Source organism: Stutzerimonas stutzeri, assembly GCF_024448985.1.
In the GTDB taxonomy this organism is placed as follows: domain Bacteria; phylum Pseudomonadota; class Gammaproteobacteria; order Pseudomonadales; family Pseudomonadaceae; genus Stutzerimonas; species Stutzerimonas stutzeri_AP.
This window is the reverse complement of the sequence record NZ_JAMOII010000006.1, coordinates 1-55,984: the sequence shown is the minus strand read 5'-3', so window position 1 is coordinate 55,984 and position 55,984 is coordinate 1. Positions and strand designations below refer to the sequence as shown.

The window sequence follows — 55,984 nt, the reverse complement described above, 5'->3', positions numbered from 1 at the left end:
AGCGGTCGAGATAAAGGAGCGACGGTGCATGCGAAACCTCCGTAGCGTTGATCGATAGACATCAAAAAGGGCGTCTGTCTAGCGACCCCAGGTTCCTGCGAGGGTTTCCCCTGAACCCTTTCATTCATCCGATTCAACAAGGCAGCTGCTTGGTCGGTTATCTATCTGTCCACCACGGGCTAAGCGAAAAGCTGCACATTCACGTGCATAAACGCAGGGAGCGCCAAGAGGTTGCATGAAGCAAAGAAATGATGCCCCACGCATCAACCGGGATCGGCAGCGCGGTTGGCAACCAGCTCGACCGTGGCAGGCGCTTCAGGCGCAAGGGCTTCGAACAGCGGCCAAGGATTGTGGCCCGTGCCGATCCATTCCAGCGTCGATTGCCAGAAGCCGTCGCGGTGGCGCTCACGAAACAGATCGAAGTGCCCGACCTTCTGCATGCCCAACGCCGCCGGGCTGAGCTGAACGTGCTGCCGGTGACTGTTGCGGTAGTAATCCAGGCCACGGCGAATGGCCGGCGGGGTTCCATATTCATCGTCACTCATGCTGACCGCGAGTATCGGCGCACGGATCGCCGCGAAGCGTTGCAGAACCTCGGCGCGCTCGTTCGGTGGATAGCTGGCCTCCAGCCGCGCCCGGCGAAACGCCCATTCCTGCGCGACACCGGCCGGCAGGTCTTCCAGCCAGCCCAGCCGCCGGCCTGGAAAATAACCGTACAGCGCGGTCACAGCTGGCATGAATAGATGCCATCTGGCGAACATCTGCCAGCGCTGCGCGGCAGCGTAATCACGCCAGTAGGCATACTGCGCGCCGACACTGAGAAAGCGGTCGACCTCGGTCGCGGCCCTGGCAAAGCCCGGCAGGAAGCCGCCGATGCTGTGCCCCACCGCCACTAACAAACCATCCGGGTCGCGCTGGCGCATCCAGCGCACGGCCGCATCGAAATCGTAATCGCCCCAGTCGCGCCAGCGGATACCTGCGCCGCGCAAGTTCGCCGGTCGTGAGCCGCCGATGCCACGGTAGTCATAAGTCAGCACTGTGTAGCCCTGCTCGCGCAGGAAGCCGGCGTACCGGGCGTAGTAGCGCGCCAGCACGCCGGTCGCGCTACTGACGATCACCGAACCGCGCGCCTCGCCCGGCGGCAGCCAGAGTTGCGCGGCGAGCTGATAACCATCGCGGCACGGCAAAAGGATGTGTTTGGGCATAGCTGATCGTCGTTCCGTGGGCCTCATGCAACCTTGCCCGCTTGGACGGATTTTGGCCAGCACAGCCGTAGAACCCGTTGGGATACCAACCGCCTTCACCGCACCGGACGCTGAGATAGTGATTCTGGTGGGCAAGCAAGGCGCTGCCCGCCCTACTCTTTGTGACGATGCCAGTTGGGTGGGCTAGTAGGGTGGGCCGGGCGGCGCTCCGCTTCAGCCCACCACAACGAGCGAAGCATGGCCGGAGCTTTTGGCAAATAATGCGGCTATAAAGGCTGTCGGGACGCCGACGAACGTCCGAATCCGGCAAACATCAAGGCCTGGCGAACCATCATGGAACTGGTGCCATCATCCGTTCTCTAAGTGGCCATCATCGCAGCAGCCAACGGTCACGTCAGGCGTGCTGTCGTTGCTACACTTCGCGCCCTGCCGTCTGCCAGTTCATGAGGCCACGAGACGGTTGTCACTCTCTTTCGATATCGAAAAAAAGGAAGCCATACGTATCCTGTTGGTTGAAGACGATCCCATTCTCGCGCTGATAGCCGCCTCAGCGTTGGAGGACGAAGGTCATCAGATCGTCGGTCCCGCCTATGACGATGAGCAAGCCATGGCCCTTGCCGAAACCCAGAGCGCCGACATTGCACTCGTCGATATCAACCTTGCCGGACATGATGAAGGCATATCGCTCGCCCGTAGCCTACTAAAGCGGCACGGTATCGCCTCGGTGTTCGTCAGTGGTCAGCTCGAGGCGGCGCGCAGTAACGCCGATGCCGCGCTAGGCTTGTTGCGTAAGCCGTACGAGCCAGGCGACCTGGCGCTTAGCGTAAGCATCGCGCAGGCGTTGCTCAATGGCCGGCCGGTGTTGCCGATACGCGTGCCGGCGTCACTGGAAATCTTTTCCCCTGGCCAAGCCAACGATTGTTAAGGACCCGGAACATGAACCAGACGGACAGCATTGGGAGCGGGCAGATCGATGGCATGGGCGAGCGCGAGTTTCGCGAACTTGCAGACAATGCCCCGGTCATGATCTGGCGTTCACGCACTGACAAACTCTGCGACTGGTTCAACAAACCTTGGCAGGATTTTACCGGCAAGACCCAAGAAGAACTGTTCGGCTATGGCTGGGCAGAAGACGTCCACCCGGACGATTTCGACCGCTGCGTGGCGACGTACACAGACGCCTTCGATGCTCGTGAACCCTTCACCATGCCCTACCGACTGCGCCGTAGCGATGGCGTTTACCGCTGGTTCCTGGATAACGGCGCGCCCTTCTTTCGCAACGGCGAGTTCGCCGGTTATTTCGGCAGTTGCATCGACATCACCGAGCAGCGCGACCTCGAAGAGCATCAGCGGGTATTGCTGGCCGAACTCAACCATCGGGTCAAAAACAACCTGCAGCTGATTATTTCCTTCCTGCAGCTATCCAAGAACCGCGCCCGCAGAGATGAAGCGAAGACCCTGCTACAGGGTGCGATCAGTCGCATTCACGGTGTCGGCGCGGTGCAGAACGAGCTGCACTAATACACCAGCGGTACGGTGGACCTCGCCGAGTACCTGCCCAATCTGGCACGCAACGTTTTGAGCATCGAGAGCGGCGAAAGCGCCACACTGGTGACCGAGGCACAGACCGTTAAGGTCCCGTTCCAGACCGCTTCCAACCTCGGTTTGATCGTCAATGAGCTGATGATCAATGCCATCAAGCACGGCGGAGTGGATCGCGTGTTTCTCACCGTCAGGCAGACCGGGCCGGGAATGGCTGAGATCTGCGTCGCCGATCAAGGCCGTGGTTTCAGCGAAGAAGCCCTCGCCGACGACGCCCCACGCGGTGGAGCCAAGGGTATGGAACTGATCGGTGCGCTGGCGCGAAGCTTCAGGGCGACCGTAACCCGGCGCAACCAGAACGGTGCCCAGGTCACCATCAGCTTTCCCTACTGAGCGCCGGACGTGGGACGACAGCGTAGCGGTCACTCAGTAAGGCAGTTGACCCAGGCACAGTCGCGATGGCCGCAACGTTCGCCAGTGTTGGCAGCAACGCGCTGCCAGCGCAGCAATCAATCAGCGCGCCCGGAGCCCGTTCAGTAACGCCTTGTGAAACACCTGCGGGGCTTCAACCTGCGGCGAATGACCGAGCTCGGGGAATGGGACCAGCGTGGCATCGGGGATAAGTGCGGCAGCCTGCCGACCCAGCTCCGGGTAATTGCCGAGGCGCTGCGCCACTTCCTCGGGCGCGCGGTTGGCGCCGGGCGCGGTGCGGTCCTTGCCACCAATGAGCAACAGCGTCGGCATGCTGAGCTTTTCGAACTCATGGATGACCGGCTGGGTGAAGAGCATTTCTGACGTCTGCGCCTGGTTCCAGGCGACGATCTCCTTGCCCTCCCCGGCATACATGCCCGCCAGCATGTTCACCCAACGGTCGTACTCGGGCTTCCAGTTGCCGTTGTAGTAGAACTTCTTTTGATAGGCCTTGATTTTGTCGAAGTCAGTTTTCAGCTCGCCCTGGTACAGCTGATCGATCGGCGCGTAAGGCACGCCCTCGGCCTGCCAGTCTTCCAGACCGATCGGATTGACCAGCACCAACTGCTCGACCATGTTCGGATAGTTCAGCGCAAACCGCGCCGCCAGCATGCCGCCCATGGAGTGGCCGATGACGGTGGCCCGATCCACGTCCAGTGATTGCAGCAGCGCCTGGGTGTTATGCGCCAGCTGAGCGAAGCTGAATTGATAGCCCTGCGGTTTGCTGGAGCTGCAGAAGCCGATCTGGTCCGGCGCGATGACCCGGTAGCCATTTTGGGAAAGGACCGCGATGGTCTCCTGCCAGGTCGCGGCGCAGAAATTCTTGCCATGCAACAGCACAACGGTGCGGCCATTGGCCTTTCCCTCGGGCTCGACATCCATATAGGCCATGGACAGCGCCTTCTCCTGCGATGAGAACTCGTAGCGCTCGATGGGATGCGGATAGCTGAAGCCTTCCAGCTGCGGTCCATAGGCCGGTCGTTGTTCGGCATGCAGCGAGGGGACCAGCGCGAGGCCGGCGGCACACATCAACGAGGGTAGGACTTTCTTCACGCATCACTCCTTGTAGCGGCAGCGTGGCCGCGAGGTCATTGGGATAGTCGCTGGGAGCCGTAGCGACAGCAAAGCTGGACTGCAAAGGCTCAAGCACAACGGTTCTGCTAAATGGAGCGCAAAGCCGCGTAAGGGTTCGTCGAGGCTACAGAGCGATTATTTCACCATGTGAAACGCGGCAACCTGGACGTTTACCGCTTTGGCGAGGAGTTGCTATTTGACCTCGACCTGCTGGATGTCGAAGCCAATACGATTGTCGGCGCTGATACGAAAGTGCAGCGTCTCGCCAGTCTCGACCCGCGCCGCCTTTTCGCGCAGCAGATTGCCCTTGCCGCACAGGGTATCGTCCTCCGGATCGGACTCGATGCTGACAATGCGCATCCCCGCCGGAACCTGCAACCGCACCTGCTCGCCGACATGCACGCGCGCGGCGAGCTTGCGGTCCACCATCAGCGCCACATAGCATCCGCCCCCTCGCAGGCCGAAATCACGCGTCACCACCAGCTCACCGCCATTTGCGATGGGCGTCTGATAGCCGCGCAAGCGCTCTTGCGGCACCGGTTTGATGTCTTCCGGGTCAGCTTGCCAGGACGAACAGCCGGCCAGTGCCAGAAGGGGAACGAGGACAAGGAGCAAGCGCATACAGGTTTCTCCATATAAGCGAAGCGGTGATGGTATGACAGGTTTGCTCGCTCGCCGTGCGCAAAGATACTGCGATCGCTATCTAGCAGGCCGTTGGGTAGTTCTTTAACGGTCTGCTAGCGGGTCGATATCGGATGGCTGCTACCGGGATAAGGCCGCTCTTCCTCGATCCCTCCGTCTCGCCTGTAAACCTCGACCGAAGCGGTCTTGCCTGCCATGAGCGTGTCCAGTTCGCTCAGCATTTCATCCTTGGTCAGGGTACGCAGCAACGTTTCCTGGGATTGCGGATCGGTCAATTCCCAGCCCATCGGGGTCGGGTTCACGTGATATTTGTCCATGGAACGCTCCTGGTAGCGAGCGCAGATTCAGCTGCGCTCGGAGGATCGGGTCAGCCGCGGTCTTCGCCGCCATCGATTTCACTGTCGTCGAAGTCCGGGTCCTCGCCCGGCTCCTTCTCGCCGCTGTCGGTCATGGTGATGTCTGGTGATTCCTCGGTGGGCATCTCGTGCTCGGAGTGATCCTGGTGGTTCTGGTTCATGGCGACCTCGTTGTATGGCCCGATGGGTTCTATCGATTGGAGCCGTCCCAGCCGGAGGGCGTTCATCCGTGCGCTTGCCGGCGGTCGCTCATCACGCCGTGACAAAAAGAATCCGCCGCCCCGCTCAACTTGCGATTGCAGCCGCCCAAGGACTCCACCACACTCCCCGCAATCCCACCTGCACCGGAGCCGCTCCATGCCTGCCAACCATCAATACACGCGCGACAGCATTCTGGCCGACGCGAATGCCCTGAGCTGCACCATCTACCGCGCCCACGAATCGGACCCGGACGGCGAAGAGCAGGACATGGGCGACGCCCGTGTCATCATCACCGGCAACTTCGAACCGCCGGCCGAGTGGGATGCCAAGGAACGCGCCGACTATTTCGACGGCATGCCTGAAGACGCGTTCTTCACCGCCGTATTCGCCAGCGAAGCCGGTTCTGACTCCAAGGGCTACTTCACCGTCGAGGCGGACGATTACGCCGCGGTGACCGAGCAGGACGGTACGATTTCCATGTTCTATATCTGCGAGCGCCTGGCTGACGGCACCTACGTGCTGCTCCGCGAGGAAGATGACGAGGAATAAGCCGCTCCTTTCACCACGCGCAGCAAGCGGGCTCATCGAACCCGCTCCCGCCCAAACGGGTCTGTGCTGTATGGGCAGACCCGTCGGCCCTTCGGCCGGCACCGCCTCGTTTCATCATCGCCGCCACCAAGAGGAATCGCATGAGCCCTCTGCACCGCCGCTGGCAATCACCGGTCGCACGCATGAAGCTGGTCGCTGGCATGCTCCTGCTGCTCGCCGCCCTGCTCTACATCATCGCCACCGCCATGGAGCCACGTCATCCGGCCTGGGGCTATCTCGCCTCGTTCGCCGAAGCCGCGATGGTCGGCGCCATTGCCGACTGGTTCGCCGTCACCGCCCTGTTCCGCCATCCGCTCGGCCTGCCCATTCCGCACACAGCGATCATCCCGCGCAGCAAGGCACGCATCGGACAGAATCTGTCGACCTTCATCACCATCCATTTCCTGTCCACACCACTGGTACTGGCCAAGCTGGAAGCGCTGGATGTTGGCGGGCGCCTGGCCAATTGGCTGCGCCATCCAGACAACGCCGCTGCGGTCGGTCGGCAGCTCACCGGTATGACGCGTTTCGGCGTCGAGTCCCTGCATGACGAGCGTGTGCAGGCGTTCGTCCAGGCCAAGCTGATCAACCGTGTGCGCAAGATCGACCTCGCACCGGTATGCGGACAGGTGCTGGAAATGCTCACCCGCCAAGGCAAACACCAGGCGATGCTCGACGAGGGGCTGATCAAACTCGACGCGCTATTGCAGGACGACGATACCCGTGCGCTGGTGGCCGAGGCCATCACCGCCGAGGTTCGAACCTTGCGTTATCTGGGGTTAGGCAAGGCCCTAGGGGGCTGGTCGGCGAATAAGTTCGTCGACGGGGTTTCGGCCGTGATCGCTGAGGTCGCGGGCGATCCAGAACATCCACTGCGAGAGCGCTTCGACGAGCACGTCGGGGAATATATCGAGCGGCTCAAGCACGACCCGGGCTATCGGCTAGAGATCGAACGCCTTGTCGCTCAACTGCTGGAGCACCCCGCCACCACCGACTACATCCAGACCCTCTGGCAAGAGCTGACCGATTGGCTGGAGGCCGATCTGGAGAGCGCGGACTCACGCATCGGCACGCGTATCGTCAAGCTGACCCAAGGCCTAGGCGACTCGCTGGCAGCGGATGCCACCATGCGCAGCTGGATCAATGAGCAGTTGATGGCGGCCGCACCGGCAATGCTCGAGCGCTATCGCGGCAAGATCGGCCATTACATTGCCCAGCGCGTGGAGAACTGGGAAAGCCGCGAATTGGTCGAGCAGATGGAGCAGAGCGTTGGCAAGGACCTGCAATACATCCGCATCAACGGCACGCTGGTCGGTGGCTTGGTCGGGCTGGTGCTGCATGCGCTGACGCAGCTGGTGGCCGGCTAGGTAGGTTGAAGGATGGGTCGGGCGGTGCTCCGCCTTAGCCCACCAGCGAAGCTACCTGTGGTGGGCTGAAGCCCACCCTACGACATTGGTCACGCATTGAGACCCTGATGGCTGCTATCTCTCGATGGGCCGTAGGGTGGGCTTTAGCCCACCACAGAAGCGCCTCGGTCGTAGTGGTGTTAAGCGAAGACCCGCCCAGCCCACCCTACGCTCGCTGCGCCAACCGCTGCACCAGCCGCGCTTGCAACCTCTCCAGCGCCTCCGGTTCGGCCTTGCCCGCTGCATGGATGCCCAAGCCCTCGCCGGTGTATCGCGGAACGATATGCACGTGAATATGAAACACCGTCTGCCCCGCCGGCGCGCCATTGAACTGCGCCACCTGCACGCCATCGGGCTGCAATTCATCGACGATCACACGGGTGAGCTTCTGCACAACCGCCATCACTTTGCACAACGCCTCGGTATCCACATCGAGGATATTGCAGGCAGCGGAGCGCTTTGGAATCACCAACGTATGGCCAAAGGATTGCGGAAACAGATCGAGAAAGGCGAGCACGTCGTCATCCTCGTAGAGCTTGTAGCAAGGCGCATCGCCCCGAATGATCTGAGCAAAGATGTTCTGCGGGTCGTAGGGCGTGATCAGGGACACCGATTTTCTCCAGGACGAATGGGAAGGCAGACCATACCGGTCAGAAGTAGTAAACCGAATCGTGGCCGATGTCCGATAGCAAAGCCACGTCTACCTCGTGCCCAGAACAGCCAGAACTCGGATCACCTTGGTGCGCAAAGCGCATCCTACAAAAGCATCTGCACCCGCCAAGTCTGTAGGGTGCGCTCCGCGCACCGCGAGCTTTGAAATGAGTAGTGCGCCGCCGGAGCAGCACCGCCATTGCGCCTCGACAAAATCTGCGAGACGCCTAACGCAATTCCTCCGCCTTGGCGGCATAGTCATCGCTGTTGATTTCATGGGTGCGGAGCACGGCCTCCAGCTCCTGACGAATCTGCGGATGAGTGACATCCTGAAGCAGCGCCTCGAGTTTTCGAATCACCCATTTCTGGCCTCGGTCGACCAGCGCCAGGCGCTCGCCCAGATCGGCGATCGCCATGCATTTTTCGTAGAAGGCGCCGCGCTCGTGCCCCGGCTCGGCATCCAGCATCAGCAAGCAATCTCGCAATCGCCGGCAACTATCGGCTTCGCCACGATGCACCTGCGCCAGCACACTACGCTGCAGGTCTCCCTTGGCTTCCGCGAGGCTGGCATGGGCAACCTGTGCCCCGGCCCGCTCAGCGCTCAACAGCTCATCGAGCGCCTCGATCAGGCGCTCCCGCTCGATTCCTAACGATTCCACAGTCATCTTTTTCTTTTCCTTGTTCGGTGATCAGCCTGCAGCTGGCCGGAACCATGCTAGCCGCATGTCAACAGCGACCAACAATGAAAAATCCTGCCGCGACGGTGCAGTCTTTTTGCTTCGCCGCCGCTGGATTGCCCTTAAAGCAACCGAGGCCGGCCACATGATAAATAAAAATAAATGTATTTAACGTTCATTATTATTCCTTTGCCTAGACAAAACAGGAAGATCACACTGCCTGGCGTTCACCTTCAGCGCTCGCATGGCGCCAGGTACGACTCGCAACGAGGCCCCCGCAGAGGAAGCCCACGAGGCGTAAAGGCTGAACGAAACTCTTGCAAACCTCCTTGCGTGCATCTGGAAATTTCATGTCCCGAGTGATTCCTGCCGGCTCGTCTGGCGAAACCTACAACTACCGCATCGTCCGCCAGTTCACCTTGATGACCCTGATTTGGGGCATCCTCGGCATGGGCATGGGTGTGTTCATCGCGGCCCAACTAGTGTGGCCGCAACTGAATTTCGACCTTCCCTGGACCAGCTTTGGCCGCATCCGGCCGTTGCACACCAATCTGGTGATCTTCGCGTTCGGTGGCAACGCGCTGTTTGCCACGTCCCTGTACGTCGTGCAGCGCACCAGCCGGGTGCGCGTGATTTCCGACGGCGTGGCGAGCTTCGTGTTCTGGGGCTGGCAGACGGCGATCGTGGCGATGCTGATCAGCTATCCTCTGGGCTACACCACCTCCAAGGAATACGCGGAGATGGAATGGCCCATCGCCTTGCTGGTCACCTTCGTGTGGATCGCCTACACATGGCTGTTCTTCGGCACCATCGCCAAGCGCACGGTCAGCCATATCTACGTCGGCAACTGGTTCTACGGTGCGTTCATCATCGTCACGGCGATGGTACACATCGTCAATCACATGCTGGTGCCGGTGACACTGCTCAAGTCTTATCCGATCTATTCGGGCGCCACCGATGCCATGGTGCAGTGGTGGTATGGGCACAGCGTGGTGGGCTTCATTCTCTCGGTGGGTTTCCTCGGGATGATGTATTACTTCGTGCCGAAACAGGCGGAGCGACCGATCTATTCCTACCGGCTGTCCATCGTGCATTTCTGGGCGATCATCAGCCTGTACATCTGGGCCGGCCCGCACCACCTGCACTACACCGCACTGCCAGATTGGGCGCAAAGCCTGGGCATGGTGATGTCGATCATCCTGCTCGCGCCGAGCTGGGGCGGCATGATCAACGGCATGATGACCCTGTCGGGCGCCTGGCATAAGCTGCGCACCGACCCGATCCTGCGCTTCCTGGTGGTGTCTCTGGCCTTCTACGGCATGTCGACCTTCGAAGGTCCGATGATGGCCATCAAGACCGTCAACGCGTTGTCCCACTACACCGACTGGACCATCGGCCATGTGCATGCCGGCGCCCTCGGCTGGGTGGCGATGATCAGCATCGGCACGCTGTACCACATGATCCCCAAACTCTGGGGACGCGAGCAGATGCACAGCGTCGGCCTGATCAATGCCCATTTCTGGCTGAGCACCATCGGCACCGTGCTCTACATTGCCTCGATGTGGGTCAACGGCATCACCCAGGGTCTGATGTGGCGTGCGATCAACGAAGACGGCACCCTCACCTACTCCTTCGTCGAAGCCCTGGAAGCCAGCCATCCCGGCTACGTGGTACGCATGATTGGCGGCGGGCTGTTCGCCTTCGGCATGCTGCTGATGGCCTACAACACCTGGCGCACCGTGCGTGCTGGCGACAATGCCGTTCAGGCGCCGATTCCCCATCTGGTCACGGCGGGGTAAACCATGGCGATGCTGATTTTCTTCACCGTTATAGCGCTGCTAGGCGCGGCGCTGAGCCTGACGAATCTATCCAGCCACGACGCGGAGCAGACTGCCCTGCTGCCCTTCGCGGACGATCCCGAAGCCGCCCGGCACTTGACGGCCGAAACCGGGTTGGTCTGCCAACGGGTGGTACGTCCTGCTGAAGAACCAGAGCCGCCTTTCATCTGGAAGGCCTGACAGGCGCGGCGGTCAACGACAGCGCACCCTGGACCAGCCCGCCCTGCATGAACTGTACGAACTGCCATTAGTGCCGTCCTGGCGCAATCTAGTGGAGGGCCGCCTGCAGGAACGCACCGTTGAGACTGGAGCAAACGGCTGTACGGCAGCGAAACCTGAAAGGCGCCCGCTAACCGCCATCGATCCAGCGATGCGGCAGGTCGATATCTCAGAGCAGCACTAGGCTCAGCAACCAGACAGTCAACATACCCACCACGCCTTGAACCAGCGTCGCCATGGTTTGCGCGCGGTAGGCAGTGGATACCTTCATCCGACTGAACTGCGAGACGACCCAGAAGAAGCTGTCATTGGCATGGGACACGGTCATACCGCCCGCGCCGATAGCCATTACCGTGAGCACCCGGCCCATTTCGCTATCCAGACCGAGGCTGCCCAGCAGCGGCGCAACCATTGCCGAGGTGGTGACCAGCGCAACGGTGGTGGAACCCTGCGCAGTCTTCAGTGCGGCGGAGACGATGAAGGGCATGAACAAACCGATACCCAGCGCCGACAAGCTCTGGCCCAGGTAATCGCCTAGCGGCGTGATCTTCAGCATGGCGCCGAAGGCACCGCCGGCACCGGTGATGAGCAGGATCGGCGCAGCCGAGACGATGCCTGCGGCCACCTGATCATGAAACTGCTGGCGCTTGTTCTCGCTCTTAAGCAGCGTGCAGGCGAAGCCCAGGCCTATCAGCAATGCAGCCACCGGCTGGCCGAGGAAACTAAGCACCGAAAACAAAACGCCCTCGCCCAGCGGCCTGCCCGGCAAGGCGGCAACCGTGCCGATGCAGATCAACCCAATGGGAATGAAGATCGGCGCAAAGGCCTGCCACGCACTGGGCAGCACGCCATAGCGGGCTCGCAAGGTATCGAAATCCACATCCTCGGCGAGCAGCTCGCTGGGGGCTTCGTCCAGCAGGTCACGGTCGTCCTGCTTGAGAAAGCGGTTGGCCCAAAGCATCCCGGCCAGCGCGGCCACCACGGATACCAGCAGGCCGACGGCAATCACCAGCCCCAGCGAATCTTCCAACCCCAGGTTGCCTGCGGCGGCGATTGGGCCGGGCGTCGGCGGCACAAAGGTGTGAGTGGCATACAGGCCGGTGGCCAACGCCACACTCATCGCTACCACCGAGACCTTCATCCGCGCCGCCAGTGCATTTTTCAGCGAGTTGAGGATGACGTAGCCGGAATCGCAGAACACCGGGATCGACACCAGATAGCCGATGATCGAAAGCGTCAGGGTCGGGAAGCGTTCGCCCAGCAGCCGGATCACGCTTTCGGCCATAGTGATCGCCGCGCCGGAACGTTCGAGGATGACACCAATAATGGTGCCTAGGGCGATGACAATCCCGATGTAGCCGAGGATGCCGCCGAAGCCGGACGCCACCGTTTTGAGAATTTCCGCAGTCGGGACTTGGTAGGCGAAGCCGGCGAGGATCGCCGCTGCCAGCAGCGCTAGAAAGGGATGCAGCTTCCAGCTCACCGTGGAATACACAATGAAGGCAATCAGCAATAGCAGGATGAGGATCAGCACCATGGTCAAACGCCTCGTGTGTTGGGCCCAGAACGCGCAGGCGACGGTGCCTGCGCTGCGTTGAGCATAGTGCAGCTTGTCGGCGACACCCGAAGCCATCGAAGCGCCTGCATGATGCCTGGCCCGATCAATTGAGAACCACGCCCCCGTTCCCGTTCGACCAACTGCGCCAACGGGTGAGCTATCCTCAATCCCCTCATCGTACGGAGAGCATGCTGCATGTCCGATCTATCTGCGTTTCCCATCACCCAGAAATGGCCTGCCAGCTATCCGGAACGCCTGCAGCTCTACTCACTCCCCACGCCCAACGGGGTAAAGGCGTCGATCATGCTGGAGGAGACCGGCCTGCCCTACGAGGCGCACCTGGTCAGCTTCGAGACCAACGATCAGTTGTCGCAGGAATTCCTATCTCTGAACCCGAACAACAAGATCCCGGCGATCCTCGACCCGAACGGGCCGGACGGTAAGCCGCTGGCACTATTCGAATCGGGGGCGATTCTGCTGTATCTGGCGGACAAGACGGGCCAGTTGATGCCCGAGGACACGGCGGCGCGCTACGAGACAATCCAATGGTTGATGTTCCAGATGGGGGGCGTTGGGCCGATGTTCGGCCAGCTCGGCTTCTTCCACAAATTCGCCGGCAAGGAATACGAGGACAAGCGCCCACGTGATCGTTACGTCGCAGAATCCCAGCGGCTGCTGGGCGTGCTCGACCAGCGCTTGGAAGGTCGGGAGTGGCTCATGGGTGGGCGCTACAGCATTGCCGATATCGCCACTTTCCCCTGGGTGCGTAACCTGGTGGGCTTCTACGAGGCCCGCGAGCTGGTGGAATTCGAGCGATTCGTCAACGTCCAGCGGGTTCTGGATGCCTTCGTTGCGCGGCCTGCGGTGGCCAAGGGTCTGAACATTCCACCCCGCGGGTGAAACAGGCTTCCGCCAGGCGCTCTGTGCTTATTACAGCAGCCCTCACCCTATGCCGGGCGCCCCAACCCTCTCCGGGAGGAGAGGGGGCAGGCAGTTTTCGGATGTTGCTGCGAGGGGTTCCAAATAGATCGCTGCGAGCGAACCAGAGATTTTGTGCCGAGACGTGGAAGCTTAGATCACCTTAGCCGCGCGCCCGATGAACTGGATCGGCCCGGTCGGCTTGCCGGTTGGCGAGCCGGTCGGTTGCTCAAGCGTGAGTTCGAACAGCTGGTTGGGCTGTAGCGGCGGAAGTTCGTCGAGGCGAATCTTCACTGGCTCGCCGGGCTTGACCAATCCGAGCGAAACCGGTGCCTGCCAGCCTTCGGCCTTGGTCCAGAGCTGCAAGGCCTTGTCCGGCGGCAGCTCGGTAACACCGAGAGGGATCAGCTCGATTTCCCGCGACTGATTACTGGCCTGCATCACCCAACCGGGAGCCAGATCCTGCGGGGTGGCGAGCACCACCAGCCAGGTCGGCGATGGCTCCGGCGCGGCCCTTGTAAGCAACAACGTCCCCAACACCAACGTCGCGGCCATGCCAGCGGCGGCGAACCCTCGCCACAGCGACAGGTTGTCCCACCATTTCGATTGGCGAGGCCGCGGCACCGGTACGGTCTGTCGAGAGGACTCATCCAAGGTCCGTTGTATGCGAGCCCACAGGCGCGGCGAAGGCGTTTGTGGCTCTACCAGATCGGTCAGGTGCAGCAGGCGTGCTTCCCAATAATCCACGGCGGCTTGCAGTTCGGGCTCGACCGCCAAACGTCGTTCGACTTCCTCTCGCTGCGACGCAGGCAAGGTCCCGAGGACATATTCGCCGGCCAATTCATGCAGGCTTTCTCCGCTGTCGTTGAGCTCGGTATTCATCCGATGCACTCACGAAGGGCGGCCAGGCTGCGGCGGATCCAGGCTTTCACCGTGCCCAGCGGAGCACCCAGGCGCTGGGCGATTTCCTGATGGGAATAGCCGTCGACGTAGGCATGTAATACACAGTTGCGGCGCACCGGCTCAAGCTGTTCGAGACAGGCTTCGACCCGGCCAGGATTGACTCGCCAATCGAAGGCGTCGGTCTGTTCTTGCCAACCATCAATTACTGCGTGGCTGGTTTCGCCGTCCTCGTCTGGGTCCAACTGCATCTGCCGGGCATCGTTGCGCACGGCGTTGAGCGCAAGGTGGCGGGTCACGCTGAAGATCCAACCACGGGCCGAGCCGCGCGACTGGTCATAAGTCGCCGCTTTGTTCCAGATGCGGATGAAGGCGTCATGCACGATGTCCTCCGCCAGCGCGGCGTCTCGCACGATGCGCTGAACCACGCCGAGCAGGCGCGGGCTTTCCTGTTCATAGAGTTGCTGCAATGCCGTGCGCTCGCCGCGCGCGCAGGCACGCAACGATGCTTCGTAATCGAATAGGGATGGGGTCGCTGTCAATGGATCTGCCATTGGCTGATTGTAATTGCCCCGGCGGGCAGGCCGGGGCGTCCGTGGAGCATAGAAACATTCGGCGCTCATATCGAGCGACCTGCCCGCTATGCTGGGCTCACTTATTGGTCCAGAACAGGTAGTCGGCCTGATAATCCACGACCTGGCGCTCGCCCTTGTTGGCTGCCTCGCACGTTGCCGCTGGCGCTACGCCGCCCTTGGTCGCTACACGCTGAATATAGCTGACGCCCTTCATCGCGCCGTTGCCTTCGGCCGGGTTGGCCTTGACCAACTGATACGGGATATTGCCATCACCACCGGGCGCCACCGCAACCTGGGTGCCGGTAATCAGGGAGCCATCCGCCGCCTCCCAGGTGGCAGGCGGGCCGTAATAGCTGCCGACCTGTTTGCCGCTGCGGTCATTGAGCGCGGCCCTGGGACCGACGAATACCCACTCCATCTTGTCTGGCATATCGGCTTTGGCTTGGCATTCATAGGTAATTTTGCCGACGCCGACAGTTTCCATGCTAACGGTGTGGCCATCCGGGACGTTGACGGCGTCGGGTACATCCGTTTTGGCGAAGGCACTGGCCGAGCATCCGAGCGCTAGGGAAAGCCCGGTGAGGCAGAGGATCTTTTGCGCGTCCATTTTGAATCTCCGGTAGTGATCAGGTGGGCGGCGACGAAGGCCGCTATCTGTACTACCCGCGACAAGCCGGATCGGATGCAGCACTTGCAAAAATATTTTCGGGCCTCCAATCGATGCGCGGACCGCACGGTAGCGTTGGTATTTCACAGCCCTTCTTTTTCGCGAATGCCATGTCGATTCTCACCTCCCCCACTCGACCAATGATCAGAGCCAGCGGAAATTCGTGCAGATCCGTCTAGGCTGATTCGACCCATCAATGAAGGAGTCAGACGATGCGATTCATGGTGATGATCAAGGCCAACCACGATACCGAAACGGGGGTCATGCCAAGCGAGGAAGTGCTTGCGGCCATGGGCCAGTACAACGAGGAATTGGCAAATGCCGGTGTACTGCTGGGCGGCGAAGGCTTGCATCCGAGTAGCCGAGGCGCACGGGTGTGTTTCAGCGAAGGGCAGTGCTCGGTCGTCGATGGCCCGTTCGCCGAAACCCGCGAGCTGATCGCCGGCTACTGGATGTTCCAGACCGGCTCGCTGCAGGAAGCCGTCGACTGGGTAAAGCGCTGCCCCGCGTCAGCCGTTGGCGAATCGGAAATCGAGATCCGTCAGGTATTCGAAGCCGATGACTTCGGCGCTGAATTCACGCCCGAATTGCGCGAGCAGGAAGAACGACTGCGCGCCCGGATTTCCCACTGATCGAAACAGGAGAATGACCATGAAGATAACCCCTTATCTCACCTTCGACGGCCAGGCACGCGACGCCTTTACGCTTTATCAACAAGTACTGGGCGGCACGCTGGAAATGATGACCTTTGCTCAGGCGCCCGAAGCCGAGCACTTCCCTGCCGAGCACCGCGAGCGAATCATGCACGTCTGTTTGAACCTGGGCGATTACCAGCTCATGGCATCCGACACCATGCCCGGCGACGCAGCCTGTGGCGGCGGCCCATACGAAGGAATCAAGGGTTGCTCGATATCCCTGCATCCAAAAAGCGTTGCCGAGTGCGAACGCCTGTTCAACGGGCTGGCCGAGGGCGGACAGGTCGTGATGCCGCTGGAAAAAACTTTCTGGGCCGAGTGTTTCGGCATGCTGACCGACCGCTTCGGCGTTTCCTGGATGGTCAATTGCGAACAGGCCGGATAACAGACCATCCGGCCGAAAGGGGTCAGATCAGCTTGTACCCGATGGCTGCCAGCATAATCGCCATGAAGGGACGCAGGACGGTATCCGGTACCTTGCCGGCCAGGTTGCTGCCCAGGTAAATCCCAGGCAACGAGCCCACCAGCAAATAGGCCAAGATGGTCCAATCCATATTCCCCATGCCGGCGTGACCCAGCCCTGCCACCAGCGTAAGTGGCACGGCATGGGCAATCTCCGTTCCGACCAGACGGCGCGTGCTCAATAGAGGGTAGAGAAAGAACAGCGCCACAGTACCCAGTGCGCCGGCACCGATGGAGGTCAGCGTCACAATCGCACCGAGCACCCCGCCGACCACAACGGTCAGCACATTTAGCCCGCGCGGCGAAAGCCGAGGCGTCGGCCCGGACAGACGAGCGGCGAATGCGAGCAGCCGCATTTTGAACAGCACCGCCAGCGCGGTGAGCACCAGAACGACGCCCAGCGACTGTTTGATAATCGCGTTGAGCACCTCAGGATCGGAGTGCAACCCGCTCAGCACCCAGAGCGTCAGGCCCGCTGCCGGCACACTGCCAAGCGCCAGCCAGCCGGTGATGCTCCAGTCGATGTTGCGATTCTTCTGATGCACCCAGACGCCACCAGCCTTGGTGATCGCCGCGTAAAGCAGGTCGGTACCCACGGCGGCAGCCGGGTTGACGCCAAACCACAGGAGAATAGGCGTCATCAGCGAGCCACCGCCAACGCCTGTCATGCCAACGATGAACCCCACCAGCAGGCCGGCCACCACAAAGCCGATAACACCTAATTCCATCGTTCGCTTCCCGTTGAGGCCCGCCTGGGCCGTGTCAAAGGGGAGCAGCATAACGGTGAGGACTAGCAATCCTTAATATAAGTTTGTTCTTTTTTAGTAGCTAAACGATATAAGCAGGATTGCTACGTCTCGGATCATCAGAACAGGCCAAGCATCCAAGCGGCGACGAACAGCAACAAGGAAAAGCCCCACATCCACCATAGCGAGTAGCGGATATGCCGGCCCAGATCCAGCCCGGCCAACCCGAGGGCCAACCAGAGTGCTGGCGAGAACGGGCTGATGAATGTACCGATGATGTTGCCGATGGTCATCGCGTAGACGACGCTGGCTGGCTCGATACCGTGATTGGTCACCACTTCCAGCGTGACCGGTAGCAGACCGAAGTAATAGGCGTCGGTGCTCAGCATCAGCTCCAACGGCAGACCAAATACACCGAGAACGATGTGCAGCTGCGACACCATCGAGGCAGGCAGCACCTGAACCAGATCCTGGGCGATGGACGTCAGCATGCCGGTGCCGGTCAGCATCCCCAGCATCGAGCCCGCCGCGAGGATAATCATGCCCATGCTCAGGGCTGCCGGCGCATGCGCCGCGATGCGCTGCATCTGTGCCTTGCCGCCGGGGTAGTTGATGAACAGCGCAAGCGACAGGCCAATCATGAAGATGTAGCCAGCCGGTAACACACCCGCGAACAACGCAATCAATACGACTAAGAACAGGCTTCCATTGACCCAGAGACGTCCGGGGCGCTCCAGCGCGCGCTCTTCAGGGGTAGGTTCGTGAAGACCCGCGTGGGTATCGACCAGCACGCCAACATCTGCCGGTACATTGCCCGACGCGATGCGCCTCTGTTCGCGCCAGCCGAGTAAGGCGGCCAGTGCCACCAGCAACACCACGCCGATTCCCTGCACGGCAACAAGCGGCCGCCACAGCTCAGTCACTTCAATGCCGGTCACCGCCGCCGCGCGGCCCAACGGGCCAGCCCAAGGCAGCATATTGAAAATGCCGGCGCCGAGGGCCAGCAGCATGAGCATTAGGTACGGGCTCATCCGCAGCTGACGATACAGCGGCAGCAGTGCAGGAATGGTCAGCAGAAAGGTAGTCGCGCCGGCGCCGTCGAGGTGCGCCAGCATGCCGATCACAGCAGTGGCCATCGCCACGGCGATCACGTTGCCACGAGTGATCTTCACCATGGCGCCAATGATCGGACGGAACAGCCCGGTATCCTGCAGCACGCCGAAAAAGGTGATGGCGAAGACGAACATGGCGGCGATGGATATCACACGCTCCAGGCCGTCAGTGAAAAAACCGGAGATCGCCTCCGGTCCGAAGCCGGCCAGCAATGCGCCTACCAGCGGTACTACGATCAACGGCAGAATCGGCGCCATGCGCCCGACGAGCAGCAGTACTACCAAGCTGCCAATGGTCAACAGACCAATCAGAGTCAACAAGCCTAATCTCCTCTTTATTCTTATCCAGCTGAAACAGGTGAGCCGGATAGGCTACGAAGCGAAGCTTTCAGCAACCTTTAACCCACCAAACGAAACGCTGGGCAACTGTGAGGAAATATGTCGGCCCTCAAGAAATGGCGGTGCTTGCATTGATCAGGGCGCTGCCGTCACGAATCACAAATATTGCAGAACAGGAGCACAGGTGTGGATCTGCTATTTCTCGGAACCTCGTCCGGCACACCGACCAAGGCCCGCAATGTCAGCGGGCTGGCGTTGGTGGAAGACAGCGGAAAAGGTTGGTACCTGATCGACTGCGGCGAGGCCACTCAGCACCAGCTGCTGCGCACACCTTTGACCTTGCATGGGCTGCGCGCGATTTTCATCACGCATGTGCACGGCGATCACTGCTTTGGCCTGCCTGGTCTGCTCGCCAGCGCCGGCATGGCGCGCCGGCAGGAGCCGTTGGAGATCATCGCGCCCGCGGCGATTGAAGGCTGGGTCCGCGCTACGCTCGAAATGAGCCAGAGCCGCCTGCCCTATGAACTCCGCTTTCACGCCATCGAGACCTTCGAAGGCTGGCGCAACCCACAGGTGCGCGTCGAAGCCATCGCCCTCTCCCATCGCGTGCCGAGCTGGGGCTACCGTTTCACCGAAGCGCGGCCCGACCCGCGCCTCGATATCGAAAAGCTCGACCGCGACGGCATCCCTCGTGGCCCGCTCTGGGGGCAACTGGTGCGCGGCCATGACGTCGAATTCCAAGGTCACTCCTTGCGCAGCGAGGATTATCTGCTGTCCACCCGCCCGCCCCGCCGCGTCGTCGTTGCCGGCGACAATGACCGCCCCGAGCTGCTACGTGACGCCTGCCAGGATGCGCACGTACTCGTTCACGAAGCCACTTATACCCAGCCCATCGCCGACGCCGGCAAAAACGATTTCGGCCACAGCACTGCGGCACAGGTTGCAGCCTTTGCGCAGTCCGTCGGGCTACCGAACCTGGTGCTGACGCACTTTAGCGCGCGCTACCAGAACGCTCCGGGGCGAGGATTATCGATGGACGATATCCGAGCGGAGGCTGCCGAGCGCTATCAGGGAGAGCTGTTTTTGGCGAAGGACCTTCTGTGGTTAAGGCTGGGGAAAGACGGGGTGTTGGGCTTTGACAACAGGATAATTTCCGGGGAAGCCTAGGCGCTGTAGCGGGCTTACCGCCGCCGATCCGAAGCGCGTGCGCTACCAAGCTCGGTGATTATGAAATCACGACAAACGCGACAAACACGCATTTAGTATCCACATGCATCCGCGAATATTTCTCATTTACAAGCATTCGATCCTTGCCTAGGCTTGCTGTCGGCGTCGTTCCCGCTGCTTCCACGCCGCACCGATGCCGCCTTCAAGCGCCGCTCATCATCGTCTGCAGCAGGCGATACGGCCGCGCTCGTACTCACGCATGCCAAGGACAGACCACGGTGAAACCTAGACTTATCCAACCCCTGATGCTTTCAGCCTGGCTCGGTGCCTGTGCTGGGGCATATGCGGCTCCCATCGAGCTGGACGTGCCGGCACAGCCGCTTACCGATGCCCTGCAGCAATTCCAGGCCCAGAGCGGTGTGCAGGTGGTGTTCGGCGCCGACGCGCTCGCGGGCCGAACCTCTTCAGCCGTTCAAGGCGCGCTGGAGCCAGCCGAAGCACTGCGGCGTTTACTGGCGGGGACGGGATACGAGGCCGAGCTACGAGCCGGCACCGCAACGGTATTCAGCGCCGCCAGTGAAGAGGACGAATTGAATCTCGGGCAGATGAATATCGTCGCCGAACACGCGCCGGTCGATGGCACCACCGAGGGCACCGGCTCCTACACCACCGGCGTGGTGAACTCCTCGACAAAGCTGCCCATGTCGCTGCGGGAGACACCGCAATCGGTCAGCGTGATTACCCGTCAGCAGATCGAAGACCAGGGGCTGAGCAACCTGCACGACGTGGTGCTGAGCACGCCCGGACTGACCATCCAACAGTCCGGTCCGGAACGTCAGCGTTATTTCGCGCGCGGCTTTCAGGTCGACAACATCATGTACGACGGGTTACCGATGAGCCTGTCGCGATTCTCGCAGGACGTCATCACCGCCCCCGACAGCGCCATGTTCGACCACGTTGAAGTGGTTCGCGGGGCTACCGGGCTGATGCAGGGCGCCGGCAACCCGGCGGCGGCCATCAACATGATCCGCAAGCGCCCAACCTCCGAGCCCTACGTGAGCATCGGCGCCAGCGCCGGCAGCTGGGATCGCTACCGCACCGAGGTGGACGCCTCCAACGCGCTAAACGAGACCGGCACCCTGCGCGGGCGCTTCGTCACGGCCTACGAAGACAACGGCACCTATATCGATTACGGCGGCAGCGAACATGCCTTTGCCTACGGCATCGTCGAAGCGGACATTACCGACAGAACGCTGTTCACGCTCGGCGCGTCGTACCAGAACGACAACAAGGACTCGGACTGGGGCGGCCTGCCAACCGCACCGGATGGCAGCGACCTGCACCTCTCCCGCTCGACCTACCTGGGCAATGACTGGGCCTATTGGGATACCAATACCCGGCACCTGTTCGCCGAGCTCGAGCACCGCTTCGACAACGACTGGAAGCTGCGCCTTGCCGGCAACAAGATGTGGGGCCGCATCAACATGCTCGGTTCGTACTTCTGGTTCAACGCGGACGAACTCAATCAGGGCTCGGGCGCTTACACCTACGTCAACGACTACGACGCCTACGACGGTAACCTTTCGGGCCCGTTCACGCTGTTCGGCCGGCGCCACGAATTGGTGGTGGGCGCCAGCACCCGAACCGAAATCTTCGACGGCCACGGCGGCTGGGGCGATACGGGCACGGACATCGACCCCGGCAACTGGGACAGCGGCGCGGTTCCCAAGCCGAGTTACGACATGGACCTCTGGAACCTGAAGTTCGAGGCGCAGCAGAAAGGCCTGTACAGCGCCACCCGCCTTAGCATCACCGACCCGCTGACAGTCATCCTCGGTGGGCGGCTGGACTGGTACGACTACGATGACGGCACCGACACCGGCAGCTACAAGGTCACGCGCAACGTCACCCGCTACGCCGGCATCGTCTACGACCTCAACGAGACCTACTCGGTCTACGCCAGCTACACCGATATCTTCAAGCCGCAAGACAGCCGCGACGTTAGCGGCAGCGTCATCGAACCCATGACCGGCATCAACTACGAGATCGGTCTCAAGGGCGAGTACTTCGACGGCAGGCTCAACGCCTCGGCGGCGGTCTTCCGCATCCTTCAGGAAAATCGCGCCAGGCTCCTCGACGACCAGGCCAGCACGTGCCCCAGCTTCCCCGCCGTCAGCTGCTACGAGGCTGCCGGAGAAGTGGAAAGCAAGGGCATCGATCTGGAACTCGCCGGCTCGCTCACCGAGCGCTGGCAAGCGAGCGTCGGTTACACCTACGTCGAAGCCAAGTACCGCAAGGACGCCGACCCGACCAACGAAGGCGAGCTCTTCGATCCGAAACAGCCGCGCCACCTGTTCAAAGCCTCCACCGTCTACCATCTGCCGGGCACGCTCGAAAAATGGCGCATCGGCGGCAGCCTGAACAGCCAGAACAGTACCTACAGCGAGGCTTCGAGCTATCGCATCGATCAGGACGCTTACACCCTGGTCAACCTGATGCTGGGTTATCGCGTCAACGAGCACATCGATACGCGCCTGAACCTCAACAACCTGTTCGACAAGACTTACTACTCGAGCATCACCAACAACGCCAGCGTCGTTTACGGAGAGCCACGCAACCTGATGTTCAGCGTGAACTGGACGCTCTGAGCCATCCGGTCCGCGAGCCGCCGAAAGGCGGCTCAGCTGGTCCGGCGAGCGTCGAAAGCGCTCCCGCTTCGGCATCTTCCACGGCGCGCGGAGTCACAAGCAGACCCGAGTCCCGAAGAGTGCTGCCGATGCCCTGTCAACCCTCCCGCTGTGGCGCAACCGCCGGATGAAGCCCGACGTCGTCATCATCGGCGCCGGTATCGCCGGGTTGTCCGCAGCGGTCTGGCTGGCCGAGGCAGGCCTGAAGGTCAGCGTCCTGGAGGCATCCGACGTGCCTGGCGGTCGGGCTCGGAGCTGGGCCGATCCGGTAATGGGCGACAGCGTCGATATCGGCCCCCATATCCTGCTCAACAAATACGCCAACATGTGCGCCCTGCTCCAGCGGCTGGGCACGGCGGATCAGGTGCTGTGGCAGACCGAAGAGCTGCTGACCGTGTTTGATCGTGGCCGCTCGATGCACTTCAAAGTCGGCGGTTTGCCGGCCCCGCTGCACTACGTCCGCAACCTACCGCGCATCTTGCCGAGCGTGCCCTTGCGTCATCTGCTGAGCAACACACGACTGGCTTGGCGCACCCAACGCAGCAGCGGGCCGGAACTGATGCAATTGGACGATCTCAGCGGACGCGAGCACCTGGAACGCTGCGGTGTCAGCGACTTCTTCATCGACTGGTTCTGGGCCTCGGCGGCCGTCGCCGTCCTCGCAGTCCCGGTGGAACGCTGCTCGGCGGCATCGCTGATGCGTCTCCTGGCCCAGGCGCTCGGCCACAACGACATCGCCTTCGGAATGCCAAAGGTCGGGCTAAGCGACCTCTATGCCTGGCCGGCGATCGAATTCATCCGTCGCCATGGCGGCGAGGTGCGGCTCGGCTGCGGGGTGGACGGGCTGTTGCGCCAGCAAGGGAAAGTCACCGGGGTGTGCGTGCGCAACGGCGCAGAGGTCGAGGCGTCGGCGGTGGTGCTGGCCGTGCAGCCGACCGCCATCGCCCCGCTGCTGCCCGAAACTCATGCGCTGACGCAGACCGCGCGGCGCTTCCAGCCAAGCCCCTATATCAGTTGCTACCTCTGGTTCGACCGGCCGATCACCGCCTCGCGCTTCTGGGCTCGGCCGTGGAACCCGGGGGGCCTCAACACCGATTTCTACAACCTGACCAATATCCGTCCGGCGACCTGCGGCGGTGCGCTGATTGCCAGCAACATCATCTGGAGTCAGCGGGTCGAGCACCTGTCTGACGCGGCGATCATCGAAGCCACTCGTCGGGAGATCGCCGAGTTCGCGCCTGAGGCACAACGCGCGGCGCTGCTGTCGGCCTCGGTACACCGTATTCCCATGGCGATTCCGGCTGCCTTCCCCGGCACCGAAACGGCAAGGCCTAACACGGCGGTAGAGCCGGGTTTATGGGTAGCAGGTGATTGGGTCGATACCGGCTTGCCGTATTGCATGGAGAGCGCCACCCGAGCCGGCGCGCTGGCCGCAGAAGCGGTGCTTGCCGAGCGCGGCCTAGGTCGGTCACTCGCGCTACCGCCGCCCAAGCCGGGCGGCCTCGGTCGCTGGTTGAGAACAGGCGAACCCGGAGAAGATTTCTGATCGTTCAGATGCCGAACGAGGCCTGCAGATCGCGCAGATACAGGCTGAAAAACGGCGCGCGGCCATGCAGAAAGGCCAGCGGGCCGGTAGTGGAAAAATCCCACTCGGCGCGCCCGGTAACTATCCGTCCACGGCCACGACAGCGCGTACGCAACAGCCCGCAATCGTTCTGTTGAATCACGAAACCACTGGCGCTCGGCTGCCCTGGCAATCTCATGTTCGGCGCGAAGCGCACCGAGGCCACCGCCTGATCGTCGACGCTCAACTGCCCAGCGAAGCCACGCTCACCGGTACCCGGCTCGATGACGAAATCGCCCATTTGCTTGGGGATCGACCACAGCTGGCGGCCACCAGCAACCGAGCGCTCCTCGTCGACCCAGATATGCGTCACCGTACCGGCCGGCGCCAGCATGCCGTGCCCCCGCACCACCGCAGCCACCGCCAGCTCGTTGTAAGCCAACGTGCCGCCCGGCAGATAGGCGGACCAAATCGTCAACAACAGAGCGTTGTCACCCAATGTGGCATAGCCCAGCCCCTTCGGCGCTGGCGGTAACTCCCGCGTCGGCACCCGCCAGGCCGACACGCAGGCGGTGCCGGTCAAATGCCAGGGGGCTTCGGGGTAAATGGTTTCGTCGAGTATGTCCATTTCTCATGGACGCCGTGTGGCGCAGTGGGTTCCAGTGGGCGAAGAGTCAGTCGTCTGAGACTGATGTGCTGCACTGCCGGACTGTAGTGCGACGCCTAGAATACCGACCGAGAGCCCACCAATTGCTGCTCCGGGCGCACCACCGCATGAAGGGCTGATTTCGGCCGAGGCTGTGTAAAAACGTTTTCGAGCGCGACAGGTACTCAAAACCGGACTGGAAATCGCGCATCTGGGCGAAATCCACATCTGCTGAGGTGCCGAAAAATTTCAGATTTCACGTAGACGCGCGCACTTCAATTTTGACGAAGCGTTTTTACACACTCTGGGCCAAAAGCAGGCGGCCGCAAGCGTCTAGGAAGGCTGGGGCGATTCACGTCCACTCTTGAGCCAAATCATTTGAACGTGGAGCCGTGCCGATATACTTCCTGTTCTGCATTATGGAAGGCCCGAAGCATGGATATCGCGCAAACGCCAAAACTAGATGTCGTCATCATCGGAGGTGGGCAGTCTGCCTTGGCGGTGGCCTACTTTCTGCGTCGAACCAAATGCTCATTCGTGCTCCTCGATGCGGAAGAGGAATCTGGTGGCGCGTGGCGGCATGGCTGGAACTCGCTGCGTCTGTTCTCGCCAGCCACTTGGAGTTCAATCCCTGGTTGGATGATGCCGCCTGTTCAGGATGGTTATCCCAGTCGCAACCATGTAATCGACTACCTCAACCAGTATGAACAGCGCTACCAATTCCCGGTTGTGCGGCCTGTTCGCGTGACATCTGTGGAACGCATAGAGTCAGGGTTACGGGTATGGTCTGGCGACGAGCACTGGGATACGAAGGCAGTAGTCAGTGCAACTGGCACTTGGAGCAATCCTTTCATCCCAAGCTACCCGGATGTAGAGCTATTCGCAGGCCAGCAACTGCACTCCGCTCATTACGTCGAAGCCCAACCATTCGCCGGCAAGAGAGTATTGGTGGTAGGTGGCGGCAACTCCGGTGCTCAGATATTTGCCGAGGTGTCCAAGGTCGCAGACACGACCTGGGTGACGCCTGTTGAGCCGTTGTTCTTGCCGGACGATGTAGATGGAAAGGTATTGTTCGAGCGCGCGACAGAGCGCTGGAAAGCACAACTGGAAGGCCACACCATTGATCAGCCGGTCGGTGGGCTCGGCGACATTGTGATGGTGCCGCCCGTTGTTGAGGCTCGCGAGCGCGGTGTGCTCAAGTCTGTGCGCCCTTTCGAGCGCTTCACTCGCAACGGAGTCATCTGGGATGATGGCTCAGAATCTGTCGTGGACGCGGTGATCTGGTGTACCGGCTTCAGGCCCGCCTTAGAGCACTTGTCTACTCTGGGCGTACTCAACACGGAGGGTCGTGTTGACATATCCGGCACTCACTCGACCCAAGAGCCCAGGCTTTGGCTGGTTGGCTATGGCGAATGGACAGGCGCAGCTTCAGCCACACTGATCGGCGTCACTCGTACAGCTCGAAGCACGGTCAGCGAGATTGATGCCTTGCTCGGCTGTCAATGTGCCTGAGTCGAATCGAAGCCTACCTTCGTATACACCATTAACCGCTCAGGAGAGCCTTGCTTGATGGCTTCCACAGGCGCCTCTCCACATACAGCAGCCCGTGATGTTGACGGGCTCATATCGCCTCAGCGTGCCTGGGTAAGGCGATAGAAATCAGAGCGGCCAACAGAACGAATGCCGTGGATACCCACAAGCAAGCCTCCAGTCCGTAGTTCTGATAAATCCAGCCCGACAACACTGTGCCGAGTAAACGGCCCAAGGCGTTGGACATGTAGTAGAACCCCACGTCCAGCGACACACCGTCTTCCTTGGCGTAGGAAACGATCAGGTAGCTGTGTAGCGATGAGTTCACCGCGAACAGTGCGCCAAACACCATCAGCCCACCCAGCAGCACAACCTGAGGCGACCAGCCCGCCGAAAGGCCGAGGGCAATCGCCGCAGGCAGTCCAGCCAGCAGCGCCGCCCAAATGAAGGCTGCTCGTCCATCAGGGACGTGACCGCGCTTTTTCCCAGTGATGTTCGGGGCGAACGACTGCACGATGCCGTAGCCGATGACCCAAGCCGCCAGGAAGCCGCCTACCAGCCAGAAGTCCCAGCCAAACACGGTGCTCAGGTAGACCGGCAAGGCCACCACGAACCACACATCACGGGCCCCGAAGAGGAATAGTCGGGCCGCCGAGAGAATGTTAATCGCCCGGCTCTTGGAGAGGATGTCGCGAAACTTAGGCTTGGCTTTGGCCTTGCCCAGGTCTTTCTTCAGCAGGAACAGGCTGGCTATCCAGATCAGGGCCAGTACGGCGGCCATCGCCAGCACTGCGCCCGTGAACCCCATCAATGCCAGCAACGCACCGCCGAGAAAGAAGCCAACCCCTTTCAGCGCATTCTTTGAGCCAGTGAGGATCGCCACCCACTTGTAGAGCGTGCCTTGCTGGTTGTCAGGCACCAACAGCTTGATCGAACTCTTAGCGCTCATCTTATTGAGGTCTTTGGCGATACCCGACATGGCCTGAGCCCCCATCACCCAGGGGATGGTCAGCCAGGCGGCTGGCACCGTCAGCATCAGCAAGGCCGCCACCTGTAGGCCCAAGCCAATGTTCATGGTGCGATTCAGGCCCAGGCGTGCTCCGAGATAGCCGCCGACCAAGTTGGTGATAACACCGAAGATCTCGTAGAACAGGAACAGCGCAGCGATTTGCAGAGGCGTGTAGCCCAGCGTGTGGAAGTGCAGCACCACCAACATGCGCAACGCGCCATCGGTGAGGGTAAAGGCCCAGTAATTGCCGGTGACCAGCAGGTACTGGCGCACTTCCGGGGAAAGAGCTGACAACGCCTTCATGATCGCTCCCTGTTAAATGGCCAAGCCGACCAGTTTGGCCAACTCGACAGCACGGTTGGCGTATCCCCACTCGTTGTCGTACCAGGCGTAGATCTTCACCTGGGTTTCATTCACCACCATGGTCGACAGAGCATCGATGATCGAGGAGCGCGGGTCGGTGCGGTAATCGATGGAGACCAGGGGACGCTCTTCGTAGCCGAGGATGCTCTTCAACGGCCCTTCGGCGGCAGCTTTGAGCAGTGCATTGACCTCATCCGCCGAAGTGGCACGCTCGACTTCGAATACGCAGTCGGTCAGCGAGGCATTAGCCAGCGGCACGCGTACGGCATGACCATTCAACTTGCCGCGCAGCTCGGGAAAAATCTCGGCAATTGCGGTGGCCGAACCCGTGGTCGTCGGAATCAGGCTCATACCCGAGGCACGGGCGCGGCGCAGATCCTTGTGTGGCTGATCAAGGATGCTCTGGGTATTGGTCAGGTCGTGAATCGTGGTGATCGAACCATGGCGAATGCCCAGGTTCTCATGGATCACCTTGACCACTGGGGCCAGGCAGTTGGTGGTACAGGACGCAGCGGTGACGATGCGGTGCTGCGCGGGATCGAACAGGTGCTGGTTGACGCCCATGACCACGTTCAGCGCACCTTTCTCCTTGACCGGTGCGCAGACCACCACTCGCTTCACGCCCTGATCCAGGTAGGCCTGAAGCACGGCGACGGTCTTCATCTTGCCACTGGCTTCAATGACCAGATCGCAGCCCGACCAATCGGTTTCAGCAATCGCCTTGTTGGCGGTGACCTTGATGCGCTTGCCGCCGATCACGACATGCTCACCCTCGGCGCTAGCTTCGTTGTTCCAGCGGCCATGCACCGAATCGAAGTTGATCAGGTGGGCGTGAGTCGCTGCGTCGCCTGCCGGGTCGTTGATCTGCACGAACTCGAACTCTGGCCAACTCCAGGCCGCACGCAGGGCGAGACGACCGATACGACCGAAACCGTTGATACCTACTTTGATGCTCATGTTTTTGTTCTCTCGGGGCGGCTAGCTGCGGGCAATTAAGACTTGGCGCTGTCGAACTGGCTGATGTAGTTGATATGCGCCGGGTGCTGAATCGCACGGGGGCGCAGCGCCTGAACTTCACTGACCGCATCGCGGAATGGGGCGCCGCATTCGATCAGCAGCTGCGCGGCAATCAGACCGGTACGACCCGAACCGCCTTTGCAGTGAATGGCGATGTTCTTGCCTTCTGTGAGTAGTTGCTTGATCTGCTCGCGATTGGCGTCCCAGGCCGCCTGGAAAGGCTCGCCGGGTGCCTGGTCGTCTTCCACTGGGAGGTGGAACCACTCGATGCCGCGCTGCTGGCACTGCCCTGACAGATTCTCGACTTCGTTCTGGGTCAGTTCTTGAGTGGGCATCAAGGTCAGCAAGGCTGAAGTACCGGCCTCCTTGAGAGTGTCCAGCGCCTCCGCGACTGAGGTGTCTTTAGTGCCAGGGCACGGCGTGAAGATCAGTTGGCCCTTGACCTGCTCGGAGGTCAGCACGGAATACGGATGTTGTTGCACGATCAAAAATCCTTCAGATGGAACGTTGATTAACGCGTTTGGAGAGTTCTTCCGCCGATTCCTTGCGCTCGGAATAGCGGTCAACCAGGTAGTCGGAGCGCTCACGCAGCAGCAGGGTGAACTTCACCAGTTCCTCCATCACGTCCACCACGCGATCATAAAAAGCCGATGGTTTCATCCGGCCTGCCTCATCGAACTCCAGGTAGGCCTTCGGTACGGAGGACTGGTTGGGGATGGTGAACATGCGCATCCAGCGGCCAAGCACACGCAGTTGGTTGACTACGTTGAAGGACTGCGAGCCGCCACAGACCTGCATCAACGCCAAGGTCTTACCCTGGGTCGGGCGTACCGCGCCAATCGCCAGCGGAACCCAGTCGATCTGCGCCTTGAACACTCCTGTCATTGAGCCGTGACGCTCCGGCGAGCACCAGACCTGGCCTTCCGACCACTGCATCAACTCACGCAGTTCCTGCACCTTGGGATGGTTGTCCGGAGCATCGTCCGGCAAAGGCAGTCCAGATGGATTGAAGATCCGCGTTTCGGCCCCGAAGTGCTCCAGCAGGCGAGCGGCTTCCTCGGTTAGCAAGCGGCTGAACGAGCGTGCGCGGGTCGATCCGTAGAGCAGCAGAATGCGTGGCTTGTGCGTAACGGTAAGCGGGCTGCCGAGCTTGTCGAGGGTGGGCAGATCGACCAGTTCGGCATCGAGATTGGGGATGTGTTCTTCAGACATACGTCTACTCCTGAGCGAGTGCTGCGCGAGGCTGGTCAAACCAGCGGCGTTTGAGCCAAAGGGCTACACCGACCAAGGCGATCAGCACCGGCACTTCAACCAGCGGGCCAATCACCGTGGCAAAGGCCACAGGCGAAGCCAGACCGAAAGTGGCAATGGCCACAGCAATTGCGAGTTCAAAGTTGTTGCTGGCAGCGGTAAAGGCCAGTGCGGTAGTACGTGGATAATCTGCCTTCAACAGCTTGCCCATCCAGAAGCTAATAAAGAACATCACCACGAAGTAGATAGTCAGCGGGATGGCGATACGCAACACATCCAGCGGCAGTTGCAGCACCATTTCGCCCTTGAGGCTGAACATCGCTACGATGGTCAGCAGCAGCGCCACCAGTGTCAGCGGGCTGATGCGTGGGATAAAACGCTGGTTGAACCACTCTTCGCCTTTGCGGCTGATCAGGATCTTTCGCGTCAGGAAACCAGCCAGAAACGGAATGCCGAGGTAAATCAGCACAGACTCGGCGATGCTGACAAAGCTCACATCAATCACGCTGCCCTGTATGCCGAACAAGGGCGGCAGCAGGCCAAGGAAGATCCAGGCATACACGCTGAAGAACAGGATCTGGAAGATGCTGTTGAACGCGACCAGGCCTGCGACGTACTGGTTGTTGCCGCCTGCGATTTGGTTCCACACCAGCACCATAGCAATGCAGCGTGCCAGGCCGATAAGAATCAGGCCGGTCATGTATTCAGGTTGATCACGCAGGAAAATCACTGCCAGCGCAAACATCAGTACCGGGCCGATCACCCAGTTCTGGATCAGCGACAGCGCGAGAATGCGTTTGTCCTTGAATACCTCGGGCAGCTCTTCATACCTGACCTTGGCCAGTGGCGGGTACATCATCACGATCAGGCCAATGGCAATCGGGATATTGGTCGAACCTACCGACAGACTGTTGAGCCAGACCGGCAGGCCTTCGAATAGGCTGCCCAGGCTGACACCAATCGCCATGGCGAGAAAGATCCAGACCGTCAGGTAGCGATCCAGAAATGAAAGACGGCTTTTGCTCATCGTCATGCCTCCCATGTCAGAGTGTGCCGATCAAGGCCAACTCGGCCTTGAGTTGCTCGGCATCCATCTGCTTGAGCGGTAAAGCCAGGAAGGCTTCGATGCGGGTTCTGATCTGCTCCAAGGTGGCATCAAAAGCGGCTTCGATCTCGTCTGCACTGCCCTGGTATTCCGACGGATCAGCCAGCCCCCAGTGAGCCTTGGTCGCGGGCCCGAAAAACACCGGGCAGGCTTCGCCGGCAGCCTTGTCGCAGACTGTGATCACGTAGTCAGGGGCTAGACCCTCATGAACATCGCTGGATTTGCTGGAGAGCCCTGCGGTCGAGATGCTGGCGTTTTCCAGCGTTTTCAGGCTCAACGGATGCACGACACCTTTCGGCTGACTGCCGGCGCTGTAGGCTTTCATGCCCGCCGGTGCCAAGTGATTGAACACAGCTTCGCAAAGAATGCTGCGGCAGCTGTTGGCGGTGCAGAGGAATAAAATTTTCATGAGGCTATCTCGTAAAGGCCGGGCGCAACTCAGCAGCAGGCGGCAAGGCGCTGCGGGCGGTCACCCATTACATCGAGGCGTTTGGCATCTGGGCTGAGCCAGTGCTGATTGGCATCTAGAGTGGTTTTCAGGATGGCAATCACCCAGTCCGGCAGGCTCGGGTGCAGGCGGTAATAGACCCACTGTCCCTGCCGGCGATCTTCCAGCAGTCCGCAGTTGCGCAGCTGCGCCAGGTGGCGGGATACCTTCGGCTGACTTTCATCGAGCGCGCAGGTCAGCTCACAGACACACAACTCATCCTCACGGGTGATGAGCAGCATCAGGCGAACGCGGGTCTCGTCAGCCAAGCATTTGAATACGGTGGTCGGGGTCAGATGGTCAGCCATAAAGGTCTCAACGTTTAGTTTTCACCAGCACGAACATCTTGATGCGCTCGTGTATCTCGTGAAGGGTGTGGCGGAATGCGTCAGGCTTGGTGCTTGTTACTGGGTCTTCGAAGTTCCACGCCAGTAACTCTCCAGCACCGGGCAGAGCATGACACTCCAGCGACGATTTATCGCACAGTGTGATGACGTATTCGAAACGCTCGCCGGCAAACTCATCGATGGACTTGCTATGCAGCCCCTCGGTGTTCACACCCAGATGCTCAAGTGCATCCAGGGTGCGTGGATCGACTTCGCCGGGCACGGTGCCGGCGCTGTATGCCTCGAAACGTTCGGAATCAGTGTGTCGCAGCAGCGCTTCAGCCAGCTGCGAACGAGCAGCGTTAGCCACACAAACGAACAGTACGCGGGTCTTGTAAACCATTGCCAAATCTCGAACCGAATATGGTCTGGTGAATATACGTTTTATCGAATATTCAGTAAAGCGAAAATAGCAACCCATTGCGTGAAGCGCATGCAAACATGCCTGAAGGGCCTAGCTCCTCTGCCTTAAGGCAGCAAGAAGGTCGACGCTTAGAGCGAGAAACACTCTGAAACATCTGATTAATCGCATATCCATATTTTGTAATCTTTCCGTCATCAGGAGAGCTTTAGGCTTTATCGCATCTCTAACCCAAGCAGGAACCTTGCGATGAAAACTAACTTTGACTGCAATGCTGTTGACCAGCCTGTTCGCCACCGCCGCCTTGGCCAGCCAGTACGATAAACCTGGCTTTGTCACCGAGGTTGAAGATGGTCGCCTGTGGGTATTCCGCGAAGGCTCCAAGGAGCTGGAAGAGTTCAAAAAAACAGGCGAGCCTGCTAAGCAGTTCACCGACATCGGCACTGGCCCTGAAGGCATGACCGTCAAGTCTGCCGACGAGTCGACTCTGAAGGACTACCTGCAAGCAATTAAGAAGTAATCCGCACAAGGCACTGCTCTCTACTCTGGAGGGGGTGGTGCCTAGCGTCCTATCAGCGCTTTACACGTGCACACAGATGCACATATAGTCGCCGCATGACTACATCACCGACCCGAACCCAAGCCATCGAGGCCGCCATCGAATCACTTGATGGTGCATTCTTCAAAGCCCTGTGCGAGCCACCACGAGTCGCCGTGTTGAAACGCGTTATGCAATTAGGCCGAGCAGATGTCACCGAGATTGCGGCTGAGCTGCCTCAGGAGCGCTCGGTAGTCTCACGTCATCTTCAGGTACTGCTTGAAGCCGGGATCGTTCGTGCCTCGAAGGTTGGACGGCAGATGTTCTACGAAGTGGATGGCCTAGCCATTATCCAGCGTCTGGAAAATATCCTCCTCCACACAAAAAGCATCGCCCCGTTCTGCTGCCCAGGCAGCCAGGACTGATTTCATTTATCCAATAACGTGCATGAGTGCGCATATATGAACACAAAAGACCAACCTTTCGATGTCGTTGTCATCGGTGCTGGCCAAGCAGGGTTGGCCAGCGGCTGGCACCTGAAACAGCAGGGGCTCAACTTCATTATTCTCGATGAGCAATCGCAACCTGGTGGGAACTGGCGTAACTACTACGACAGCCTCGAACTGTTCTCGCCGGCAGCCTACTCAGCTCTACCGGGGATGCCGTTCCCCGGAGCACCAAACCACTACCCCGCTCGTGATGAAGTGGTGCGTTACCTAGAGCAGTACGCCTACCTCTTCCAACTACCTATCCTCCACGGCGTTCAGGTCACACGGGTAGATCAGGAAGATGAAGGATTCCAAATAACTGCCGCCGACGGGCAACGCTTTTGGGCGAGGGCGGTGGTAGTGGCATCGGGAGCCTTTAGTCGCCCCTACATACCAAGCATTCTTGGGCTCGAAAGCTTCAGCGGCACTCGACTTCACAGTGCCGACTATCGGAATGCAGAGGCTTTCAGTGGGCAAAGCATCGTCGTAATTGGCGCGGCGAACTCCGCTGTACAGATCGCTTACGACTTAGCCAAAGTGGCCACCGTTACGTTGGCCACACGAGAAGCGATTCGGTTCGTGCCACAACGGATATTGGGGGCAGATTTCCATACCTGGCTGAAATGGACAGGCCTGGAGAAAACCCGCTGGCTGAACGACCAAAGCACACCTGTACTGGACGACGGCACCTACAGAAAGGCGCTGAAAGCCGGATTATTCAAACAAGCCGCAATGTTCACTCAGGTAACTTCAAAAGGTGTTGTTTGGGCCGATGGGCAGCATGAAGCCGTCAATAGCATTGTGTTCGCCACCGGTTTTCGTCCGAACCTGCCATTCCTCGAAGGCCTGCCCGTGATCGACGAACGAGGCCATGTGACGCAACGTGACGGGCGAGCCGTGCATGTCCCCGGCTTGTACTTTGTGGGCCTGCCTAAGCAACGCAACTTTGCTTCTGCAACCCTCAGAGGCGTAGGGCCAGATGCCGGATACATAATGCCGGATTTGCTTCACCGCCTTCGCGCCTCGGGAGAGGCTCGCGCACCCGTAGCGCAAAACTGAGCCACTCACGCCCGAAAGATGACAAGAAACCGTAGCTAGTGGTGAGTCCAGAGGGCAGCCAGTAATACCTGCAAAGGGTTGCGTAAGCAGCCAAACGTGAATGGCTGCTATTGGCCGAGGCTGTGTAAAAACGTTTTCGAGCGCGACAGGTACTCAAAACCGGACTGGAAATCGCGCATCTGGGCGAAATCCACATCTGCTGAGGTGCCGAAAAATTTCAGATTTCACGTAGACGCGCGCACTTCAATTTTGACGAAGCGTTTTTACACACTCTGGGCCGAAAACTGTCGCCGAAGAAGGCTGCCTACACATCACTTCAGGAACGCAGGGCTGGCAGTTCCTCTACGGTAAAAACGGGAACTGGGCCCAATGTGTCGACTCTCAGTTATCTATTCGCGCAAAGGAGCATGGTTATGTTGGTATCAAGCGAAAGCCGCACCATCACCCGATTAACCACTGTCACGGCGCGCGATGTCGCGCAGCGTATGGTCTTGATGCTTTGTGTCACGGCAATGGTGCTGTTTACAACACAGGCCTTCGCTCACCATGGGTGGGGCTGGGCGGAAGAAGAGCAGTCAGAGTTGACAGGTACGATTACCAAGATTTCGATGGCGCCACCTCACCCCGCCTTGCGCGTCGAGGCTCAAGACGGCCGTGTATGGCAAGTCGACCTGGGGAATCCCAACCAGACGCAACGTTCCGGCTTCACCAGCGATTCCGCCAAGGTGGGGGATGAGATCACCGTACTCGGCAACCGCACCAAAGAGCCGAACAAGGCGCACATGAAAGCCGTGCGCATTACGGTCGGCGGCAAGCAATACGACATGTATCCGGAACGCATCGAGGAATGACGACACGGCGATGACAGGCTTTCTGCAATCAATTGCCGGCTGGCCCGGTGCCGTCTTCCTGCAGGAATACTGGATCGCCTATCTGGTCGTAAATGCGGCTCACATCCTTGGCATAGGGCTGCTGCTGGGCGCGATCCTGCCGCTCGATCTGCTCCTTTTGCGTTCAAGGCACAGACGGGATCTGGCTGTCCTTGGACGCTTTTTGGTACGCGCTGCAGCAACGGGGGCTGCGTTGGCGGTGATGACGGGGCTTTGGTTGTTCTCAGTGAAGCCAGCGGAATACGCAGAGAACCCAGCCTTTCTCTGCAAGGCCGCGCTGCTAGTGCTGGCGATCTGCAACATCGCACTCCAGCATCGCGGCGAGCGCTTTGATACGGCCCTGTGCGGCGGCCAACCAACTGTCCGAGTTCGCGTCCTGGCCGCCGCATCCGCCATTCTTTGGCTTTCGATCCTCATAGCTGGCCGCTGGATCGGCTTTGTCTGAGAGGAAGATATTTGCTTATCGCGACCGGCCGCTCGGTCGCATCTACCCCCAAACAACTATCCCCTCCCCCTCCGCAACGCCCTCACTCCCTCGGCTACCAGCACTGCAATCGCACCCCAGATCGCGCCATAGGTCAGCCATTGGTCCGGCGCGATGCTTTCGCCGAGCAGTAGCGCCACGACAACCAGCAGCACCGGCTCGACGTAGCTGAGCAGGCCGAACAGCGCAAGGTTCAGGCGCGTGGCGATGATCATCAGGGCCAGTGCCAGGGCGCTGAGTGCACCGAGACCGAAGATCAGCAGCTGGAGCCGTGGGCTTTCAATGACGTGTTGCAGGGTGGCGCTATCGCCCAGGGCGAAGGTGGCGGCGACCGGCAGGCTGATGACCAGATCGAGCCACAGACCGCCGAGGTTGGCAGTGCCGATCCGGCGGCGCAGGATGAAGTAGCAGGGATAGCCGAGCGCGACCGCCAGCACCGGCCAGGAAAGAGACGAGGCAAGCAGCAGTTCGTTACCGACGCCAACGGCCGCCAGTATGCAGGCCAGGCGCTGCAGGCGGCTGATCGCCTCGCCGAACACCAGCCGGCCGGTCAGCACGAGGGTCAGCGGCAGTAGGAAGTAGCCGAGGGAAACGTCCAGCCCGTGGCCGTTGATGGGCGCCCACATGAACAGCCAGAGCTGTAACCCAACCAGTGCCGAAGACAGCGGCAGCGCGAGCCACAGCCTCGGTTCTGCCAGCAGGCGCGCAAGGATCAGGCGAACCTCGCCCCAGCGCCCGAAGCCGATCAGCAGCACCGCCAGGCAGGGCGCGGTAAGCAGGATGCGCCAGCCGTATATCTGCTGGCCGTCCAGCGGTTCAAGCAGCGAGGTGTAGTAGTACAGCGTGGCGAAGAGCACCGACGCCCCAACCGAGCTGGCTACGCCCGGCAGGTTGTTACGGCTTTGCATGCAAGGTTCCATATCCAGTGGGTAGCAGGCTGGGCACGTTGACGGCTCAGGCTAAGTTATTGAAGCGCGCGAGCCGCTTTATTTATTTGCGAATTGGTATAGGCCGAACAAGTTCGGCCCTACAAGCTTGCGGCCTACCCGAAAAGACCCGATCCGTCGCGACCGTTTTCCGTAGAGCCGAATTATTCGGCCTAGGATTGCACAGGCTTGACGGAACCTAGGGCTCGACCTGGCTCCACTGTTTGCTCAGCCGCTTGTCCGAAGCCGGCATTTTCGTCCCGAGCTGCTGCGCCCAGAGCGAAACGCGGTACTCCTCCAGCATCCAGCGATACAGGGTCAGCTCCGGGTCGCGCTTGCCTTCCTGCTGGTGCTTCTTCAGCCGCGCCTGGTACTGCTCCCAGTACCCTGCAAGTTCGCCAGACCAGACGCGATCACGCTGTAGCTGCGCGCCGATCTTCTCGAAACGCTGCTCGATGGCCTTCAGATACCTCGGGTATTCCTTCAGCCATTCGGCGGGCGTGTCGCGGACGAAACCTGCATAAATCAGGTTAGCGAGTTGCGCCTTGATATCGTTGAGCGCCACGGCCTGGGCCAAGTCGATCTTGCCCTTGAAGTGCTTCTGAAGGCCGTGCCAGAGCTTGAGGATATCCAGCACCAGGCGCGCCAGGCGCTCGGCGTGGCCGGTCCATTCGCCGCGTTTTTTCCCGGCCAGCGCGGCTAGGGCAGCGCCTTCGCGCGGTAGCTGGGTTTCGCCGTCGAGGACGCAGCTGTCCAGACTCGCCAGCAGGATGTCCTCAACCAACGCATCGACCTTGCCCATGTCGCGATAGAGCAGGCCCAGCTCTGTAAGTCCTGGCAGCTTGTTGCGCAGGTATTTGGCCGGCTCGGACAGTTGCTGCAGCAGCAGGCGCTGCAGGGCGCGGCGGTGTTGGTAGTCGGCCTCGGCCTGGGTCGGGAAGCGCCCCTCCTTGACCACGCCACGCTCTTCCACCAACGCCGGGTAAACGGTCATGGACAACCCCGCCATCTTCGCCTGGGTCTTCTCCGCCACCTGAGCAAAGCCCTTGGCCTCAACCGGCTTCTGCTCGGCCTTCTGCTGGGGGGGCGCCAGCGCGGCCTGGCTGGCCTCACTGAATCGAGCGGTAAGTTCTGCCAAGTCGCGGCCTTCGCCGAGGAATTTGCCACGGGCATCGACCACTTCGATGTTCATCTTCAAATGGCTGTCGAGCCCCGTAGCCGCGTCGTGCCAAGCTTCTTCCGGCACGCGCGCGCCGGTCATGCGCAGCAGTTCACGACCCAGCGCCTCGGGTAGCGAACCCTCGCCGAAGGTAATCTTCGCCAGCGCCGCGCCGACAAAATCCGGCACCGGCACGAAGTTCTTGCGAATCGCCTTGGGCAGGTTGCGCACCAGCGCCACGGCCTTGGCCTCGATCAGGCCCGGCACCAGCCAGTCCAGCCGCTCACGGCGCAGTTGCGGCAGCAGCGGCGCCGGCACGCGCAGGGTCACGCCGTCGCGCGGGTGGTTGGGCTCGAAGTGGTAATCCAACGACAATTGCAGCTCGCCGATACGCAGGGTATCGGGGTACTGCGCAGCGGTGACTTCGCGGGCCTCGCGGGCCAGCACGTCTTCCTCGCGCATGACCAGCAATTGCGGGTTCTTCTGGCTTTCGCGCTTGTACCAGTTGTCGAAGCTGGCGGTCTGGTAGATATCGGCGGGCAGCCGCGCATCGTAGTAGCCGAACAGGGTTTCCTCGTCGGCCAGAATGTCGCGGCGGCGAGCCTTGGCTTCCAGTTCGTCCATGCGCTCGAGCAGTTCACGGTTGGCGGAAAGCGCGCGGGCGCGACTGGTAATTTCTCCGCGCACGAGGCCTTCGCGGATGAACAGCTCGCGCGCCGCCTGCGGGTCGATCGGGCCGTAGTGCACCGGGCGCTTGCCGACCACGATCAGACCGTAGAGCGTGATCTGCTCGTAGGCCACCACCTGGCCACGCTTCTTTTCCCAGTGCGGCTCGAAGTGGTTCTTCTTGATCAGGTGGCCGGCCAGCGGCTCGATCCACTCAGGCTCGATCTTTGCCACCATCCGGGCGAACAGCTTGGTGGTTTCCACCAGCTCGGCGGCCATGATCCAGTTGGGCTTTTTACGCCCAATCACGCTGGATGGATGCACCCAGAAGCGCCGCTGGCGCGCGCCAAGGAAATCGCCCTCCTCGGTCTTGTGGCCGATCTGGCTGAGCAAGCCGGAGAGGATCGCCTTGTGCACCGCGGCGTAGCCCTTGGCCTTCTGTGCGGCTTCGCTAGCCTCGGCCTGCTGGCGGAGGACCACGTTGACCTTGGTATCAGTGGTCGGCGTGATCTGCTCGGCTGCTTTTCGGCCCTTGGAGGGTGATGGCATAGCAGCTTCCGGGGCCTTGCTAGCGCCCAGCTTGAGCTCACGGGCGATCAGAGTGAGCTGGCGGTGGGCATCGCGCCACTCGCGCAGCCGCAGGTAGTTGAGGAAGTTTTTCCGGCACCAGGTACGCAACGGGTTGGAGCCCAGTTCCTGACGCTTCTCTTCGAAGCCGCGCCAGAGGTTGATCAGCGCGGCGAAGTCCGAATCCGGGTCCTTCCACTGCGCGTGCGCCTGATCGGCCTGCTGCTGGCGATCGGCCGGGCGCTCGCGCACGTCCTGTACCGAGAGCGCACTGGCGACGATCAGCACCTCAGCCAAGCTACCTTGCTGCGCGGCTTCCAGCAGCATGCGACCCAGCCGCGGATCGATGGGCAGGCGCGCCAGCTGGCGACCGAGCGGCGTCAGCTGGTTCTCGCGATTGACCGCCGAGAGCTCCTGCAACAGGTTGAAGCCGTCGCTGATGGCCTTACCGTCCGGCGGCTCGATAAAGGGAAAGTCCTGAATATCGCCCAGGCGCAGGTGCAACATCTGCAGGATCACCGCGGCGAGGTTGGTGCGCAGGATCTCCGGGTCGGTGAATTCGGGGCGGGAGAGAAAATCCTCCTCGCTGTACAGGCGAATGCAGATACCCGGCTCGACCCGCCCGCAGCGGCCCTTGCGCTGGTTGGCGCTGGCCTGGGATACCGCCTCGATGGGCAGACGCTGGACCTTGGCGCGGTAGCTGTAGCGGCTGATACGCGCGGTGCCGGAATCGATCACGTAGCGGATGCCCGGCACGGTCAGCGAGGTTTCGGCGACGTTGGTGGCCAACACGATCTTGCGGCCAGCGGCGGGCTTGAAGATTTTCTGCTGCTCGCCCGGCGTCAGGCGCGCATACAGCGGCAGCACCTCGGTGAAGCGCAGGGTGGCCTTGCGCAGCATTTCGGCGGCATCGCGAATCTCGCGCTCGCCGGGGAGGAACACCAGCACGTCGCCGGGGCGCTTGCTGACGGACTTCTCGTGGGCTTCGATTTCATCCAGCGCGGCGAGAATGCCCTGGTCGACGGTCAGGTCGTCCTCGACGCGGTTGCCGTCCTCGTCGGTCTCGGCTGCCAGCGGGCGATACCAGGTGTCCACCGGATAGGTGCGCCCGGAGACCTCGATGATCGGGGCGTCATTGAAGTGCTTGCTGAAGCGCTCCAGATCGATGGTCGCCGAGGTGATGATGACCTTCAGGTCCGGCCGGCGCGGCAGCAGCGTCTTTAGGAAGCCCAGCAGGAAGTCGATGTTCAGCGACCGCTCGTGGGCCTCGTCGACGATGATGGTGTCGTACTTTTCCAGAAAGCGGTCGTGCTGAGTTTCAGCCAGCAGGATGCCGTCGGTCATCAGCTTGATCAGGGTGCTGTCGGTGCTCTGGTCCTCGAAGCGCACCTGATAGCCCACCAGCTCGCCCAGCGGCGTACCGATTTCCTCGGCCACGCGCGTGGCAACGCTGCGGGCTGCCAGGCGGCGCGGCTGGGTATGGCCGATCAGCCCATGCACGCCACGACCGATTTCCAGGCAGATCTTCGGCAGCTGGGTTGTCTTGCCCGAGCCAGTTTCGCCGGCGATCACCAGCACCTGGTGCTTCTCCAGCGCGGCCTTGATCTCGTCGCGCTTGGCGGCGATAGGCAGGGCATCGTCGTAACGGATGGCCGGCACGCTCTGCCGCCGCGCCTCGACCTTAGCGGCCGAGGCCTGGAAGCGTTCGAGCCACTGCGCGAGCTTGCCCTCGTCTGGCTTTTTTCTCAGTTCATGCAACTGCCGGCGCAGGCGATGGCGGTCGGCGCTGAAGGCCTGGTCGAGATTTTTGTGCAGGGTGTCGAAAGCGGGCGTTGCGTCGGTCATGGACAGCCGTAAGCGATTTCGTGAGGACGGCGATTGTCGCAGATTTGGCCGGCTGGCCGTAGGCGGATCGGGCGCTGGATGACCGAACGGGAGAAACCGCGCCGACGAATCGGCGCGGGGTTACGCGCTTACTTGATCCAAAGGCCCCAGCGAGACCTTTCCTGAACCTGCTGAATGCGCATGGTGCCTATGCTCTGCTCGGCTGCGGCAGCAATCTCGTCGTCGACCATCTTGGTCGACAGCGACAGCCAGCTGGTGGCGAAGGCCAGCGCATCGCCGTGCAGCTCCAGCGCCTCGGTGGAGATATTGCCGAGGTTGTCGCATTCGGTGTGGTAGCACGGATCGAACGACTGCCCCGCCGTACCGCCGTAACGCTGCGCCTGCTCCTGGCTCTTGATGTCTTCGGCGCCGGTGAACAAACCACCGAAGGCGATGCCGTCATCGAAGAACTGCGCATAGTCGGAACGGAAGTCGATCTCGGTGCCTTCGGACGGCTCGTTGCGCAGCTGGAAGTAGGAGCGGAACAGACGCTCGATCGCCGCCGAGCCGGGCGGGCCTTGCAGGCCGAAATCCGAGCCGTCACCGTCGTAGATGAAGTTAGCGTAGTTCGGCGAGCCGATCATGTCCACGTTCAGGTACGCCTTGATTCGCTGTTTCTCCTCGTCCGGCAACTGATTAACGTAATACGTCGAACCGACCAGACCCGACTCTTCCGCACCCCACCAGGCGAAGCGCACCTTGTTCAACGGATGCGCCTTGCCCATCAATACCGCCATTTCCAGCAAAGCGGCACTGCCCGAGCCGTTATCATTGACGCCGGCCCCCTCGAATACGGAGTCCAGATGCGCGCCAACCACGATGACGTTGTTGGGGTTGCCCCGACGGGTTTCGGCCAGCACGTTAAAGGTCTCGGTCTGCTCGCGCACCACGTCAACGTTCATGCTCATCTGCAGGCCTTCGGTACCCGCCCAGGCGACACCGAGGTCGTAGGTCGAAAACAGGACCGGGATACCGCCTTGATAGTCCTCACCGAGCGTGGCGGCCATCAGCCCCTTGCGATCTTCGGTATCGCCCTGGTTGAAGATAATTGCGCCGGACGCGCCCGCCGCTGCCGCGTTGGTCGCCTTGTCGCCGAACGGGCAAGTGCCACGCTGCATCAATGCGATGGCGCCAGCCGGGAAGCCAGCGAAATCCGCCGCCTCGCAGCCGCTGGTCGAGGTATTGCCGGCGCCGAGCGACAGGTCCACCGCAACCACTGGCGCGGTGACGTTGCCCGGGTCGGTCTGGTCGGCGTAGGTGAAGTCTTCTTCCCAGGTGTATTGCACCGGTTGCGGCGTCACGGCATTCAACGAGCCGGGGCCTGCCGGATAGAAAGCGAGGAACGGGAAGCTCTGCACCCTGACTTCATAACCGGCGCGCTCGAGGTGCGTGCGCACGTAATCCACCGAGGCCTGGTAGCCGGGCTGACCAGAGGCCCGGTTGCCCTGATTCAGCGCGGCGATGTCCTGCAGATTCTCCAGGTGCTTCATGATGTTGCTGGCCTGCATACAGCGCGGCAGACCCAGCGGCGTGCCAACCAGCAGAGGGGACTGACAAGCCCTGGAATCGGGCTTGCCGGGCGACCATAACTCATCGAAACGTGCCGTTTCCGCAGAAGGCGCAGCCAGGGCTGAAGCGGAAGCGATTAGAGCGAGAGAAGCAACTACCCGACGTGCATTGTTTTTTTTCTGCATGGGTAACTCATCCTTGCAACGAGATTGATGGGCAGGCCGCGAATGGCGTGCGCCATCGTCCCCTTACGGCACGACCGACGTTGAAACCCGGCGAGCAGCGAATAGCAAAGCGAAGCCGCCTGCAAGACCGTATCTACAAAACGATCTTGCAGCTTCAGCGTTACATAGCGAGGCAGGTTGGGGATCAACGACCGGAAAGCGGGACGCGGCCATAGCCTCCTAGACCGGGGCGACATCGACCCGGTTCGAACTTTGCGACAGACGGCAGCACCGCTTGTCGGGTTGCGTGAACTCGAAACCGACGGGCTCGGAACAGATGAGTTCGGACGAGCGCTGCGGATAAAGAAAAGCCCCGCAACGGCGGGGCTTTCCTTTATCCGGCGGATGCGTTACTTCGTGCCGAGCTTGCGCAACTCCTCGTCACGCAATTCACGACGCAGAATCTTGCCGACGTTGGTGGTTGGCAGGCTGTCTCGGAACTCGACGGCCTTGGGCCGCTTGTAGCCCGTTACGTTGTCATGCATGTGCTGCATAACCTGCTCCTTGGTCAGGCTCTCGCCTGGCTTGACCACCACGAACAGCTTGATCGCCTCACCGGACTTGTCGTCCGGAACCCCGATCGCAGCGCACTGCATCACGCCCGGCAGAGTCGCGAGTACGTCCTCAAGTTCGTTGGGATAGACGTTGAAGCCAGACACCAGAATCATGTCCTTTTTGCGATCGACGATCCGCAGATAGCCGTCTTCCTGAATAATGCCGATATCGCCAGTCTTCAGCCAACCATCGGCGCTGAGAACTTCGTCGGTGGCTTCCTGGCGCTGCCAGTAGCCTTTCATCACCTGCGGCCCTTTCACACACAGCTCGCCCGTCGCGCCGATCGGCAGGTCATTACCTTCGTCGTCGATGACCTTGCACAGGGTGGATGGCATCGGGATGCCGATGGTGCCGATCTGGATACCGCCAAACGGGTTGACCGATACCACCGGACTGGTTTCGGTCATCCCGAAGCCTTCACAGATGGAGCAGCCAGTCACCTGTTGCCAGCGCTCGGCGGCTGCCTGTTGCAGCGCCATACCGCCGGAGAAGGTTGCCTTCAGCGAAGAGAAGTCCAGCTTGCGGAAATCTTCGTTGTTGCACAGCGCCACGAACAGGGTGTTCAGCCCGACGAAGCCGCTGAAGCGGTACTTGCCCAAATCCTTAACGAAAGCCGGCAAGTCACGCGGGTTGGTGATCAGCACGTTGTGTGCGCCGATCAGCATCATCGTCATGCAATGAAAGGTGAACGCGTAGATGTGATACAGCGGCAGCGGCGCAACCATCGTTTCACAGCCGACCCCCAGCTCCGTGCCCATCAAACCGCGGCACTGCAGCATGTTGGCGACAATGTTGCGGTGGGTCAGCATCGCACCCTTGGCAACGCCGGTGGTACCGCCGGTGTACTGCAGCACGGCAATGTCGTCACCGGCAGGATTGGACTCTCGAACCGCCTTACCACGGCCGAGGGCCATGGCGTCGTTGAATTTGACCGCCTTTGGCAGGTTGTAGGAGGGCACCATCTTTTTCACGTGCTTGATCACAGCATTGACCAGCAGACGTTTGACCGTCGGCAGCATGTCACCGACTTCGGTGACGACGACGTGTCTGATGCCGGTCTTGGGCAGCACTTCTTCGGCCAGATGAGCCATGTTGGCCAGGCAGACCAGCGCTTTGGCGCCGGAGTCGTTGAACTGATGTTCCATTTCCCGTGCGGTATACAGCGGGTTGGTGTTGACGACGATCAGCCCGGCGCGCATGGCGCCGAATACCACGACGGGATATTGCAGCAGATTGGGCAGCTGCACCGCTATCCGGTCGCCCGGCTGCAGATCGGTGTTGTGCTGAAGGTAGGCGGCAAATTCGCCGGACAGGGCGTACAGCTCACTGTAGGTCAGGGTCTTGCCGAGATTGCTGAAGGCCGGTTTGTCCGCGAAACGCTCACAGGACTGTTTCAGCACTGCCTGGATGTTCTGGAACTCATCGGGATTGATTTCGCTCTCGACCCCGACAGGATATTTATCCTTCCAGAAGTTATCGGTCATGACCCCACTCCTCAGCGACAGCTTCACTGCATATAGCAGCTGTTTTGTTGTGTTTTGTTAATTTTTGTACCCGGTTTTCCGGTCAAAAAGCGGCCCGAGGTTAGCAGCTTTGGCACAGGCCGAACAGTGGCCGCGACTGGATAAAACGACACAAAGTGACTGATCACGAGCGATCAGTCACCCGCTGCGTGGCACAAAGTCGTGATCTCAGGCCTGCTCACGCAGCTCCCGGCGCAGGATCTTGCCAACCGGCGTCATCGGCAGCGCGTCGCGGAAGACCAGATGCCGGGGGACCTTGTAACCGGTGAAGTTTTCCCGGCAGTAGGCCTGCAGCTCTTCGACCGTCAGGCTGGTATCGCTGCGCACCACGAACAGCTTCACCGCCTCCCCTGACTTCTCGTCGGGAACACCGATCGCGGCACAGGCGGCCACCTTTGGATGCGCCATGACCACGTCTTCGATCTCGTTCGGATAGACATTGAAACCGGAAACGATGATCAGATCTTTCTTGCGATCGACGATACGCACGAAACCATCAGGGTCGATCACCGCGATGTCGCCGGTCTTCAGCCAGCCCTGGTTATCGAGCACTTCGGCGGTGGCTTCCGGTCGCTGCCAATAGCCCTTCATTACCTGCGGGCCCTGAACGCATAACTCGCCGCGTTCCCCGGTGGGGAGTTCGATGCCCTCGTCGTCGATGACCTTCAGCGCCGTGCCCGGTACTGGCAGGCCGACAGTGCCCAGACGCGATTTGTCTCCGTGGGGGTTAGCGCAAACCACGGGTGACGTTTCGGTCAGGCCGTAGCCCTCGGTCACGGTGACGCCGGTCAGGCTCTTCCAGCGCTCGGCCACGGACGATACCAGTGCGGTACCGCCGGAGTTGGTGCCTTTGAGCGAGGAGAAGTCGATCTTCTTGAATTCCGGATGCGACATGAGCGCGACGAACAGGGTGTTCAATCCGAGGAAGGCCGTGAACTGCCACTTCTGCAGCTCCTTGACGAAGCCGTCGATGTCCCGCGGATTGGTGATCAGCACGTTGTGGTTGCCGGTCACCATCATGCACATGCAATTCACCGTGAATGCATAGATGTGGTACAGCGGCAGCGGCGCGATCATCACCTCCTGCCCTTCCTTGATGATCGGATGGCCGTCGTCGCCGAGCTGCTGCATGTTGGCATGTGCCTGACGCATGTTGGCGACCAGATTGCCGTGGGTGAGCATCGCGCCTTTGGCAACGCCAGTGGTACCGCCGGTGTATTGCAGTACCGCGACGTCGTCGAGCGTCAGCGGAACCGGCTTCAGGCTGTGGCGGGCACCGTCGCGCAGCACATGCTTGAACGACACCGCCTGAGGCAGGCTGTAGGCCGGCACCATCTTCTTCACATGCTTGACGGCGGCATTGACCAGCAGGCCTTTGAAGGAGGGCAGCATGTCGCCGATCCGCGCCTCGATAAGCACTTCGATGCTGGTATCAGGCAGCACCTCCTGCACTAGCTTGCCGAAGGTATTGAGATAAACCAGCGCCCGCGCGCCGGAATCCTGAAACTGGTGGCGCATCTCCCGCGCGGTGTACAGCGGGTTGGTGTTGACCACAATCAGCCCAGCACGCAGGGCACCGAAAACGGCGATCGGATACTGCAGGAGGTTGGGCATCTGGACCGCGATGCGATCCCCCGGCCGCAGATCCGTATGATTCTGCAACCAGCCCGCAAAGGCCGCCGAGTAACGATCGAGGTCAGCGAAAGTGAGCGTTACGCCCATATTGCTGAATGCGGGGCGGTTCGCATGAGTCTTGCAGGAGCGCTCGAACACCTCCACCACCGAGCGGAACCCGCCCATGTCGACGTCATTGGGCACACCGGCGGGTCGTTTGTCGTTCCAGAAATCAGGTTGCATTGTTATTGGCCTCGTTACCTGAGAGTGGGCTGCGGCGAAGTTAGCAGTTCGACCGCACAGCGCAACAGCGTTGCGTAGCGCAAATCACTGTTGTGAATCTTTCGTCACGGCAAGCCACGATTCCGAGGCGCACACGTCAGGTATACGTAATAGTGAAACAAGACGTACCGCGCCTAGCGGGAACCCATGAGTCATGCCGTGACTCTCGCCGGGACAAGACCGCGACATCTCACTAGAATGCAGCCGCATCGCAGGCACAGCGCTCATCGGCGCGGCGCATTTCCCTATCGTCGGACGGCTCCAGCCCCGACTGCGCCCGAGGAAACTTGATGACCACCATCAGCAACACGCCCTATTCCGCTCTGGAAGTCGGCCAGACCGCAAGCTTCGAGAAATCCGTCGAGGAGCGTGACATCCAACTCTTCGCTGCCATGTCGGGCGACCGCAACCCCGTCCACCTCGACGCGGAATTCGCCGCCGGCACGCCGTTCAAGGAGCGTATCGCCCACGGCATGTTCAGCGGTGCACTGATCAGCGCGGCGGTTGCTTGCACCCTGCCCGGCCCGGGCACCATCTATCTCGGCCAAACAATGAAATTCACCAGGCCGGTCAAGCTTGGCGACACCCTGACCGTGCGCCTGGAAATTCTCGAAAAACTGCCGAAGAACCGCGTACGCATCGCCACGCGCGTGTTCAATCAGAACGATGAACAAGTCGTGGATGGCGAAGCCGAAGTCCTCGCGCCGCGTCGGGAGGAAACCGTGGAGCTGAAGGACCTGCCGCCGATCAGCTTCGGCTGAGCCATTAAGCGAGTTCGAAACAGGTGCGTTTGGACAGGCCCGCGGCCGGTATTCGCCGCGAGGGCGCACCACCTAAAAGCAGGGCGCTGAGCTTTCGTGAGAGGCTCGCCCCGGGGCGAAGCTTTTGCTTTCTGTGGCGCTCAGCACACTTTCGCCGCGAGGTCGCGCCTCCTACAGAATGGGTGGCGTTTGTCGCTTTCGTGGGAGGCCCGACCTTGGGGCGAACGCCTAAGTGAACGACGTTGGTAAACAGTCGGACTTTCTAGACCCTATTACGCCGTATCCATCTTTCTCCGAAAGACGAGTCACCTGCCGGCCTCGATCAGTTCCCCACCCGGTTACCCCAAGCTCAACCAGTTATAGGGTGGGCCGGGCGGCGTTCCGCTTCAGCCCACCGCAGCGAGGACCGGGCAATATCACCATCTTTCTCAGCCAGACGTTCTCGGCATGGTGGGGCAAGCAGAACGCTATTACGGCCCCTGACTACGCCCCGCGAGCAACCGCCACGGAGGATGCGTAGCGACCGCTAGGCGTCGACCATCGAGCAGGCGGTACAACAATAACAACACCGGGACCTCAACCATGCTCATACGCTCGATCGCTTATCGGCGCCTGGCGGCGCTCGTTCTCGGCGGCTTCTCGCTGGCCTTCCAGCCAGCATCGGCCGCACCGCTCGACCCTGGCCCCGATGAGGCCCTGCTGTATTACCAACGAGCCGACGGCGATTACGCCGGCTGGGGCCTGCATCTGTGGAACACCGCCGCATGCAATGGCAGCCAAACGGAAACCGGCTGGGATCAACCTTTGCAAGCAGCCGGCACCGATCCGGAGCACGGCGCCTACTACCGTATAGCGCTGACCGCTGACGCCAGTTGCCTTAACCTGATCATGCACAAGGGCGACGAAAAGGACCTTGGGGGCGGCGACTTGACCTGGCGCTTCGACGACCTGGGCCGTCGTGTCTTTACGCTTAGCGGCACCGCGCAACTTTCCAGCACACCCTTGAGCGGGCCCAAAGCCGCGATCAAGGGCGCACGCGCCCACTGGCTCGATCCGTTCACGCTGGCGCTGGTTGACGGCGCGCCAGCGGCCAGCCGGCTCGAACTGCGCTATTCCACCGACGCCAGCATCCGCATCGACGGGGAGACACGCACGGTCAGCGGCGGCACCGTGCTCGCGCTGCGACCCGCAACGCTTCGCGAAGGGCTCAAACGCCAGCATCCGCATCTGGCCGAAGCGCAGGCCTTCCGCTTCGTGGCCGGCGCACAGGCGTTACGTCGCGCCGTCATGAGTCAGCTGGTGGTGGTCGCCTATGACGCGCAGCAACAGGTACTCGACGCCACCGAGGTGCAGACGGCGGGCGTTCTCGATCAGCTATTCGCCTACAACGGCGACCTCGGCGCGCGAGTCGATGGGCACGGCGTGTCGTTCAAACTCTGGGCGCCGACGGCGCAGCGGGTCCGCCTGCATGCGTTCGACGCGGCCAAGCGCCTGCTGCCTGGCTACCCGAAGACCATGCATGAACGCCTCGGCGTGTGGAGCTTCGACGGCCCGCCTTCGCTGGACCGGCAGTATTACCAGTACGAAGTCACGGCCTATCGGCCAAGCACCGGCAAGATCGAGACGACGCTGGTCAGCGATCCCTATGCGCTGAGCCTGTCGCTCAACAGCCAGTACGCTCAGGTCGTCGATCTGGACGCCAGCGACCTCAAGCCCGCCGGTTGGGACGCATTGCGTACGCCGCATCCGGAACGTCCCGAAGCGAGCATCATCTACGAAACGCATATCCGTGATTTCAGCGCCAGCGATGCCAGCCTGCCGGCCGATCTGCGCGGCACTTACGGCGCCTTCACCCGGCCGGACAGCTACGGCATGCGCCACCTGCGGGATCTACGCAAGGCCGGGCTAACCCATGTGCAGCTGTTGCCTGCGTTCGACATCGCCACCGTTGACGAAGACCCCGCTCGCCGCATCGACCTGGACGACCCCTTCGCCAAGCTCTGCGAACTGTCTTCCGGTGCTCGCCAGCGCTGGGCGCAGTACTGCGGCGCGACGAGCATTCGCCAGGTGCTGCAAGGGTTCGATCCGGCCAGTGGACAGGCACAATCGCTCTACAACGACCTGCGCTCGCTCGACAACTTCAATTGGGGCTACGACCCCTACCACTTCACGGCGCCGGAAGGCAGCTACGCCAGCGACGCCGAAGGCGTGCAGCGCATCATCGAGTTCCGCCAGATGGTCCAGGCGCTAGCCGGTCAAGGCCTCGCCACTGTAATGGACGTGGTCTACAACCACACCAACGCGTCCGGCCTGGCCGAGAAATCGGTGCTCGACAAGATCGTGCCCGGCTATTACCACCGCCGTAATCCGACTACCGGCGCAGTGGAAACCTCGACCTGCTGTGAGAACACCGCCAGCGAACATCGCATGATGGCCAAGCTGATGACCGACTCACTGGAAGTCTGGGCGCGCGATTACAAGATCGCCGGGTTTCGCTTCGATCTGATGGGGCACCACCTGCGCAAAAACCTGGTCGATGCGTATCGGGCGGTCCGCCGAATCGACCGGAACACCTACTTCTACGGCGAAGGCTGGGATTTCGGCGAAGTGGCAGGCAACGCCCGTGGCGTCAACGCCACGCAGCTGAACATGGCCGGCACCGGCATCGGCACTTTCAACGATCGGCAGCGCGATGCAGTGCGCGGTGGCAGCCCATTCGACGGCGGCGAGAGCATCCGTCGCAATCAGGGTTTCGCCAATGGCCTCTATGTCCGACCGAATGAGCTGTCCAGCGCTGGCGCGCAGGAGAAGGCGCAACTGCTGCACGCGGCGGATCTGATCCGCGTCGGCATTGCCGGCGGTCTGCGCGATTTCCAGTTCATCAGCGCCGACGGCAGCCTGCGCAGCGGCGGAGAAATCGACTACAACGGACAACCCGCCGGGTACACGCTCGATCCGCAGGAAACCATCAACTACGTCTCCAAGCATGACAACCAGACGCTATGGGACAACAACCAGTACAAGCTCCCGGCCAACCTCCCGGTTGCTGACCGCGTCCGCCTGCAACTGGTCGCGTTGTCCGTGCCGCTGTTCAGCCAGGGGTTGCCCTTCATCCATCTCGGCTCGGACATCCTGCGCTCCAAATCCATGCAGCGTGACAGTTACGACTCCGGTGACTGGTTCAACGCGGTGGATTTCAGTTACCAGGACAACAACTGGAACAAAGGCCTGCCGCGTGCTGACAAGGATGGCGACAACTGGCCGCTGATCCGCCAGGTCATCGCCGACCCTCATGCCAGACCGAGCGCGGCGGACATCGTCGCCGCCAAGCGTCGTTTTCTCGAGTTGCTGACGATCCGCAGCGACAGCCCGCTGTTTCAGCTCGACAGCGCCCGCGAGGTGCAACGCCGCTTGCAGTTCCACAACACGGGTCCGGAGCAGCAACCGGGCGTGATCGCCTTCAGCCTGGCCGATGGCCCGCGCGACGGCCGCGATCTCGACCGGCGCTATCAGTCGTTGATGGTGGTGCTCAACGCCTCGCCCGAGCGGGTTCGCTTGCCAGGCGGTAGCGGTTACCAGCTGCATCCGGTGCTGCGGGAATCGAGCGATCCGATTGCGCGTCAGGCCAAAGTGACTTCCGACGAGTTCGAGGTACCGCCCTTCACCAGCGCGGTGTTCGTACAGTCCCAGAGCCGTCGTTGAACCGCAGGCAATAAAAAAGGGCGACCTAAGTCGCCCAAATGCCTTGCGTGCTCTGTAATACAGGCCGGATCACCGCTTCTTTTGCGCGTCCCGCCAGATGAAAAACCCAAAACCGCCAAGGAAGGCGACCATCAGGCCGACCGTGACCACCCCTGCGAGCACCACATTATCGACGAACATGATTTCTTGCCTCCAAGGTGTTGCGCTGTCTGATGGCTGCATAGTCGCCTTCTCGCCCGAATAAAAAATTGACGGGAATCAATAGGCGCGACGCCGGGCACAGCAGGCGCCGTACGAGCTGATCTGGATCAAGAAAAAGGGGCGTATCGGAGGGGGATGCGGAAGGCGCCGTATCGAACGGTCGTAAATAACTCGGCGGGCAGCTCGTTGTGGATAGCCCTATTAGCGCTTCTTCGGCTTGTTTTTGACTTTCTTTTTCGGCTTGGCCAAGGGCAGCGCCTGTTCGAATGCATCGCGCATTTCAGCCAGGCGCTTTTCCTTGATGTCATGAATGCGCTTTTCACGTTCGGCGCTGAAGTCGATCAGTTTTACTTCGTTGCTCATAAGGCTGGCTCGCGAATGATCTGGCGGAATGTCAGGTTGATGCGCGGTTCGGATACCTTGCGCGTTCTGGCGATCTGGTGTTGCCAATAATGCTGCGTCGGGCCGCCCATGACCAGCAGCGAACCATGTCCCAGATCGAGCGAATACTCGATGCGGCTGGTGCCCTTGCGACGAAAGTCGAAGCGCCGCGTCGCGCCCAGGTTGAGCGAGACCACCAGCGGCTCCGGGCCAAGCTCCGGTTCGTCATCGCTGTGCCAGCCCATGGCGTCCTGCCCGTCGCGATACAGATTGAGCAGAACACCGTCCAGTCGTTGGCCGATCTGCCGTTGCACCCGCTCGCGGATCTCGGCCAACAGCGGCGTCCACAACAGCGGCTCATGAACCAGTCCCGAATAACGGTAGCCCACCCCGGCATCTCCATACCAGGCGACCAATCGCGGCACAGCGAAACTGCGGCCGTAGAGCTTTATCCGGGGTTGCGACCAGGGCGTCTGCAGCATCAGCTCGTGCAGCCAGTGGTCGGCTATATCCACGCCGACCCATTGCGGCAGGTAGACCAATTCGGCATGCGGCAGGTCAATCATCGCGGAACCGGCTAAAGAACATGTCAAACCTCGACATCCACCCAGAGCCCTTGGCGCGGCAACTCATCAAGGGCGTCCTGATCCTCTTCGGCGGTTTCGCCCTCGGCAAGCTCCTGCGCGGTATAACCACGGCGCCGACGGCGGCGCTGTTCGTCGCGCAACATCTGCTCAGCTTCATGCGGATGTCGCCGATCGAGCTCGACCGAGCTTTCATCAGCGCTCGGCTCTACCGGGGTAACCGGGGCGATGTCGGGGCGCGGCTTGACCACATCCTGTTGCGCGGTGACCTGAACGGTGCCTGGCGGAATGATTGGTAGCATCTGCGCTCTCCATAAGCAGCCCCGGGATCAATCGGTTGCCCGTGAGATTGGCCTGTACCGGTTCATCGGCTGAACCGCTGCCGACTTTAGCAGCAGAGCTACACTCCAGTGGGCATCTGTCGTCGCTCTCGCGACAGTGTTCCGTTACCATAGCGCGCTTTTTTCACAGCGGGAGGCAGCATGGCGCAGCAGTATCTACCGGGGCAACGCTGGATTAGCGACAGCGAAGCGGAACTCGGCCTTGGAACCATCCTCACGCAGGATGGGCGGATGCTCACCGTGCTCTACCCCGCGACCGGCGAAACTCGCCAGTACGCCGCGCGCAGTGCTCCGCTGACCCGCGTGCGCTTCGTCCCCGGCGATGAAGTCACGCATTTCGAAGGCTGGAAGATGACCGTGCGCGAAGTCGACGACGTCGACGGTCTGCTGGTCTATCACGGCCTGACCGCGCAGAACGAAGCCCGCACCCTGCCGGAAACCCAGCTGTCCAATTTCATCCAGTTCCGCCTCGCCAGCGATCGCCTGTTCGCCGGCCAAATCGACCCGCTGAACTGGTTCAAGCTGCGCTACCACACGCTGGAAAACCAGAGCAAACAGCTGACCTCCTCGCTGTGGGGCCTGGGTGGCGCGCGTGCACAACCTATCGCGCACCAGCTGCATATCGCCCGCGAAGTCGCCGACCGCATCGCGCCGCGAGTACTTCTGGCGGACGAAGTGGGTCTGGGCAAGACCATCGAAGCCGGCCTGGTGATCCATCGCCAACTGCTCTCCGGCCGCGCCAACCGGGTACTCATCCTGGTGCCGGAAAACCTGCAGCATCAGTGGCTGGTGGAGATGCGCCGCCGCTTCAATCTGGAAGTCGCGCTGTTCGACGACGAGCGCTTCATCGAAAGCGATGCCAGCAACCCCTTCGAAGACACCCAGTTGGCATTGGTGTCGCTGGAATGGCTGAAGGACGACGAACGCGCCCAAGACGCCGCCTTCGCCGCCGGCTGGGACCTGCTGGTGGTGGACGAGGCGCATCACCTGGTCTGGCACCCGGAAAACGCCAGCGCCGAGTACAAGCTGGTCGAACAATTGGCCGAGGTCATTCCCGGCGTGCTGCTGCTGACCGCCACGCCCGAACAGCTGGGCCAGGAAAGCCATTTCGCTCGTCTGCGCCTGCTCGACCCGAACCGCTTCCATGATCTGGAAGCTTTCCGCGCCGAAAGCGCCAGCTACCAGCCGGTCGCCGAAGCGGTGCAGGAACTGCTCGACGAAGGTCGCCTGTCGCAAAAGGCGCACCAGACGATTCACGAATTCCTCGGCGCCGAGGGCGAAGCGCTGCTCGCAGCGGCTACCGACGGCGACATAGAAGCCAGCAGCCGCCTGATCCGCGAACTGCTCGACCGCCACGGCACCGGGCGCTTGTTGTTCCGCAATACCCGCGCCGCTGTCCGTGGCTTCCCAGAGCGCCAGCTGCATCCTTATCCGCTGCCCTGCCCGGCCGAATATCTGGAGCTGCCATTGGGCGAGCACGCCGAGCTGTATCCGGAGGTCGCCTTCCAGAGCCAGCTGGACGAGCCCGAAGCGCACAGCCGCTGGTGGACCTTCGATCCACGCGTCGAGTGGTTGATCGATACGCTGAAAATGCTGAAGAAATTCAAGGTACTGGTCATCTGTGCCCACGCAGAGACCGCGCTGGATCTGGAAGACGCCCTGCGCGTGCGCTCCGGCATTCCGGCCACGGTGTTCCATGAAGGCATGAGCATTCTCGAACGTGATCGCGCCGCGGCTTACTTTGCCGATGAAGAGTTCGGCGCACAGGTGCTGATTTGCTCGGAAATCGGCAGCGAAGGCCGCAACTTCCAGTTTGCTCATCATTTAGTGCTGTTCGACCTGCCAGCCCACCCGGACCTACTCGAGCAGCGCATCGGCCGTCTCGACCGCATCGGCCAGCAGCATGTCATTCAGCTGCACGTGCCCTATCTGGAAACCAGCCCGCAAGAACGCCTGTTCCAGTGGTATCACCAGGCGCTGAACGCCTTCCTCAACACCTGCCCCACCGGCAACGCCCTGCAGCACCAGTTCGGCCCGCGCCTGCTGAGCCAGCTGGAAGAAGGCGACGATGACGAGTTCCAGCAGCTTATCGACGAAGCACGCGCCGAACGCGAACGCCTAGAAGCCGAACTGCATGCCGGTCGCGACCGTTTGCTTGAGCTCAATTCCGGCGGTGGCGAACAAGGCGCCGCGCTGGTCGAGGCCATTGAGGAACAGGACGATCAGTTCGCGTTGCCAATCTATATGGAAGAGCTGTTCGACGCCTTCGGCATCGACAGCGAAGATCATTCCGAGAACGCCCTGATCCTGCGCCCCAGCGAGAAAATGCTCGACGCCAGCTTCCCGCTCGGCGATGACGAGGCCGTGACCATCACCTATGACCGCGAGCAGGCCCTGGCCCGCGAAGACATGCAGTTCCTTACCTGGGAACACCCCATGGTGCAGGGCGGCATGGACTTGGTGCTGTCCGGCTCCATGGGCAACACCGCCGTGGCGCTGATCAAGAACAAGGCGCTCAAGCCCGGCACCGTGCTGCTGGAACTGCTGTTCGTCAGCGAAGTGGTAGCGCCGCGTGCGCTGCAGCTCAACCGCTTCCTGCCGCCGCTGGCGCTGCGTTGCCTGCTCGATTCCAATGGCAACGACCTGGCACCGAAAGTAGCCTTCGAAACCCTCAGCGATCAGTTGGAAAGCGTGCCACGCGCCAGCGCAAACAAGTTCGTCCAGGCCCAACGCGACGTGCTGTCGGCGCAGATTTCCGGCGCCGAAGCCAAGATCGCCCCACGTCACAGCGAGCGCGTAGCCGAAGCACAGCGCCGGTTGAAAGCCAACCTCGATGAAGAACTGGCGCGCCTGACCGCACTGCAAGCGGTCAACCCCAGCGTGCGCGACAGCGAAATCGAAGCCCTGCGCAAGCAGCGTGAAGAAGGTCTGGCAATGCTGGAGAAAGCAGCGCTGCGCCTGGAGGCGATACGCGTGCTGGTTGCCGGGTGATTGGTTGATGGTCTTGGAGGATTCAGGCATTTGGCGTTGAGCTGAAGGCCTGAGGCTGCAGGCTGAGAGCTTCAAGCTCACAGTAGGCCTTACCATCTAGCCGCTTCGCCCCGAGGGCGGGCCTCTTACGAAAAGCAGCCGTGCATACAGCACCAAGTAAAGGCGCGACCCACGGCGAATGCAGGCCTGCGGCTACTCGTCCACACACTGTCTTCGGCTCAGTCCGCTTCGCCCCGAGGG

The 55,984-nt window shown here is 61.1% G+C and carries 55 protein-coding genes (1 of these 55 cut by a window edge); 23 read left to right on the top strand and 32 right to left on the bottom strand.

From position 1 onward, the window contains the following. Together NA647_RS09745 and NA647_RS09740 are read right to left on the bottom strand one after the other, a co-directional pair. A protein-coding gene (locus tag NA647_RS09745; protein WP_256057501.1) for an aldo/keto reductase crosses the window boundary here: on the bottom strand, positions 1-30 show its 5' end (the start). The gene continues 1,101 nt to the left of window position 1, outside the view; only the first 30 of its 1,131 coding nucleotides appear in the window; the start codon lies at positions 28-30; its stop codon lies off the left edge, out of view. Positions 31-263: 233 nt separating this feature from the next. Next, positions 264-1,205 (bottom strand): alpha/beta fold hydrolase, encoded by a 942-nt coding sequence (locus tag NA647_RS09740; RefSeq protein WP_256057500.1) that lies wholly within the window; start codon positions 1,203-1,205, stop codon positions 264-266. A gap of 460 nt (positions 1,206-1,665) precedes the next feature. Between NA647_RS09740 and NA647_RS09735 the strand changes: the two genes are divergently transcribed. The 3 genes from NA647_RS09735 to NA647_RS09725 are packed head-to-tail and all read left to right on the top strand — an operon-like array spanning position 1,666 to position 3,140. Further along, on the top strand, positions 1,666-2,130 hold the full coding sequence (locus NA647_RS09735) for a response regulator (protein ID WP_256057499.1): 465 nt from the start codon (positions 1,666-1,668) through the stop codon (positions 2,128-2,130). An 11-nt stretch (positions 2,131-2,141) separates the two neighbouring features. Then, positions 2,142-2,726 carry a PAS domain S-box protein gene (locus NA647_RS09730; protein ID WP_256057498.1) on the top strand — a complete coding sequence of 195 codons (585 nt, stop codon included), beginning with the start codon at positions 2,142-2,144 and terminating at the stop codon, positions 2,724-2,726. Positions 2,727-2,741: 15 nt separating this feature from the next. Continuing rightward, complete coding sequence (locus tag NA647_RS09725) at positions 2,742-3,140, top strand: ATP-binding protein (RefSeq protein ID WP_256057497.1); 399 nt, start codon at positions 2,742-2,744, stop codon at positions 3,138-3,140. A gap of 120 nt (positions 3,141-3,260) precedes the next feature. On the opposite strand, the gene NA647_RS09720 is transcribed toward NA647_RS09725, so the two are convergent. The 4 genes from NA647_RS09720 to NA647_RS09705 all read right to left on the bottom strand — a co-directional run bounded on the left by NA647_RS09720 (position 3,261) and on the right by NA647_RS09705 (position 5,451). After that, positions 3,261-4,247, bottom strand: coding sequence for an alpha/beta fold hydrolase (locus NA647_RS09720; protein ID WP_272889631.1), 987 nt, complete (start codon positions 4,245-4,247; stop codon positions 3,261-3,263). 237 nt (positions 4,248-4,484) lie between these two features. Then, on the bottom strand, positions 4,485-4,913 hold the full coding sequence (locus tag NA647_RS09715; RefSeq protein ID WP_256057495.1) for a 3-isopropylmalate dehydratase: 429 nt from the start codon (positions 4,911-4,913) through the stop codon (positions 4,485-4,487). A 116-nt stretch (positions 4,914-5,029) separates the two neighbouring features. Continuing rightward, positions 5,030-5,251, bottom strand: a complete 222-nt coding sequence (locus tag NA647_RS09710; protein ID WP_256057494.1) for a hypothetical protein — start codon at positions 5,249-5,251, stop codon at positions 5,030-5,032. Between the two features lie 50 nt (positions 5,252-5,301). Next, positions 5,302-5,451, bottom strand: coding sequence for a hypothetical protein (locus NA647_RS09705; RefSeq protein WP_256057493.1), 150 nt, complete (start codon positions 5,449-5,451; stop codon positions 5,302-5,304). Between the two features lie 196 nt (positions 5,452-5,647). On the opposite strand from NA647_RS09705, the gene NA647_RS09700 reads away from it, so the two are divergent. Then, the gene (locus NA647_RS09700) at positions 5,648-6,040 is read left to right on the top strand and encodes a hypothetical protein (RefSeq protein ID WP_256057492.1); all 393 of its coding nucleotides are present in this window, start codon (positions 5,648-5,650) and stop codon (positions 6,038-6,040) included. 140 nt (positions 6,041-6,180) lie between these two features. Further along, positions 6,181-7,446 (top strand): DUF445 domain-containing protein, encoded by a 1,266-nt coding sequence (locus NA647_RS09695; RefSeq protein WP_256057490.1) that lies wholly within the window; start codon positions 6,181-6,183, stop codon positions 7,444-7,446. Positions 7,447-7,651: 205 nt separating this feature from the next. Here NA647_RS09695 and NA647_RS09690 read toward each other — a convergent pair whose 3' ends face one another. Together NA647_RS09690 and NA647_RS09685 are read right to left on the bottom strand one after the other, a co-directional pair. Further along, a complete protein-coding gene (locus tag NA647_RS09690; protein ID WP_256057489.1) occupies positions 7,652-8,095 on the bottom strand; it encodes an HIT family protein in 444 nt (147 codons plus the stop codon). 268 nt (positions 8,096-8,363) lie between these two features. Continuing rightward, the gene (locus NA647_RS09685; protein WP_256057488.1) at positions 8,364-8,801 is read right to left on the bottom strand and encodes a DUF6306 domain-containing protein; all 438 of its coding nucleotides are present in this window, start codon (positions 8,799-8,801) and stop codon (positions 8,364-8,366) included. A gap of 362 nt (positions 8,802-9,163) precedes the next feature. Here NA647_RS09685 and ccoN point away from each other — a divergent pair, with 362 nt between their 5' ends. Genes ccoN through NA647_RS19645 form a run of 3 tightly spaced genes read left to right on the top strand, consistent with a single transcriptional unit; the run spans position 9,164 to position 11,054 of the window. Then, the gene (gene ccoN / locus NA647_RS09680; protein WP_256057487.1) at positions 9,164-10,612 is read left to right on the top strand and encodes a cytochrome-c oxidase, cbb3-type subunit I; all 1,449 of its coding nucleotides are present in this window, start codon (positions 9,164-9,166) and stop codon (positions 10,610-10,612) included. A 3-nt stretch (positions 10,613-10,615) separates the two neighbouring features. Beyond that, positions 10,616-10,831: a hypothetical protein gene (locus tag NA647_RS09675; protein WP_256057486.1), complete on the top strand. Its 216-nt coding sequence runs from the start codon at positions 10,616-10,618 to the stop codon at positions 10,829-10,831. Beyond that, entirely contained in the window at positions 10,791-11,054 is a 264-nt protein-coding gene (locus NA647_RS19645; RefSeq protein ID WP_336604950.1) for a 3-alpha domain-containing protein, read from the top strand. Before NA647_RS09675 ends, NA647_RS19645 begins: the two co-directional genes overlap by 41 nt. Here NA647_RS19645 and NA647_RS09665 read toward each other — a convergent pair. After that, a complete protein-coding gene (locus tag NA647_RS09665; protein WP_256057594.1) occupies positions 11,040-12,407 on the bottom strand; it encodes a GntP family permease in 1,368 nt (455 codons plus the stop codon). The genes NA647_RS19645 and NA647_RS09665 overlap by 15 nt on opposite strands. 216 nt (positions 12,408-12,623) lie before the next feature. Here NA647_RS09665 and NA647_RS09660 point away from each other — a divergent pair, with 216 nt between their 5' ends. Continuing rightward, positions 12,624-13,328, top strand: coding sequence for a glutathione S-transferase N-terminal domain-containing protein (locus NA647_RS09660; RefSeq protein ID WP_256057485.1), 705 nt, complete (start codon positions 12,624-12,626; stop codon positions 13,326-13,328). Positions 13,329-13,499: 171 nt separating this feature from the next. Here the strand turns inward: NA647_RS09660 and NA647_RS09655 are convergent, their stop codons facing one another. The 3 genes from NA647_RS09655 to NA647_RS09645 form a co-directional block, all read right to left on the bottom strand. Then, positions 13,500-14,228, bottom strand: a complete 729-nt coding sequence (locus NA647_RS09655; RefSeq protein ID WP_256057484.1) for an anti-sigma factor — start codon at positions 14,226-14,228, stop codon at positions 13,500-13,502. Next, positions 14,225-14,788, bottom strand: a complete 564-nt coding sequence (locus tag NA647_RS09650; RefSeq protein WP_256057483.1) for a sigma-70 family RNA polymerase sigma factor — start codon at positions 14,786-14,788, stop codon at positions 14,225-14,227. The genes NA647_RS09655 and NA647_RS09650 overlap by 4 nt, the downstream gene beginning before the upstream one ends. A gap of 109 nt (positions 14,789-14,897) precedes the next feature. Next, the gene (locus NA647_RS09645; protein WP_256057482.1) at positions 14,898-15,428 is read right to left on the bottom strand and encodes a DUF3455 domain-containing protein; all 531 of its coding nucleotides are present in this window, start codon (positions 15,426-15,428) and stop codon (positions 14,898-14,900) included. A 272-nt stretch (positions 15,429-15,700) separates the two neighbouring features. Here NA647_RS09645 and NA647_RS09640 point away from each other — a divergent pair, with 272 nt between their 5' ends. Then, entirely contained in the window at positions 15,701-16,120 is a 420-nt protein-coding gene (locus NA647_RS09640) for a YciI family protein (protein ID WP_256057481.1), read from the top strand. Positions 16,121-16,139: 19 nt separating this feature from the next. Beyond that, complete coding sequence (locus tag NA647_RS09635; RefSeq protein WP_256057480.1) at positions 16,140-16,568, top strand: VOC family protein; 429 nt, start codon at positions 16,140-16,142, stop codon at positions 16,566-16,568. Positions 16,569-16,590: 22 nt separating this feature from the next. Here NA647_RS09635 and NA647_RS09630 read toward each other — a convergent pair whose 3' ends face one another. Together NA647_RS09630 and NA647_RS09625 are read right to left on the bottom strand one after the other, a co-directional pair. After that, positions 16,591-17,373, bottom strand: coding sequence for a sulfite exporter TauE/SafE family protein (locus NA647_RS09630; protein WP_256057479.1), 783 nt, complete (start codon positions 17,371-17,373; stop codon positions 16,591-16,593). Between the two features lie 137 nt (positions 17,374-17,510). Then, positions 17,511-18,824, bottom strand: a complete 1,314-nt coding sequence (locus tag NA647_RS09625; RefSeq protein WP_256057478.1) for a CitMHS family transporter — start codon at positions 18,822-18,824, stop codon at positions 17,511-17,513. Positions 18,825-19,028: 204 nt separating this feature from the next. On the opposite strand from NA647_RS09625, the gene NA647_RS09620 reads away from it, so the two are divergent. The 3 genes from NA647_RS09620 (at position 19,029) to NA647_RS09610 (ending at position 24,242) form a co-directional block, all read left to right on the top strand. Then, the gene (locus NA647_RS09620; RefSeq protein ID WP_256057477.1) at positions 19,029-20,009 is read left to right on the top strand and encodes a ribonuclease Z; all 981 of its coding nucleotides are present in this window, start codon (positions 19,029-19,031) and stop codon (positions 20,007-20,009) included. A 305-nt stretch (positions 20,010-20,314) separates the two neighbouring features. After that, positions 20,315-22,657 carry a TonB-dependent siderophore receptor gene (locus NA647_RS09615; RefSeq protein ID WP_256057593.1) on the top strand — a complete coding sequence of 781 codons (2,343 nt, stop codon included), beginning with the start codon at positions 20,315-20,317 and terminating at the stop codon, positions 22,655-22,657. Between the two features lie 166 nt (positions 22,658-22,823). Then, the gene (locus NA647_RS09610; protein WP_272889627.1) at positions 22,824-24,242 is read left to right on the top strand and encodes a hydroxysqualene dehydroxylase; all 1,419 of its coding nucleotides are present in this window, start codon (positions 22,824-22,826) and stop codon (positions 24,240-24,242) included. A gap of 4 nt (positions 24,243-24,246) precedes the next feature. On the opposite strand, the gene NA647_RS09605 is transcribed toward NA647_RS09610, so the two are convergent. After that, complete coding sequence (locus tag NA647_RS09605) at positions 24,247-24,888, bottom strand: acetoacetate decarboxylase family protein (protein WP_256057476.1); 642 nt, start codon at positions 24,886-24,888, stop codon at positions 24,247-24,249. 453 nt (positions 24,889-25,341) lie between these two features. On the opposite strand from NA647_RS09605, the gene NA647_RS09600 reads away from it, so the two are divergent. After that, positions 25,342-26,418: an ArsO family NAD(P)H-dependent flavin-containing monooxygenase gene (locus tag NA647_RS09600; protein WP_256057475.1), complete on the top strand. Its 1,077-nt coding sequence runs from the start codon at positions 25,342-25,344 to the stop codon at positions 26,416-26,418. A 109-nt stretch (positions 26,419-26,527) separates the two neighbouring features. Here NA647_RS09600 and arsJ read toward each other — a convergent pair whose 3' ends face one another. From arsJ to NA647_RS09560, 8 genes are read right to left on the bottom strand one after another with little or no spacing between them, the layout of a single operon-like run. Then, positions 26,528-27,748, bottom strand: coding sequence for an organoarsenical effux MFS transporter ArsJ (gene arsJ, locus NA647_RS09595; protein WP_256057474.1), 1,221 nt, complete (start codon positions 27,746-27,748; stop codon positions 26,528-26,530). Positions 27,749-27,760: 12 nt separating this feature from the next. Then, positions 27,761-28,765 carry an ArsJ-associated glyceraldehyde-3-phosphate dehydrogenase gene (locus NA647_RS09590; protein ID WP_069900655.1) on the bottom strand — a complete coding sequence of 335 codons (1,005 nt, stop codon included), beginning with the start codon at positions 28,763-28,765 and terminating at the stop codon, positions 27,761-27,763. 35 nt (positions 28,766-28,800) lie between these two features. Beyond that, entirely contained in the window at positions 28,801-29,307 is a 507-nt protein-coding gene (locus tag NA647_RS09585) for a cyclin-dependent kinase inhibitor 3 family protein (protein WP_069900656.1), read from the bottom strand. Positions 29,308-29,320: 13 nt separating this feature from the next. Further along, positions 29,321-30,037, bottom strand: a complete 717-nt coding sequence (gene arsH / locus NA647_RS09580) for an arsenical resistance protein ArsH (RefSeq protein WP_256057473.1) — start codon at positions 30,035-30,037, stop codon at positions 29,321-29,323. A gap of 4 nt (positions 30,038-30,041) precedes the next feature. Next, positions 30,042-31,103, bottom strand: coding sequence for an ACR3 family arsenite efflux transporter (arsB, locus tag NA647_RS09575; protein ID WP_256057472.1), 1,062 nt, complete (start codon positions 31,101-31,103; stop codon positions 30,042-30,044). 16 nt (positions 31,104-31,119) lie between these two features. Next, complete coding sequence (locus NA647_RS09570) at positions 31,120-31,590, bottom strand: arsenate reductase ArsC (protein WP_256057471.1); 471 nt, start codon at positions 31,588-31,590, stop codon at positions 31,120-31,122. A 29-nt stretch (positions 31,591-31,619) separates the two neighbouring features. Continuing rightward, a complete protein-coding gene (locus tag NA647_RS09565; RefSeq protein WP_059399953.1) occupies positions 31,620-31,976 on the bottom strand; it encodes a metalloregulator ArsR/SmtB family transcription factor in 357 nt (118 codons plus the stop codon). Between the two features lie 7 nt (positions 31,977-31,983). After that, positions 31,984-32,397: an arsenate reductase ArsC gene (locus tag NA647_RS09560; RefSeq protein ID WP_256057470.1), complete on the bottom strand. Its 414-nt coding sequence runs from the start codon at positions 32,395-32,397 to the stop codon at positions 31,984-31,986. Positions 32,398-32,686: 289 nt separating this feature from the next. On the opposite strand from NA647_RS09560, the gene NA647_RS09555 reads away from it, so the two are divergent. The 5 genes from NA647_RS09555 (at position 32,687) to NA647_RS09535 (ending at position 35,835) form a co-directional block, all read left to right on the top strand. Then, positions 32,687-32,935 carry a hypothetical protein gene (locus NA647_RS09555; protein WP_256057592.1) on the top strand — a complete coding sequence of 83 codons (249 nt, stop codon included), beginning with the start codon at positions 32,687-32,689 and terminating at the stop codon, positions 32,933-32,935. A gap of 95 nt (positions 32,936-33,030) precedes the next feature. Further along, positions 33,031-33,378, top strand: a complete 348-nt coding sequence (locus NA647_RS09550; RefSeq protein ID WP_253748543.1) for an ArsR/SmtB family transcription factor — start codon at positions 33,031-33,033, stop codon at positions 33,376-33,378. A 36-nt stretch (positions 33,379-33,414) separates the two neighbouring features. Continuing rightward, positions 33,415-34,500, top strand: coding sequence for a flavin-containing monooxygenase (locus NA647_RS09545; RefSeq protein ID WP_253748545.1), 1,086 nt, complete (start codon positions 33,415-33,417; stop codon positions 34,498-34,500). Between the two features lie 413 nt (positions 34,501-34,913). Continuing rightward, positions 34,914-35,351, top strand: coding sequence for a DUF6152 family protein (locus NA647_RS09540; RefSeq protein WP_256049101.1), 438 nt, complete (start codon positions 34,914-34,916; stop codon positions 35,349-35,351). A gap of 10 nt (positions 35,352-35,361) precedes the next feature. Beyond that, positions 35,362-35,835 (top strand): DUF2214 domain-containing protein, encoded by a 474-nt coding sequence (locus NA647_RS09535; RefSeq protein ID WP_256057469.1) that lies wholly within the window; start codon positions 35,362-35,364, stop codon positions 35,833-35,835. Between the two features lie 56 nt (positions 35,836-35,891). Here the strand turns inward: NA647_RS09535 and rarD are convergent, their stop codons facing one another. The 5 genes from rarD to fadD2 form a co-directional block, all read right to left on the bottom strand. Then, a complete protein-coding gene (gene rarD, locus NA647_RS09530; protein WP_256057468.1) occupies positions 35,892-36,782 on the bottom strand; it encodes an EamA family transporter RarD in 891 nt (296 codons plus the stop codon). 217 nt (positions 36,783-36,999) lie between these two features. Further along, positions 37,000-41,037 carry an ATP-dependent RNA helicase HrpA gene (gene hrpA, locus NA647_RS09525; protein ID WP_256057467.1) on the bottom strand — a complete coding sequence of 1,346 codons (4,038 nt, stop codon included), beginning with the start codon at positions 41,035-41,037 and terminating at the stop codon, positions 37,000-37,002. 128 nt (positions 41,038-41,165) lie between these two features. Continuing rightward, positions 41,166-42,770 carry a M28 family metallopeptidase gene (locus tag NA647_RS09520; protein ID WP_256057466.1) on the bottom strand — a complete coding sequence of 535 codons (1,605 nt, stop codon included), beginning with the start codon at positions 42,768-42,770 and terminating at the stop codon, positions 41,166-41,168. A gap of 389 nt (positions 42,771-43,159) precedes the next feature. Next, complete coding sequence (fadD1, locus tag NA647_RS09515) at positions 43,160-44,848, bottom strand: long-chain-fatty-acid--CoA ligase FadD1 (protein ID WP_256057465.1); 1,689 nt, start codon at positions 44,846-44,848, stop codon at positions 43,160-43,162. 207 nt (positions 44,849-45,055) lie between these two features. After that, positions 45,056-46,744, bottom strand: a complete 1,689-nt coding sequence (fadD2, locus tag NA647_RS09510) for a long-chain-fatty-acid--CoA ligase FadD2 (RefSeq protein ID WP_256057464.1) — start codon at positions 46,742-46,744, stop codon at positions 45,056-45,058. 329 nt (positions 46,745-47,073) lie between these two features. Here fadD2 and NA647_RS09505 point away from each other — a divergent pair, with 329 nt between their 5' ends. After that, positions 47,074-47,544 carry a MaoC family dehydratase gene (locus NA647_RS09505; protein ID WP_256057463.1) on the top strand — a complete coding sequence of 157 codons (471 nt, stop codon included), beginning with the start codon at positions 47,074-47,076 and terminating at the stop codon, positions 47,542-47,544. A 582-nt stretch (positions 47,545-48,126) separates the two neighbouring features. Then, on the top strand, positions 48,127-51,246 hold the full coding sequence (gene pulA / locus NA647_RS09500) for a pullulanase-type alpha-1,6-glucosidase (RefSeq protein ID WP_256057462.1): 3,120 nt from the start codon (positions 48,127-48,129) through the stop codon (positions 51,244-51,246). 69 nt (positions 51,247-51,315) lie between these two features. On the opposite strand, the gene ccoM is transcribed toward pulA, so the two are convergent. From ccoM to NA647_RS09485, 4 genes are all read right to left on the bottom strand, one after another. Beyond that, positions 51,316-51,426 carry a cytochrome c oxidase subunit CcoM gene (gene ccoM, locus NA647_RS19640; protein WP_305955872.1) on the bottom strand — a complete coding sequence of 37 codons (111 nt, stop codon included), beginning with the start codon at positions 51,424-51,426 and terminating at the stop codon, positions 51,316-51,318. Positions 51,427-51,648: 222 nt separating this feature from the next. Further along, positions 51,649-51,810 (bottom strand): hypothetical protein, encoded by a 162-nt coding sequence (locus tag NA647_RS09495; RefSeq protein ID WP_256049092.1) that lies wholly within the window; start codon positions 51,808-51,810, stop codon positions 51,649-51,651. Continuing rightward, positions 51,807-52,394 carry an alpha-ketoglutarate-dependent dioxygenase AlkB family protein gene (locus NA647_RS09490; protein WP_256057461.1) on the bottom strand — a complete coding sequence of 196 codons (588 nt, stop codon included), beginning with the start codon at positions 52,392-52,394 and terminating at the stop codon, positions 51,807-51,809. Before NA647_RS09490 ends, NA647_RS09495 begins: the two co-directional genes overlap by 4 nt. A gap of 23 nt (positions 52,395-52,417) precedes the next feature. Continuing rightward, on the bottom strand, positions 52,418-52,714 hold the full coding sequence (locus tag NA647_RS09485; RefSeq protein ID WP_256057460.1) for an aspartate-semialdehyde dehydrogenase: 297 nt from the start codon (positions 52,712-52,714) through the stop codon (positions 52,418-52,420). 180 nt (positions 52,715-52,894) lie between these two features. On the opposite strand from NA647_RS09485, the gene rapA reads away from it, so the two are divergent. Further along, entirely contained in the window at positions 52,895-55,744 is a 2,850-nt protein-coding gene (gene rapA / locus NA647_RS09480; RefSeq protein WP_256057459.1) for an RNA polymerase-associated protein RapA, read from the top strand. Positions 55,745-55,984 lie beyond the last annotated feature (240 nt).

What these genes read in the sequence shown, in the direction of transcription:
- NA647_RS09555 (WP_256057592.1), top strand. Translation starts at nt 32,687, where the DNA reads ATGCTGTTGACCAGCCTGTTCGCCACCGCCGCCTTGGCCAGCCAGTAC.
- NA647_RS09665 (WP_256057594.1), bottom strand. Translation starts at nt 12,407, where the DNA reads ATGGTGCTGATCCTCATCCTGCTATTGCTGATTGCCTTCATTGTGTAT.
- NA647_RS09655 (WP_256057484.1), bottom strand. Translation starts at nt 14,228, where the DNA reads ATGAATACCGAGCTCAACGACAGCGGAGAAAGCCTGCATGAATTGGCC.
- ccoN (WP_256057487.1), top strand. Translation starts at nt 9,164, where the DNA reads ATGTCCCGAGTGATTCCTGCCGGCTCGTCTGGCGAAACCTACAACTAC.
- NA647_RS09505 (WP_256057463.1), top strand. Translation starts at nt 47,074, where the DNA reads ATGACCACCATCAGCAACACGCCCTATTCCGCTCTGGAAGTCGGCCAG.
- NA647_RS09550 (WP_253748543.1), top strand. Translation starts at nt 33,031, where the DNA reads ATGACTACATCACCGACCCGAACCCAAGCCATCGAGGCCGCCATCGAA.
- NA647_RS09615 (WP_256057593.1), top strand. Translation starts at nt 20,315, where the DNA reads ATGCTTTCAGCCTGGCTCGGTGCCTGTGCTGGGGCATATGCGGCTCCC.
- arsH (WP_256057473.1), bottom strand. Translation starts at nt 30,037, where the DNA reads ATGTCTGAAGAACACATCCCCAATCTCGATGCCGAACTGGTCGATCTG.
- NA647_RS09570 (WP_256057471.1), bottom strand. Translation starts at nt 31,590, where the DNA reads ATGAAAATTTTATTCCTCTGCACCGCCAACAGCTGCCGCAGCATTCTT.
- NA647_RS09715 (WP_256057495.1), bottom strand. Translation starts at nt 4,913, where the DNA reads ATGCGCTTGCTCCTTGTCCTCGTTCCCCTTCTGGCACTGGCCGGCTGT.
- NA647_RS09495 (WP_256049092.1), bottom strand. Translation starts at nt 51,810, where the DNA reads ATGAGCAACGAAGTAAAACTGATCGACTTCAGCGCCGAACGTGAAAAG.
- arsB (WP_256057472.1), bottom strand. Translation starts at nt 31,103, where the DNA reads ATGAGCAAAAGCCGTCTTTCATTTCTGGATCGCTACCTGACGGTCTGG.
- ccoM (WP_305955872.1), bottom strand. Translation starts at nt 51,426, where the DNA reads ATGTTCGTCGATAATGTGGTGCTCGCAGGGGTGGTCACGGTCGGCCTG.
- NA647_RS09705 (WP_256057493.1), bottom strand. Translation starts at nt 5,451, where the DNA reads ATGAACCAGAACCACCAGGATCACTCCGAGCACGAGATGCCCACCGAG.
- NA647_RS09600 (WP_256057475.1), top strand. Translation starts at nt 25,342, where the DNA reads ATGGATATCGCGCAAACGCCAAAACTAGATGTCGTCATCATCGGAGGT.
- rapA (WP_256057459.1), top strand. Translation starts at nt 52,895, where the DNA reads ATGGCGCAGCAGTATCTACCGGGGCAACGCTGGATTAGCGACAGCGAA.
- pulA (WP_256057462.1), top strand. Translation starts at nt 48,127, where the DNA reads ATGCTCATACGCTCGATCGCTTATCGGCGCCTGGCGGCGCTCGTTCTC.
- NA647_RS09490 (WP_256057461.1), bottom strand. Translation starts at nt 52,394, where the DNA reads ATGATTGACCTGCCGCATGCCGAATTGGTCTACCTGCCGCAATGGGTC.
- NA647_RS09740 (WP_256057500.1), bottom strand. Translation starts at nt 1,205, where the DNA reads ATGCCCAAACACATCCTTTTGCCGTGCCGCGATGGTTATCAGCTCGCC.
- NA647_RS09565 (WP_059399953.1), bottom strand. Translation starts at nt 31,976, where the DNA reads ATGGCTGACCATCTGACCCCGACCACCGTATTCAAATGCTTGGCTGAC.
- NA647_RS09640 (WP_256057481.1), top strand. Translation starts at nt 15,701, where the DNA reads ATGCGATTCATGGTGATGATCAAGGCCAACCACGATACCGAAACGGGG.
- NA647_RS09720 (WP_272889631.1), bottom strand. Translation starts at nt 4,247, where the DNA reads ATGTGTGCCGCCGGCCTCGCGCTGGTCCCCTCGCTGCATGCCGAACAA.
- rarD (WP_256057468.1), bottom strand. Translation starts at nt 36,782, where the DNA reads ATGCAAAGCCGTAACAACCTGCCGGGCGTAGCCAGCTCGGTTGGGGCG.
- NA647_RS09545 (WP_253748545.1), top strand. Translation starts at nt 33,415, where the DNA reads ATGAACACAAAAGACCAACCTTTCGATGTCGTTGTCATCGGTGCTGGC.
- fadD2 (WP_256057464.1), bottom strand. Translation starts at nt 46,744, where the DNA reads ATGCAACCTGATTTCTGGAACGACAAACGACCCGCCGGTGTGCCCAAT.
- hrpA (WP_256057467.1), bottom strand. Translation starts at nt 41,037, where the DNA reads ATGACCGACGCAACGCCCGCTTTCGACACCCTGCACAAAAATCTCGAC.
- NA647_RS09520 (WP_256057466.1), bottom strand. Translation starts at nt 42,770, where the DNA reads ATGCAGAAAAAAAACAATGCACGTCGGGTAGTTGCTTCTCTCGCTCTA.
- NA647_RS09610 (WP_272889627.1), top strand. Translation starts at nt 22,824, where the DNA reads ATGAAGCCCGACGTCGTCATCATCGGCGCCGGTATCGCCGGGTTGTCC.
- NA647_RS09635 (WP_256057480.1), top strand. Translation starts at nt 16,140, where the DNA reads ATGAAGATAACCCCTTATCTCACCTTCGACGGCCAGGCACGCGACGCC.
- NA647_RS09605 (WP_256057476.1), bottom strand. Translation starts at nt 24,888, where the DNA reads ATGGACATACTCGACGAAACCATTTACCCCGAAGCCCCCTGGCATTTG.
- NA647_RS09700 (WP_256057492.1), top strand. Translation starts at nt 5,648, where the DNA reads ATGCCTGCCAACCATCAATACACGCGCGACAGCATTCTGGCCGACGCG.
- NA647_RS09695 (WP_256057490.1), top strand. Translation starts at nt 6,181, where the DNA reads ATGAGCCCTCTGCACCGCCGCTGGCAATCACCGGTCGCACGCATGAAG.
- NA647_RS09710 (WP_256057494.1), bottom strand. Translation starts at nt 5,251, where the DNA reads ATGGACAAATATCACGTGAACCCGACCCCGATGGGCTGGGAATTGACC.
- NA647_RS09645 (WP_256057482.1), bottom strand. Translation starts at nt 15,428, where the DNA reads ATGGACGCGCAAAAGATCCTCTGCCTCACCGGGCTTTCCCTAGCGCTC.
- NA647_RS09485 (WP_256057460.1), bottom strand. Translation starts at nt 52,714, where the DNA reads ATGCTACCAATCATTCCGCCAGGCACCGTTCAGGTCACCGCGCAACAG.
- NA647_RS09660 (WP_256057485.1), top strand. Translation starts at nt 12,624, where the DNA reads ATGTCCGATCTATCTGCGTTTCCCATCACCCAGAAATGGCCTGCCAGC.
- NA647_RS09675 (WP_256057486.1), top strand. Translation starts at nt 10,616, where the DNA reads ATGGCGATGCTGATTTTCTTCACCGTTATAGCGCTGCTAGGCGCGGCG.
- NA647_RS09590 (WP_069900655.1), bottom strand. Translation starts at nt 28,765, where the DNA reads ATGAGCATCAAAGTAGGTATCAACGGTTTCGGTCGTATCGGTCGTCTC.
- NA647_RS09540 (WP_256049101.1), top strand. Translation starts at nt 34,914, where the DNA reads ATGTTGGTATCAAGCGAAAGCCGCACCATCACCCGATTAACCACTGTC.
- NA647_RS09730 (WP_256057498.1), top strand. Translation starts at nt 2,142, where the DNA reads ATGAACCAGACGGACAGCATTGGGAGCGGGCAGATCGATGGCATGGGC.
- NA647_RS09535 (WP_256057469.1), top strand. Translation starts at nt 35,362, where the DNA reads ATGACAGGCTTTCTGCAATCAATTGCCGGCTGGCCCGGTGCCGTCTTC.
- fadD1 (WP_256057465.1), bottom strand. Translation starts at nt 44,848, where the DNA reads ATGACCGATAACTTCTGGAAGGATAAATATCCTGTCGGGGTCGAGAGC.
- NA647_RS09560 (WP_256057470.1), bottom strand. Translation starts at nt 32,397, where the DNA reads ATGGTTTACAAGACCCGCGTACTGTTCGTTTGTGTGGCTAACGCTGCT.
- arsJ (WP_256057474.1), bottom strand. Translation starts at nt 27,748, where the DNA reads ATGAAGGCGTTGTCAGCTCTTTCCCCGGAAGTGCGCCAGTACCTGCTG.
- NA647_RS09630 (WP_256057479.1), bottom strand. Translation starts at nt 17,373, where the DNA reads ATGGAATTAGGTGTTATCGGCTTTGTGGTGGCCGGCCTGCTGGTGGGG.
- NA647_RS09685 (WP_256057488.1), bottom strand. Translation starts at nt 8,801, where the DNA reads ATGACTGTGGAATCGTTAGGAATCGAGCGGGAGCGCCTGATCGAGGCG.